This window comes from Lentzea sp. NPDC051213 (assembly GCF_044455585.1).
In the GTDB taxonomy this organism is placed as follows: Bacteria; Actinomycetota; Actinomycetes; order Mycobacteriales; family Pseudonocardiaceae; genus Lentzea.
This window is the reverse complement of sequence record NZ_JBITEX010000001.1, coordinates 680,205-734,208: the sequence shown is the minus strand read 5'-3', so window position 1 is coordinate 734,208 and position 54,004 is coordinate 680,205. Positions and strand designations below refer to the sequence as shown.

Genomic DNA, 54,004 nt, shown 5'->3' with positions numbered 1-54,004 from the left:
GTCGGCCTGCCGCTGGAGCAGGCGTGGCTGCTCGGGCGCGTGTACCGGGCTTCGATGGACGACGGCGTCGCGACGCTGCACGAGATCTCCGAGATGACCAAGGTGCCCGGCGGTATCTTCGAGCCGACCGCGCAGGCACTCGTGCGGTCCGGGCACCTCGAGTTCTGCGACGACGGCTACCGGTTCACCGCACTCGGCGTGGACGTGTTCGCGCAGCTCCTGCAGGCGTGGCGGCAGTGGCTGCTCGACCAGCTGGAGGACTGGCACGAACCGGACCAGCGCGACTTCGCCCGTGCGCTCGACTCGTTCACCGATGAGCTGATCGAGGGCAGCCGCCAGCTCGCCCGACTCTAGAAGATCACCCGGCTAGCCCAGCCGGGCGCAAGGATCCACATGCGACCCTGGAAGCGATGAGCACCACGCGAATCGGGTCGTTCAACGTGGAGAACATGTTCGAGCGCCCCAAAGTGATGGGCCGCAACGCGACCAAGCACGCGGCCCCGATCCTCGCTGCCCACGCGAGGTTCAACGAACTCATCGCCGCCGAGACCTACACCCCCGAGGTCAAGGAAGAGCTCAAGGAGCACCTGTCGACGCTGGAGTTGCTGCGGGGTGACCGGAGCAAGTACGCGATCCTGCGGCGCATCCGCGGCCGGTTCCTCGCGCGGCACCGCACGGGCGAAACCTCAGTCGTGGCAAGCGGTCGCGAGTCGTGGGTCGGCTGGGTCGAGCTCACCACGGAACCCATCAGCGAGCTCGCCACCCGCCACACCGCCCAGGTGATGCGCGACGTCGGCGCGCACGTGCTCGGCGTGGTCGAGGCCGAGTCCCGCGAGCTGCTGCAGATGTTCTCCGCCAGCCTGCTCAAGAACGTCGGCTGGACCCCGTACGACGAGGTGCACCTCATCGACGGCAACGACGAGCGCGGCATCAACGTCGGACTTCTGACGCGCGACGAGCACCAGGTCATCACCATCAGGACCCACGTGTACGCCAAGGATTCCTCGGGCGTGGTCTTCTCCCGCGACTGCGCCGAGTACCACGTGCGCACGCCCGCCGGTCCGGAGGTCGTGGTGCTCGTCAACCACCTGAAGTCCAAGGGCTACGGCGCGCCCGGCGATCCGATCGGCGCGCGGCGGCGGTTCCGGCAGGCCGTTCGCATCGCCCGCATCGTGAACCGGCTGCGCGACGAGGGCCACGAGCACGTCGCGGTCGTCGGCGATCTCAACGACACCGCGGACAGCGAGGCGCTCCGGCCGTTGTTCCAGCGCACCGGTCTCAAGGACATCAGCGAGCACGAGAACTTCGACTGGGACCACCGCCTCGGTACCTACCGCGGCACCAACGAACGCGGCAAGATCGACTACATCCTGCTCACGCCGGAGCTGTTCGCCAAGGCGACCGGTGGTGGTGTGTTCCGCAAAGGCGTGTGGCGCGGCCCGCGGACCAAAGACCGTTGGGACGTCTACGAAAGCATGACCAACGAGGTGCACGCGGCCAGCGACCACGCCGCGATCTACGCCGACATCGACTGGAGCGCCTAAACCACCTCGACGGTCAACTCCACGACATCGCCGGGACCGACACCGGCCGACTTCCGCACCGCCGCCTTGATCGGCAGCACGTAGCACCCGGACTGCTTGTCCGGGAACACCGAAGTCGACCAGTTGCTGGCACCCAGCCCGACGCGGACCTTCACCGAACCGAAGCCGGCGCCGGGCGTGGCCAGTTCCCTGATTTGTTCGGACACGGCCTCGGGTAACGTCACGAAAGTCCACGTGTCCGCGCGGCGGGCGTCCCACAGCCACAATTCGGCGTCGAAGACGAACATTGCCACATTATGGGGCCAAACAGGTGATGTGTCCGGCATCCCATCACATGTTGGCATCCACATCTTGAATGTCTCGTTAGGTTAGCTTTACCTTGTCTCCGCCCGTCTGACCTGGGTTGTGAGTCGAGGAGGACCGCCGGTGAGGCGTCGTGCACGCACCGTGACAGTGGTCGCCGCCCTGCTGGCGTCGATGTTGACGGCCTGCAGTTCCGCGAACGACCTGATCATTTATTCCGGCCGCAACGAACAATTGGTCGGGGCACTCCTCAAGCAGCTCGAGGACGCCGTCGGAATCGATGTGCAGGTCCGTTACGGCGGCAGCGGCGAAATGGCCGCGCAGCTGCTCGAGGAAGGCCAGGGCACCGAGGCCGACGTGTTCTTCTCGCAGGACGCCGGCGCGCTCGGCGCCGTCGGCGCGCAGGGCAGGCTCGCCGAACTGCCCGCGGACGTGCTGGGCATGGTGCCGCAGACCTACCAGGCGCGCGACAAGCGCTGGGTGGCCACGAGTGCGCGCGCACGTGTCATCGCGTACGACCCGCGCGTGGTCACCGAAGCCGACCTGCCCAAGACGATCGACGACGTCGTGGACCCCAAGTGGCGCGGCAAGATCGGGTACGCGCCGACGAACGCGTCGTGGCAGGCGTTCGTGACGTCGGTGCGCGTGCTCAAGGGTGAGGACTTCGCCAAGGAGTGGCTGAAGAAGTTCGCCGCCAACGACCCGAAGCGCTACGACAACAACGTCAACATCCTCAAGGCCGTCGACGACGGTCAGCTCCCCTTTGGACTGATCAACCACTACTACTGGTACGCCTCGGCCGCGGAGAAGGGCGGCGAGGCCAACATGAAGGCCAAACTGCACCGCGTCGGCGGTGGTGACCCGCTCGCGCTGGTCAACGTGGCCGGCGTCGGGGTCGTCCAGGGCAGCAACCAGAGCGAGGCCGCGCAGAAGGCCGTGCGGTTCCTGCTGTCCGAGCAGGCGCAGCGGCACTTCGCCGACCAGACCGCCGAGTATCCGGCGAACCCGGACGTGAAGTCGAGCAAGCACAAGCTTCCGCCGATCACGGACCTCCACGCACCCGACATCGACCTCTCCAAGCTGTCGTCCCTGCAGGAGACGGTGAAGCTGTTGCAGGAAGCGGGGTTGTCCTGAGGCCCGTGCACCGGGCCGCACCCACTCTCACCACGCTCTCCCTAGTCGTCGCCGCGGCTGCATTGCTGCCGCTGGCGTACCTGGCGGTGCGTTCGTTCGAACGCGGCGGGGGCGTCGTGTGGGACGTCCTGGTGCGGACCCGGACCGCGGAACTGGCGCTGCGCAGCCTGTCGCTCGCGGTGGCGGTGACGGCCGCGTGCCTCGTCCTGGGTGTGCTCAGCGCGTGGCTGACGGTCCGCAGCGATCTGCCGGGCCGCCGGGTTCTCGGGGTGCTGCTGGTGTTGCCGCTGGCGGTGCCGTCGTACGTCGCCGGGTTCACCTGGATCTCCGTGTTCCCGGATCTCACCGGGTTCGCCGGAGCGTTCGTGGTGCTGACACTCGTGTCGTATCCCTACGTCCTGCTGCCGGTGGCCGCCGCGTTGCGCACGGCCGATCCGGCGGTGGAGGAGGTCGCGCGCTCGCTCGGCCGCACGAGTCGTCAGGTGTTCTTCTCCGTGACGCTGCGGCAGATCCGGCCGGCGGCGCTCGCGGGCGGGTTGCTGGTGGCGCTGTACGTCCTGAGTGACTTCGGTGCGGTGTCGCTGATGCGGTACGAGGCTTTCACGCTTGGCATCTATACCAGCTACCGGGCGACGTTCGACCGCACACCGGCCGCGATCCTCGGACTGATCCTGGTGGTGCTGGCGATCGCGCTGACGCTGGGCGAACGGCGAGCACGGGGGGTCACCGCGCATCGCGGACGTCGTCAGCCGTTGACCGTGCCGCTCGGCCGGGCTCGGGTACCCGCGTCCGCGGGCGCGGTGACGCTGGTCCTGCTGACGCTCGGCGTGCCGGTGGTCAGCCTGACCTGGTGGCTGGTGGCGGGCACGTCGACGTTCGAGGTGTTCGATCTGTTGGCCACGACCGGGAACACCGTCGCGGTGTCGGCGTTCGGCGCGCTGCTGACGCTGCTGCTGGCGTTGCCGGTGGGAATCCTGGCAGCGCGGCACCGGGGCCGGCTCGCACGAGGGGTCGAGCTGGCCAGTTTCGCCGGACACGCGCTGCCGGGGATCACGGTCGGGCTGGCGTTGGTGTTCTTCGGGATTCGCTTCGCCCCGGCGCTCTACCAGACGGCGCCGATGCTCGCGTTCGCCTACGCGGTGCTGTTCCTGCCGCTCGCCGTCGGAGCGGTGCGGACCGGTGTCGCGCACGCGCCGCCGGTGCTGGAGGAGGTCTCGCGGTCGCTGGGGCACGGGCGGTGGGAGACCGGGCTGCGGGTGACCGTGCCACTGGCGGCGCCGGGGATCTTGGCCGGTACCGCGCTCGTGTTCCTCACGTGTGCCAAGGAGTTGCCCGCAACCTTGCTGCTCAGGCCGACCGGAATGGACACCCTGGCGACCGAGCTGTGGACGCGCACCGAAGTGTCCGCGTATGCCGCGGCGGCGCCCTACGCGGCGGTTCTTCTTGTGGTCGCAGCGATTCCGGCCGTCGTGCTGGACCGGTTCCTGGGAGGTGAGCGATGAGCGGCCTGACGGTGAAACGCCTCGTCGCGGGCTACGGCGGGGAACCGGTGCTGCGCGAGGTCGACCTCGCGGTGCCGGAGGGCGGGCTGCTCGCCGTCCTCGGGCCTTCCGGGTGCGGCAAGACGACGCTGCTGCGGGTGCTGGCCGGGTTCCACCCGGTGTCCTCGGGTGAGGTGTGGCTGGGTGATCGCGAACTGACGGCCGCGGTGCCGCCCGAACAGCGCGGAATCGGGATCGTGCCGCAGGAAGGCGCGCTGTTCCCGCACCTCAGCGTGGCGGGGAACGTCGGGTTCGGGCTCAGGCGGGGCGACCGAGGCGAGCGGGTGGAGGAGTTGCTCGACCTGGTGGGGCTGGCCGGGTTCGGTGCGCGGATGCCCGCGCAGCTCTCCGGCGGGCAGGCACAACGCGTGGCGCTCGCCCGTGCGCTGGCGCCGCGTCCTGGGGTCGTGCTGCTCGACGAGCCGTTCTCGGCCTTGGACGCCGGCCTGCGCGAGGAACTCCGGGCGGACGTGCGGGCGAGTTTGCGGGCGGCCGGCGTGACGGCGCTGCTGGTGACGCACGACCAGGAAGAAGCGCTGGGGATGGCGGACCTCGTCGCCGTGCTGCGCGACGGTGCGGTGGCACAGCTCGCGCGGCCGCAGACGATCTACTCCTCGCCCGCCGACCTCGGGGTGGCGCTGTTCGTGGGCGACGCGGTGACGTTCGACGGGGTCGCCCAAGCCGGCCAGGTGCGGACGCCGCTCGGCACGCTGCGGACGTCCGGCAACGGTCCCGGCACTGTGTTGCTGCGCCCGGAGCAGCTCATCCTCGGCTCCGCCGGCATCGAGTCCATTGTGGACGACGTGCTGTTCCACGGTCACGACGCGACGGTGCTGCTGCGACTCGCCGACGGCACGCAGGTGCGGTCGCGGGTGCAGGGGCGGATCGCGGTGCGGCCAGGAGTCTCCGTCGCGGTGTCGGTCGACGGGCCGGCGTTGTTCTTCGGGAGCACGCCGTGACGGCCACCGCGGACCTCGGGTTCGCCGACAGACTGGCCGCCCACGGCGACCGGCTCGCGCTGATCACCGCGGAGGGCACGTTCACCTACCGCGAGCTCGACGAACGCGTCGACGCGGCCGCGGCGAGACTTGGCCGGACCCGGCGCCTGGTGCTGCTGGCCGTGGAGAACGACGCCGAGTCGGTGGTGGCGTACCTGGCGGCACTGCGCGGCGGGCATCCGGTGGTGCTCGCCTCCGCCGCCCAGATTCCGGCGCTCACCTCGGTGTACGACCCGGACGTGGTGATCGCCGGCTCCTGGACGGAACGGCACGAGGGCACCGTGCACTCGCTGCACCCCGACCTGGCCCTGCTGCTGTCGACGTCCGGCACCACCGGGTCACCGAAGCTGGTGCGGCTCAGCACGGACAACGTCGTCGCGAACGCCGCCGCGATCGGTGAGTACCTGGACATCCGGCCCAGCGACCGCGCCATCACGTCGTTGCCGCTGCACTACTGCTACGGCCTGTCGGTCGTGAACAGCAACCTCGCCCGCGGCGCCGGCATCGTCCTGACCGGCCGGTCGGTGATCGAACCGGAGTTCTGGGACCTCGTGCGCTCCCACGGGGTGACGAGCCTGCACGGTGTGCCGCACACGTTCGGTCTGCTCGACGGCATCGGCTTCGAGCAGATGGATCTGCCGAGCCTGCGGTACGTGACGCAGGCCGGTGGACGGCTGGATCCCGGCGACGTCGTGCGGTACGCGACGCTCGGCATCGAGCGCGGCTGGCGGTTCTTCGTGATGTACGGCCAGACCGAGGCCACCGCGCGCATGGCCTACCTGCCGCCCGGACTCGCCGCGTCCCACCCGTCCGCGATCGGGGTGGCGATCCCCGGCGGGCAGCTGCGGCTCGACGAGGGCGAGCTGGTGTACCGCGGCCCCAACGTGATGCTCGGCTACGCCCACTCGCCGGAGGATCTGGCCCTGGGGCGCACGACGTTCGAGCTGCGGACCGGCGATCTCGGTGCGGTGGAGGACGGTCTGTTCTCGGTGACCGGCCGCAAGAGCCGGTTCGTGAAGCCGTTCGGCCTGCGCGTCGACCTCGACCAGGTGGAACGCTCGCTGGCCGCGGACGGCCTGCGGGTGGCCTGCACGGGTGACGACGACGGTCTCGTGGTCGCAGTGCTCGGTGACGCCGACCGCGCCGCGAGGCTGGTCCGCGTCCTGACCGGCCTGCCCGCGTCCGCCGTCCGCGCCTACACCGTGACGTCATTCCCGTTGCTGTCCAACGGAAAAATCGACTACCGAACCGTGGCGGCACCTCCTGACCGCGAGTGGGGGTCCGTGCGCGAGGTGTTCGCCTCGGTCTTGGGCGCGCGATCGCTGCCGTCGGACGCGACGTTCACCTCGCTGGGCGGCGACTCGTTGCGGTACGTGCAGATGACCGTTCAGCTGCAACGGTTGCTCGGCGACCTGCCGGCGTCGTGGCCGACGATGCCGGTGTCAGAGCTGGAAGAACTCCGCACCACGCACCGGCGCGTCCCGATGATCGACACCACGATCGTGCTGCGGGCGTTGGCGATCCTGCTCATCGTCGGCTCGCACGTGGGGTTCTTCAAGCTGCTCGGCGGCGCCCACCTGCTGCTCGTGGTGGCGGGCTGGAACCTCGCCCGGTTCCTGCTGCCCGCGCACCCGCTGCGGATCCTGCGCGCGACGGCGTTCATCGCGGTGCCGACCTCGCTCTGGCTCGTCTACCAGGCCGCCGTGACCGACCGTGTGACCGTCGACAACATCTTGCTGGTCAACAGCTTCACCCGCGGCGGCGCCGGCGGCTACTGGTTCGTGGAAATCGTCGTGCACGTCCTTCTGTTGTGCGGGCTGCTTTTCGTGATCCCGGCGCTGCGGCGCTGGGAACAACGGCAGAGCTACGCGTTCGCGCTGGTCGTGCTCGGGCTGACCCTGCTCGCACGCTTCACCGTCGAAGGCGACTTCTTCGCGCGCAACATGACGACGCTCGGCGCGGCGTGGTTCGTCGCGCTCGGCTGGGTCGCTCACCGCTCCCCCGCGCTGTGGCAGAAGTGCCTGGTCGTGGTGGTCGCGGTCGCGATGATCCCCGGCCGCATGGAGAACCTCTCCCGCGAGATCGTCCTCATCGGAGGCCTGATCCTGCTGCTGTCGCTCTCGCGCGTGCCGGTGCCGCGCGGCCTGCTGACCCCGGTCAGCCTGCTGGCCAGCGCCTCACTCGCCATCTACCTCACGCACTACGCGGTGTTCCCGCCCCTGCTGAAACTGGCGCCGCCCTCGATCGTGTTCGTGGTGTGCCTGGTGGTGGGTGTGGTGTCGTGGCTCGGGATCTCCAGGGCGGCGGTCAAAGTGGCGCGCTGATGTGGAAGTGCTCGTCGAACCGTGCGGCGAGCTCCTCCCCCATCCCGTACGGCGCCCACTTCCGCACCAGCTCCAGGAACCCGAGCATGTCCTGCCGCACGGCCTCGAGGTGTCCCGGCAGCGAGGCCAGCGGAATCTCGCAGGCGGGCCCGTCCGCGTGGTCCCCATCCGGCCACACCCGCACGACATCGGCACCGATCTCGATCTTCGGATCGGGTGAGTGTCCGAGCCACGGGTACACGCCGTCGAGCACGCCGCGCCAGTCCCGCCAGTCCTCCAGCCCCTGACAGCACCCCGGCTCGATCTCGACGCCGGTGACCGTGTCCCTGACCAGCAGCCCGCCGTACATGACGACGCGGTCCCTCGACAGCAACCCGCCGAGCAACGACGGCCCGTCCGGCCCGAGCTCCTGACGGTTGTTGTACTGCGCGATCGCGGCGAGCGCCGTGCCGACGTCCTCGCGCGACATGCGGCCGGACAGCACGACGTCGCCGTCCGAGTAGGGGCCGGTCGGCCAGTCCGGGTACTTCACCAGGTTGTGGGCAGCGACGACGGCGTTCATCTCGATCACCAGACCATTGTGCGTGACGAACGCCACCGACCATTTCGGTCGGCTTACCTACCGAATCGGTCGGTAAACACCGTAAAGTCGTCCGCATGCCACGACAGACCAGGACCGGGGTCGACGAGAAGCTCCTCGACGCCGCCGCCGCGTTGTTCGCGCGGCACGGGTTCGAGCAGACGTCGCTGAAGACGCTCGCCGACGCGGTCGGACTGTCCAAAGCCGGTCTGCTGCACCACTTCCCGAGCAAAGACGCTCTCTTCGAAACGACGTGGGAGCACAGCCGGATGTTGTGCCGGCAGGTGGTCGACCTCGTCTCGCCGATGCCGCCGGGACCCGCACGCGAACGCCGGGCGCTGGAGTTGCTCACCGACTACGCGCTCGACCGTCCTGGCATGGTCTCGCTGATGTTCCGCTCGATGACAGCACCGGGCGAGGACACCCAGAAGGCCCAGGACGAACTGCTGCTCAACGACCTCTTCGTCGTCGATCCCGAGACCGAGCCTGAGCGCGCGATCCGGATCGTCGGCGCACTGAGCGCCATGGCCGTGCTGACGCTGCTGGCCAACCAGGTCGGCGACAAGACCACGTGGCGTCCCTTGATCCTCGCAACCTGCACTGACGCACTCGGGCACCGGGAGGCCTGACCATCATGGCGAAACTGCTCTACAGACTCGGACTCGGCGCGCACAAGCACCGGCTGCCGGTCGTCCTGATCTGGCTGCTCGTGCTGATCGGCTCGGGTGTCGGTGCCTTCACGCTGGGCGGTGAGACGTCCAACGCGATGTCCATCCCCGGCCAGGAGTCGACCACCGCGCTCGAGCGCATCGACCAGAAGTTCGGGGCCGGCGACAGCGCTTCCGCCCGCGTGGTCTTCAAGGCGCAGGACGGCCAGAAGCTGCCGCAGCAGGCCAAGGCGATCACGGACCTCGTGACCGACGTGACCGCGCTCAAGGGTGTGCGGTCAGCGACCAACCCGCTCGACCCGGCCGCGCCCAGCGTGAACGCGAACGTCGACACCGGCTACAGCACGGTCACCTACGACGTGAAGCCCGGCGAGGTCACCGACGCGCAGCGCGCCGACCTGCTCAAGGCTGCCGACAAGGCGCGGGCGAGCGGTCTGACCGTCGAGGTCACCGGCACCGCCATGCAGGAGACGCCGCACGTCGGCGGCCCGACCGAGGCCTTCGGTGTCGTGCTGGCGCTGGTCATCCTCGCGCTGACCTACGGCTCGCTGGTCACCGCGGGCATGAACCTGCTGAGCGCCGGCATCGGTGTCGGCATCGGCACGCTCGGCATCACCATCACCAGCGGGTTCATGGACCTGCAGTCGACCACGCCGATCCTCGCCTCGATGCTGGGGCTCGCGGTGGGCATCGACTACGCGTTGTTCATCATCAACCGCTACCGCCAGGAACTGCGCAAGGGCGCGGACGTCGGCCATGCCGTCGCGACCGCGGTCGGCACGGCGGGCTCCGCCGTCGTCACCGCCGGTCTCACCGTCGTGATCGCGCTGGTGGGCCTGGCGCTCGCGGGCATCCCGTTCCTCACGCAGATGGGCGTGTCGGCCGCAGCCACCATCGTCGTCGCGGTGCTGATCGCCGTCACGCTGGTGCCCGCGGTGCTGAGCATGCTCGGCCGCCGCGTGCTGACCCGCAAGGAACGCGCCAGCGAGACCTCCGAGCCCACCGACCGCGGCGTCATCCGCGGCTGGGCCGGCGCCATCACCCGCAACCGCGTCGTCGCGCTGCTGCTCTCGGTCGTGGCGCTCGGCATCGTCTCGATCCCGGTGGCGTCCATGGACACCACGCTGATCCAGAAGCCGCCGGCCAACTCCACCCAGGAGCGCGCGGACCAGATCCTCGCGCAGGGCTTCGGCGAGGGCTTCAACGGACCGATCATCGTGCTCGTCGAGGGCAACGGTGCGGCCGCGACCGCCACGAAGGCGGCCGAGCCGATCAAGAAGATGGCCGACGTCGCGCTCGTGGCCCCGGCCCAGCCGAGCCCGGACGGCAGCGCCGCGCTGCTCACGGTGATCCCGAAGTCCGGCCCGGACAGCGCCGCCACCGAACAGCTCGTAGCCGACCTGCGCACCGAACTGTCCGATTTGGACGGTGGCAAGGCCTACGTTACCGGCGCCACCGCGGTGAGCGTGGACGTGGCCACGTCACTGGACCGCGCGCTGCCGATCTACCTGGCCGTGGTCGTGGGCCTGGCGCTCGTGCTGCTGATCCTGGTGTTCCGCTCGCTGCTGGTGCCGCTGGTGGGTGTGCTCGGCTTCCTGCTGACCATCGGCGCGTCGCTCGGCGCGACGGTGGCGGTGTTCCAGTGGGGCTGGCTCGCCGACGCGGTCAACCTCGACAGCACCGGCCCGCTGATCAGCCTCACGCCGATCCTGGTGATCGGCATCCTGTTCGGCCTGGCCATGGACTACCAGATCTTCCTGGTGTCCCGGATGCACGAGGCGCACCACCGCGGCGCCAAGCCGATCGAGGCCATCACGACGGGCTTCCGCCAGGCCGCACCCGTGGTCGTGGCCGCCGCGCTGATCATGTTCTCGGTGTTCGCGGGCTTCGTCCCCGCGGGCGAGCCGACGGTGAAGTCGATCGCGTTCGCGCTGGCGGTGGGCATCTTCGTGGACGCGTTCGTCGTCCGGATGGTGCTCGTGCCGGCCGCGCTGGCCCTCCTGGGCGAACGCGCCTGGTGGCTGCCGAAGTGGCTGCGCTGGCTGCCGGAGCTCGACGTCGAGGGCACCGCGCTCGACGAGCTCGCCGAGAACAAGAAGAAGCCGGAACCGGTGGCCGTCAGCTAGCCGTCCCGAGCTGCCCCTCCGCGCACAGCGCCCGCACCCAGCGGGCGACTGTGCGCGGCGGCGCTTCTACGGGATTGGCGAGGTGCGCGACCGCGCGGAGTTCGGTCGTGCCGGGCTTCTCGACCGCCAGCGCCCACCCGTGACTCCTCGTCCAGAGCAGTGCCAGGTCGTGGTCGGGGTAGCCGGGCAACCGTCCGTCGACCGCGATGTAGAGCCGCAGCGGGCTGGTCCGATCCACGCAGGACGACTCACCGCTCAACCCCAGCTCCCGCGTGACCTGACGTGCGTACTCCCGTGCAGCCCTGATGTCCACGACGGACGGTTACCCGGTGGCGAGGCCCGCCACCCACTGTTCCGATCCAGGGTTTCAGTCGTCGTCGTTCTTCACGTACGTCGGGTGCAGGTGCACCGGCTCCTGCTTGCGCCGGGCGCGCATCCGCAGGTTCAGGAACTCGACGAACACCGAGAACGCGATCGGCCCGTACACGTACCCCTTCGGGATGTGCTGGTCGAAGCCCTCCGCGATCAGGCTGCCGCCGATGAGCAGCAGGAACGACAGCGCCAGCATCTTCACCGTCGGATGCTTGTTCACGAACTCCGAGATCGCCTTCGCCGAGAACAGCATGACCACCATGGCCACGACGACGGCCGCGATCATGATGCTCAGCTCGTCGACCATGCCGACCGCGGTGATGACCGAGTCGAGCGAGAAGACGATGTCGAGCACCAGGATCTGGGCGATCACACCGGCGAACGACGCGACCTTGCGCTCCTTGCTGTGCTCGGCGCCCTCGAGCTGCTCGTGGATCTCGAACGTCGCCTTGCCGACCAGGAACAACCCGCCCAGCAACAGGATCAGGTCACGCCCTGATATCTCGTGACCCCACACGGTGAACAACGGCGCGGTCAGCCCGATCACCCACGCCAGCGACGCGAGCAGCATCAGCCGGGTGATCAGCGCGAGCGACAGGCCCACGACCTGGGCCCGGCGCCGCTGCTCCTCCGGCAGCCGCCCGGCCAGGATCGAGATGAAGATGACGTTGTCGATGCCCAGCACGATCTCGAGCAGCAGCAGGGTCACGAACGCGATCCACAGCTCGGGGCTCGTCATCCACTCCATCAACGGTTCCTCTCAGATCGTGGGCCCGGCATCTCACTCGCCGCCGAAGTCGCCGAAGTCCTCGAACGCGTCATCGATCATCTCGCCCATCACCATGCCGCCCACGACACCCGCGGCACCGGCCGCGACGACCGTGCCCATGCCGGGGCCGCCGCGGTGGTGACCGCCATGATGACCTTGCTGGCCATACCCGTACATGGCTCCACCGCGCTCCGCCACCTGAGCCAGCCACCCGTTGATGGACGTCGCCCAATCGGCTGCCTGAGCCTCCTGATGCGACAGTCGGAAGTGGCCGAACGCGTCACCGCCGCCGGAGAACATCCCGCCGCGCTTGTCGGCCTCCAGGATCACGTAGAGCTCGTGCGGGTTCGCCACGAACGTGAGCTCGACCTGCTGGATCCGGCCCGCGAACTGGGCCGGCGGGAAGAACTCGATCTCCTGGTAGAAGCCGAGCTCCTGCGGCACACCGTGCAGCCTGCCCGCCTCGACGTCGGCGCTGCGGAACGAGAACCCGAGCTGCCCGAACGCCTCCAGCACGCGGTCCTGCGAAGGCAGCGGGTGGATCAGCACGGGGTCGAGGTCGCCCTTGTCGGGCGCGCCCGCGATCACCAGCTCGGTCCGCACGCCCACGGTCATGCGCGGCAGCGGCGCGCCGCCGACCGCCGTGAGCGGGGTCTCCCACGGAATCGGCAGCTGGAACGGGATCGACACCAGCTGACCGGCACCGACCCGCACGCCCTGCTGCACCACGACCCGCGTGAACTCGGAGACGCCGCCGTACTCGTGGTCACCGTGCTCGACCTCGACGCGCGTCACGAGGGACAGCACGACCTGGCCGATCTCGGCGTCCGCGCTGCCGCCCTGGATGCGCACCTGACCGGTGACGACCTGGCCGGGCGCGGCGTGCGGCGAGTCCAGCACGGTGTCGACCGACGGGCCGCCGACGCCGAAGGCGCTGAGCATCCGCTTGAACATGAAACGTTTCCTCCCTGGAAACCTCCGGTCAGCGAGTGCTGACCGGACGGGTGTCGGTTTCGTCCTCGAAGTCGCCGATCAGCTCTTCGAGGAGGTCCTCGAGTGCGGCGATACCAACAACATCACCGTCTTCCACCAGCGCGAGCTGCGACCGCTCGGCCCGCATCGCCGTCACCGCCCGCGCGACCGGCATCGACGCGGGCAACGTCAGCACCGGGCCCATCAACGACCGCGCCGTCGGATCCTCACCCCTGGCCGTGGCACGCATCGCCTCCCGGATGTGCACCAGGCCGACGTAACGGCCGTGCAGGTCGGTGACCGGGAAGCGCGACCGTCCACATTGGAGGCTGCGCCGCTCGACCACCCGCGCGGTGGTGTGCTCGGTGACCGTCGAGGTCTGCGCGATCGGCACCATCACCTCGCTCACGGTCGTGCGCTGCACCTGCAGCATCCGGGTCAGCAGCCGTTGCTGGCCCTCGGGGATCAGGCCGTGCTCGGCGGACTGCCGCAGCAGCATCCGCAGGTCGTCCGGCCGGTGCGCCTGCGCCAGCTCGTCCTGCGGCTCGACCTTCATCAGGCGCAGCAGGCCGTTCGTCACCGAGTTCAGTCCACTGAGGATCGGGCGGACCGAGCGGGCGAAGGCGCGGAACGGCAGCGCCAGGATCAGCGCGGACCGTTCGGGGTTCGCGATCGCCCACGACTTCGGCGCCATCTCGCCGACGACCATGTGCAGGAACACCACCAGCACCAGGCTGATCGCGAACGCCACCCCGTACGCGGCGGCGTCGGGCAGACCCGTCCAGCGCAGCGCCGGTTCCAGCAGGTCCGCCACGGCCGGTTTGGCCAGCGCGCCGAGACCCAGCGTGCACAGCGTGATGCCGAGCTGGGCACCCGCGAGCATCAGGGACAGTTCCCGGATGCCCGAGACGGCGGCACGCGCCGCCCGTGAGGTCTCGGCGGCCTGTTCCAGGCGGTGCCGCTTGGCCGCGATCAACGCGAACTCGGCGGCCACGAAGAAGCCGTTCAAAGCCAGCAGCACCAACGAGATCACGATGGTCATGACTTCAGCACCACCATGTCCGGCACGTTGCGGGAGACCGCGGTGACCACCAGCCGGACGCCGTCCATCTCGATCTCGTCACCGGTCTCGGCCACGCGGCCCAGCTGGTGCAGCACCAGACCCGACACGGTGTCGTACACGTCGTCCTCCGGCAGCTCCACGCCGGTGGCGTCCTCGACCTCGTCGAGCCGCATCCGGCCGGGCACGCGCCAGTCGTCGCCGATCTTCTCGATCATGTCGGCGACCGGGTCGTCCTCGTCGTGGATCTCGCCGACCAGTTCCTCCGCCAGGTCCTCCAGCGAGATCACGCCGGCGAACCCGCCGAACTCGTCGACCACGCAGGCGAGCTGACGGCGTTCGGTGCGCAGCCTTTCGAGCACCGCGGGCAGCGCCAGCGTCGCCGGCACCACCAGCGCGGGCGAGGCGATCTTCTCGATCGCCACCGAGGAACGCTCCTCCGGCGTCAGGGTGAGCACCTCGGCCAGCCCCACCACGCCGCGCAGGTCGTCGAGGTCTTGACCCACCACCGGGAAACGCGAGTTTCCGGTGTCCAGCAACGTGATCACGCGGGCTGCAGGTTCGTCGAACCGTACCGTGTGAACGTTCACGCGCGGCGTCATCGCCTGCTCGGCAACGAGCTCGCGGAAGCCGATGCCGTGCTCCAGCAGCCGCGTCAGCTCGGGATCGAGGTGGCCCCGCTCCCCCGCGTCCTCGACGATCTGCCTGAGGTCCTCGGGCGTCGCGCCCTGCGGCAGTTCCTCGACGGGCTCGATGCCGAGCGCGCGCAGCAACCGGTTCGCGGCGGCGTCGAACAGGCGGATGACCGGGCCGGCGACCTTCAGGTACGCCAGCGTGGACGCGCTCAGCGCCAGCGCGAGCCGTTCAGGCCGGGCGATCGCGAGGTTCTTCGGCAGCAGCTCACCGAGCACCATCTGCACGAAGGTCGCGAACACCAGCGCGATCACCATCGAGAACGGCACGCCCAGGCCGGCGCCGAGCAACGGCTCGGCCACGTAACCGACGAGCAGCGCCGTCACCGTGATGCCGAACTGGGCACCGGAGAGCATGAAAGAGAGCTTCTGAGTAACGCGCAGCGCACGCTCGGCGGGCTGGGAACCGGCCTCCGCCAGCTGCTGCAGACGGCCGCGATCGGCCGCCATGTACGCGAACTCCTGAGCAACGAAATAGCCCGTGGCGGCAGTCAGCACCACGATGGCGAGCAAGCCGGACGCGATCAACAAGTCGCACCCGGCCACGTACTACAGCCGTCTATGTCGGCTTCATCAGGCATACTCCCCACAGTAGCACGTAGCACTGTACGGTTTTCGGAACGGGAGGAGGTCGTTTTGTCCGAATCGCTGCTCAAGATCGGCGAACTCGCCGCCCGCGCCGGCGTCAGCATCCGCACCGTCGACTACTACACGACGCTGGGCCTCATCGCCCCTGCTCAGCGCACCGCGAGCAACTACCGCCTCTACCGCGCCGAGGACGTCGACCGCATCCACCTCGTGCAACGCCTCGAGGTGCACGGCCTGCCGCTCGAGGACATCGCGAGGGCGTTCCGGTCGGAGCCCGGCGACACGGTCGCGGTGCTCGGTCAGATCGACACCGACCTGCGCACGCTCCAGGAAGCCGCGGACGCCGCGTCCCCGGAGATGCACGGCCTGCTCGCCGTGATCGCGAACCGGGTCCACTCGCTGATCACGATCGCCCTGCAGCTCCCGCCCGACCTGCCTCTTTAGGCCTCGGAATTCCGGGGCTTTGCCGGGCCGGGCGCTCACGCCATGGTGAGGAAGCCGCCTCCGCCGCGTCTCGATCCGGCAGGAAGTGAGCGATGGAGTTCCCGACCGATCCCACCACCGTCAGCCGCCGTTGCTTCATCGGTGGCTGCGCCGCGGCCGCGGCCGTGGTCACCACCGCCGGTACGGCCGCCGCCGACGCCCAGCCGTGCGGGAAGCTCCCGCCCGGCACCGTGCTCGCCAAGAAGGCGGACGTGCCCCTCAACAGCGGCATCGTCGTCTACTTCGACGACGAGACCTCCGTTGTCGTTGCCCAGCCGAAGAAGGGCACCTACACGGCGTTCGACGCCACCTGCCCGCACCAGGGCTGCATGTGCAGCGAGGTCAACGACAAGAACGTGATCATCTGCTGGTGTCACGACAGCCGGTTCTCCTCCGCGGACGGCAAGCGCAAGAGCGGTCCGGCGAAGAAGGGGCTGGCGGTGATCAAGACGAAGATCAAGGGCGAGAACGTCGTCGTGGCGTAACCCGGCCGCGAGGCCTCACGCCGCCCCGAACCGCGGCGGCGTGAGGTCCTCCACCGCGACGTGCACGATCCGCAGGTCGCTGTAGAAGTCGATGCTGCGCTGCCCGCCCTCCGAACCGATGCCGCTGGCCTTCACGCCACCGAACGGCGTGCGCAGGTCGCGGACGTTGTGCGAGTTGATCCACAGCATCCCGGACCGCACGGCCCGCGCGACCCGGTGCCCGCGCTGCAGGTCCCGCGTCCGGCGTGGAAGATCGCCGCCGTGCGGCTGGGCGCCGCCGAGTCGTTGCTGGAGAGCTATCACCTCGAAAGGCGCGCTGCCGCCCTGGAGAACATCGCCGTCACCTCGGCGACGATGGACTTCCTGGTGCCGCGGACCTCCGCTGCCGTGCGGCGACGGGAGAAGGCGCTCGCGTCCGGTGATCCGGCGTTGATCGACTCCGACCGGCTGGCGGAACCGTTCTGGTACACCGGTTCGCCGCTCACCACCCCGGACTGGCGCGAGGTGCCTCGGTGCCAGGACCGGGTGCGCTGGTGCCGGACGTGACCGTCGGGGGCGCGCGGCTGCGGGAACGGCACGGGTTCCGGGTGCTGGCGGGCCCGCTCACCTCGGTGCCGGGAACGCGGCTGACCGGAGAGGCGGCGGAGGCACTGGGTGCGCGGCCGGACGAGGTGTGGGTGCTGCGGCCGGACGGGTGCGTCGCCGCGGTCCTGCGTGATCCGGTGGAGGGGCAGGTGGCGTGCGCGCTCGAACGCGCGGGCCGGACTGCGCCGGGGTTGCGCGCCCGCACGCCGACCCGTACGACGGGAGGGTGAACCTCCGCAGCGCACACTGGTACGCCGGGCAGGACCGCAACGCCTACATCCACCGCGCCTGGATGCGCCGCGGCGCCCCTTCCAGCGCCTTCGAGGGCAGACCGCAGATCGCGATCGCGAACACCGCCTCGGACCTCACCCCGTGCAACGCGCACCTCGACGAGGTCGCCGCCTCCGTGTCGAACGGCGTGTACGAGGCGGGCGGCGTCCCGCTGAACCTGCCGGTGGTGTCGCTGGGCGAGACGAACGTCCGCCCGACCGCGATGCTGTGGCGCAACATGGCCGCGATGGCCGCCGAGGAGATGCTGCGCGCCAACCCGGTCGACGGCGTGGTGCTCCTCGGCGGGTGCGACAAGACGATTCCCGCGCTGCTGATGGCCGCGGCCTCGGTCGACATCCCGGCGGTCGTGGTGCCGGGCGGGCCGATGCTGACCGGCACGTTCCGGGGTGTGCCGCTGGGCTGCGGCACGGACGTGTGGCGGCTGTCGGAGGAGGTCCGCGCGGGCACGTTGTCGCAGGAGCAGTTCATGCGCTCCGAATCCGCGATGATCCGCAGCCGCGGCCACTGCAACACCATGGGCACCGCCTCGACGATGGCGCTGGTCGCGGAGGCGCTCGGCACGGTCGTGCCCGGTGTCGCGGGAACCCCGGCCGCGGACAGCAGGCTGCTCGAAGCCTCGCACGGCACTGGCCGGCTGATCGTTTCGCTGATCGCCGAGGACCGGCGCCCCAGCACGTTCCTGTCGAAGGCCTCCTTCCACAACGCGATCGTGGCGCTGGCGGCGATCGGCGGGTCGACGAACGCCGTGGTGCACCTGCTGGCCATCGCCGGGCGGCTGGGCGTGGACCTGACGCTGGACGACTTCGACCGCATCGGGTCCGGCGTGCCGCTGCTGGTGGATCTCCAGCCGGCCGGCCGGTTCCTGATGGAGGACTTCCACCGCGCGGGCGGGCTTTTGGCCGTGCTGCGGGAAGTCCGCGACCTGCTCGATCCGGCGGGGGTGACGGTCACCGGTCAGCCTCTCGTGTCCTATCTGGACGATGCGCCGATCTGGGACCCCGAGGTGATCCGCGGCCGCGGCGAGCCGATCATCGCGGAGGGCGGGATCGCGGTGCTGCGCGGCAACCTGGCCCCGTCCGGCGCGTTGATCAAACCGGCCGCCGCCTCGCCCCGGCTGTTGCAGCACCGCGGAAAGGCCGTGGTGTTCGACAGCATCGAGGACTTCCACGCCCGCGTCGACGATCCCGGCCTCGACGTGGACGCGGACTCCGTGCTGGTGCTGCGGGGCTGCGGCCCGCGCGGCTATCCCGGCATGCCGGAGGTGTCGAACATGCCGTTGCCCCAGAAGCTCCTGGAGCAGGGCGTGCGCGACATGGTCCGGATCTGCGACGGGCGCATGAGCGGCACGGCGTACGGCACCGTCGTGCTGCACGTGGCGCCGGAAGCGGCCGCGGGCGGGCCGCTCGGGCTGGTCCGCACCGGCGACGTCATCGTGCTCGACGTGGAGAACCGCCGGATCGACGTGGAGGCACCGGATTTCGCGTCACGGACGCCGAGCGCGGCGATGACCGCGGCGTTCGCGGCGCCCGCCCGTGGCTGGGAACGCCTCTACATCGACCACGTCCTGGGCGCCGACACCGGAGCCGACCTGGACTTCCTGGTCGGCTCCAGCGGATCGGACGTCAGCCGCGAGTCGCACTGAGGCGGTCGACGACCTGCGCCTCGTACAGCGACTCGGGCACCAGCGGCCCGGTCTTGATCTCGATGCTGCCCCACGGGCCCGGAAAGTACGGCTTCGAACGCGGCGTGCCCTCGTTGGACACGGCGTAGTTCTGCGCGGTCGGCGGCTTCTGGAGGACGATTTCCTTGTTGTAGTCCCAGATCACCGAGTGCGCGGCGCCCCAGCCGTGCGAGGTGCCGTAGTCGCCGCGGTTCATCAGCTTGGCCTGGTTGCCGCGAGTGCCGATCTCGCGGATGTTGTCGAACAGCAGGCCCTGGCTCCACCGCCGGTGCGCCTCGGCGTCGCCGCCGTCCACAGTGGACCGGTGCCAGACCACGCCGGCCACGGAGTTCGCGCCGTTGCTGACAAAGGCGTGCCGCGCCTTCGAGGCGTGCACTCCGGTGAACAGGACCAGGTGCGAGTTCTCGTTCGCGGCGAAGTTGTACATGCGGCCGCCGGTGCGGATCGCCACCGGGTCCGTGGCCTGCGCGTCCTTCACGGTGATCCGGACGGACCGCTCGGTCACCACGCCCGCGTAGCCGAAGTAGCGGGTCTTGACGCCGCGGACCCAGCTGTTGTCCGCGCCGAAGACGCCGATGGCGTTCCACGCGTGGTTCTCGTCCTCGCCGCCCTTGGTCTCGACGTCGACCCGCAGGCTCTCCACACCGGATTCGGTGACGAGGTTCCTGGCGGTCACCGGCGCGACCGTGGACGTTGTCAGGTTCCGGTCGAGGTGGTTGTAGATCGGCGCGTCGAACGTGAGCTTGCGCCCGTCGATTGCCTTGATCCGGCGCACCCAGTGCAGGTCCATCGATCCGGGCGTCCACTTGGCGTCCTTCACCACGCCGCCGCCGTTGACCGCGTTGATCCACTTCTGCGACGACGGGTGCCGGACGACGACCTCCTGGCCCGCGCGGAAGGCCGCCGCGTTCGCGACCTCCAGACTCAGCGCCCCGACCTGCACGAACGGCGTGGTCACCTCGGTGGCGGCCCCGGTCGTCCACGGGGTCTTCGCGTCGCTGCCGAGCACGACGACCGTGCGCTGGTGTGGAGCATCGCCGCGGCCGAACAACGTGGTCTTGTCGCCTTCGCCGCGCAGCACGACGCCGTTGTGCTTGATCCGCACGGTGCCGCTGATGTCGTACCGCCCGGCCGCGAGCTTCACCGCGCCGCGATGCCCGTTCGCGTCGGGCGTGCGCGCACCGGCCTGGTCGATCGCCTTCTGGATGTGCGCGGTGTTGTCGCCGGCGACCGGGCTGATGGTCACGACGTCCGGCACGACGGGCAGCGGTTTCTCACCCTGGTGGTAGCCGACGTAGCTGAAGTCCGGCACCCGGTTGCCGTCCTTGTCCGCGGCGTACTTGAGATGTCCGTTCACGTACGAGACGTGCGCGGACGACCACTGGCCCTGCGCGGGTTTCGGTGGGTAGCTGCCGCAGAACTCCTGCCAGCACGCCGGCGCCGCCTGCGCCGCGGGTGTGAGACTGCCGCCCATCAGGGCCAGCGTGGCAAGGATCTTCGTTGTTCGTAGCACTCGCACTGCTCCTGCCGCGTCAACGTGGAAGGCGGCAGATGGCGCAAGCGTAGCGGGTCAGCAGTTCTCGGGCAGGCGGCGAACTTTCGCCGTTCAGGCGTGCGAGTGCTCGTGCTCCTCCGTGTGCGCCGCGTCGTGCACGTGAACGTGCGTGTGCGTTTCGCCGCCGTGCGTGTGGGCGTGCTCGTGCTCGACGTGGTCGTGCGCGTGCTCCCCGTGCGGGTGCGTGTGGGACTTGTCGCCGTGGCTGTGCTCGTGACTGTGGACGCTCATGCCGCGGAGCCTTGCACGTCTCCGGCCGGCGCGCAGAGGTGCAAGGTACTGCTTGTTGCCACTTTCTTGCACCGGAAGGGTTCTCACCGGCGCCTGACCGTCCAATCAGAACAGTGATCAGACCTTCAGCACCGCTTCCACGATGACGTTGTCGCGGTAGCTGCCCGCGACCCGGTCGAAGTCGCCGCCACAGGTCACCAGCCGCAGCTCCGACAACGGCGTCGGCCCGTACACGACGTCGGTCGGGAACGCGGTCTTCTGCGTCGAGTAGGTGCTGTTCACCACGAACGTCAGCTTGCTGCCGTCCTCGCGCTCCACCAGCACCTCGGCACCGGGCTGCAGCTCGGGCAGCCGGAAGAACACCCCCGGCCCGGTCTTCGAGTCGACGTGCCCCGCGATCACCGCCGGACCGGCGTCACCGGGCTTGATGCCCTTCGCGTACCAGCCGGCCTTGTCCGCGCGCGTCGGCGGCTCCAGCGCCCCCGCGCCGTCCACCTTCAGGGCCTCGAGCGAGGTGTCCACCCCGATCGACGGGATCAGCACCGTCACCGGCTCCGGCGCCTTCCCCGCGCCGGGGTCCTTCACGATGTAGATCAGCGCGACGACGATGACCGCGCCCATCACGAGCTTGCCCTTGCTCATCAGCCGAACCGGAACAGCCGGCCGCGCGCCGAGAACATCGCGATGCCCACGATCAGCGCGATGACCAGCGCCGTCACCCAGTCCCAGCCGCCAGCCATGCCGCCGAACCCGGTCTCCTGCCCGCCGCCGGGCACGACCTCGGCGCCCTTGGCGTCAGTTCGCAGCTCGATCCTGCGCGCGCTGACCAGCAGTGAGTAGACCGCCCCGGTCTCGAGCGTCGCGTCCAGCCTCGTCGTCTCCTTGCCGCGGGGCAGCACCTGCAGGGCGTCCGAGCCGGGCAGGATGACCACGTACCCGGTCGTGGAGTTCGCCTGCACGTTGCGGTGCACGGACGAACCCGACCGCACGAGGTCCATCTCCGCGTCACCCGCGTTGATCACCCGCAGTCGCGCCTGCCCGTTCGGCGGCAGGCTGACGTCGTCCTCCAGCACCTTCATCGACGAGGCGATGTCGAGCACCGTGTACGTCTTGCCGGCGACCGCCTGCACGAGCACGGACCGCAGCACCGGCGAGCGCGGATCGGCGCCCGCGGTCCGGAAGTCGACGACGTGCTCCCCCGGCTCGACGCGCCGGTAGTCGTAGAGCTGGGCGTAGTCGAGGGTGCCGAGGTTCACTCCGTCGAGGGTGGCGTCGACGCGTGCCTGGTCCATCGAGAAGTGCCCGATGCGCAGGTACGTGCCCGTGGCGGCGTGCGCGGGCACAGCCGAGAGCAGCAACAACAGCACGACGGCGAGCACTCGCACGCAGACCTCCCCTCACCGGACGCAACAACGATAACCCGCCTGATCAGCATCGGGCGGGTCTGTGCGCCTGCCCAGGCGCAACCGAGCGTCGAAATCCGCTACCGCGCGGTTCAGGACTCAGATCGACCCCGGCCGCGGATAACGCTCGGTGACGTCCAGCCCGTCCGGCAGCACCTCGAAGAGGTCCACCGGTGTGCGCTGGGAGACCATCTCGCCGCGGTGCCGGCGTCGCAGACGGTCTTTGGCGACGGCGACTTCCTGGCTCGACGCGGCCAGCACGAGCACCGGGACCGCGCCCAGCGAGACGTGCGCGCCCACGCGGTCGGAGCTGCCGCGCCCGAACTTGAGCACCTTGCCGTACCGGACCAGGTAGAGCAGGTTCTGGTCGCCGCGCGGGCGCTTGAGCTGCTGCACCTCACCGGTCGTGTCGTTGCAGCCCCACGTGCCGTGGGACTTGGTCAGCCACCGGAACCCGGTCCACGGCAACCCGTGCACGTCGGTGGCGAGCACCCGCCAGCCCGGCTGGAAGTACTTGGCGAGCCGGATCTTCACGGTCGTCGACGCGATGAGCTCCGAGTTCGCCCGCCAGGTGCCGTCGAGCTCGAGCCGCCGCGCGATCTTCTGCACCGCCGGGTCCGGCACCGACCTGTCGTCCAGGCACACCAGGCACCGCGTGGGCCAGCCGACGCCGCACGAGCGCGCGGCACCGCACCAGCCGCACTGGAAGATCTGCACGGGCGCTCCACCGGGGCGGTCGTGCACCAGCTTCATCTGATCGGCCACGACCTGCAGGCACGGCGAACACAGCGCACACCAGGCCACCTCGGTGACCTCCTTGCGCGGCAACCGAGTCATGCAGTTGATGCACTGCTTCACGTTGTCCTCCCCCGCGGGGAAGCCTATTCCAGCGCCCTTCTCAGGCGCGAGGAGACGAGGGCGTGCCGTGGATCTCCAGCCGGAAGCAGCAGCTGCAGCCGTTCGAGCACCTCGGCGTCCTCAACGCTGTCCGCGAACGACAGCAGCGCAGCGACATCGCCGCGGTCCAGCACGCTCCTGCGCACCGCCGCGGCCAGGTCCACGCGCTCCTCGCGGATCACGGGAGCGTCCGAACGGGGCAGCAACTCGCCGCTGTAGTGCCGGGTGGCCTTGCGCGCGTCGCCGGACCTCAACGCCGTGCGAACGTCCAGGAAGTCACCGTGCACCACCGCATCCAGCCGGTACGGCCTGGTCAGCAGCACACCACCGAGCTGCGCGCGCAACCTGTGCAGTTCGGCGCGGACCGTGGTCGGGTTCCCACGTTCACCATAGAGCAACAACGCGAGTTGCTCCGCCGTAAGACCCTTGGGGTGCAGGGCGAGCGCGGTCAGCACCTCGGCGTTGCGCAAGGTCAGCATCAGCGGCCGGCCGTCGAGATCGGCCTGGAGCCCGCCGAGGAACTTCAACCTCAGCACGTGCCCGCGCGGCACGAGGTGATCCACGAGGTGGTGCTCGGCGAGCTTGGCCGCGGCCGACACGAGCTGCGCGACGGCCGGGTGCATGGTCTTCAGCGGCCCGCTGACGTCGACGACCCCCAGCAGCAGGCCCGTGTGGGGGTCGCGGATCGGGCTCGCCGCACAGGTCCAGCCGTGGTAGGTCCGCACGAGGTGTTCGCGCGAGTGCACGGTGACGGGCTTGCCGGTCGCCAGCGCGGTGCCCATCGCGTTCGTGCCGATGGCGTCCTCGCTCCAGCACGAGCCCTCGGTGAGGTGGACGCGTTCGGCGACGTGCCGGACCCCGTTGTCGCCCTCGCACCACAGGATGTGGCCGCGGGTGTCCGTGACGACCATGATCGTCTCGTCCATCGCGAGGGTGTGCCTGAGCAACGGCACCGCCGGCGCCAGCGGATGTGCGCCACGCAGATCCGCCACCTCGTCCGGCCCGTAGACGACCGGCGCCTCGTGCCGGTCCGGATCGACGCGCGCGTCGAGGGAGCGCCGCCACGACTCGAAGATCACCGGCCGCGCGGCACCCAGCTCGACGGGGTCCATAGATCCAGGATGCAGGCCCCGCAGCGGGACCGGCAAGCCCGCGACTGCTCCATTCGGATGCAACGCATCTGAAACGTTGCCCGTTCTAACTTCGCCGCCTGTTCGCAACGACGCGGGAGGCCCGGCAATGGCTAAGTACGCGGCTCCAGGACAACCCGGCAGCGTGGTGACGTACCGCGACCGGTACGACCACTTCATCGGCGGCGAGTACGTCCCGCCCGCCAAGGGCGAGTACTTCGCCAACCCGACCCCGGTGACCGGAGAGGAGTTCACCGAGATCGCCCGCGGCACCGCGCAGGACGTCGAGCGCGCGCTGGACGCGGCCCACGGCGCAGCCCGCGCGTGGGGCAAGACCGCCCCCGCGGACCGCGCGAACGTGCTGAACAGGATCGCCGACCGCATGGAGGCCAACCTGGAGATGCTGGCCGTCGCGGAGTCGTGGGAGAACGGCAAGCCGATCCGCGAGACGCTGGCCGCCGACCTGCCGCTGGCCGTCGACCACTTCCGCTACTTCGCGGGCGTCATCCGCGCGCAGGAGGGCGGCATCTCGCAGATCGACGAAGACCTGGTGGCCTACCACTTCCACGAGCCGCTCGGTGTCGTCGCCCAGATCATCCCGTGGAACTTCCCGATCCTGATGGCGGTCTGGAAGCTCGCCCCCGCCCTCGCGGCGGGCAACGCGGTGGTGCTCAAGCCCGCCGAGCAGACACCGGCGTCGATCCTCGTGCTGATGGACCTGATCGCCGACCTGCTGCCGCCGGGCGTGGTGAACGTGGTCAACGGCTTCGGCGTCGAGGCGGGCAAACCCCTGGCGTCGTCGTCGCGGGTCGCGAAGGTGGCGTTCACCGGCGAGACGACCACCGGCCGGCTGATCATGCAGTACGCCAGCGAGAACATCATCCCGGTCACGCTGGAGCTCGGCGGCAAGTCGCCGAACGTGTTCTTCTCCGACGTGGCGTCGGAGCGGGATGCCTTCTACGACAAGGCTCTGGAAGGCTTCACGATGTTCGCCCTCAACCAGGGCGAGGTCTGCACGTGCCCGTCGCGGGCGTTGATCCAGAGCTCGATCTACGACGGCTTCCTCGGTGACGCCGTGGAACGGACTCAGACGATCAAGCAGGGCCACCCGCTCGACACCGACACGATGATCGGGGCGCAGGCGTCCAACGACCAGCTCGAGAAGATCCTGTCCTACATCGACATCGGCCGGCAGGAAGGCGCGAAGGTGCTGACCGGCGGCGAGCGCGCGGACCTCGGCGGCGAGCTGTCCGGCGGCTACTACGTCACGCCGACGATCTTCGAGGGCGACAACAAGATGAGGATCTTCCAGGAGGAGATCTTCGGCCCGGTCGTCGCCGTCACCCAGTTCTCCGACTACGACGACGCGGTGAAGACCGCCAACGACACCCTGTACGGCCTGGGCGCGGGCGTGTGGTCCCGCGACGGGTCCGTCGCCTACCGCGCCGGCCGCGACATCCAGGCGGGCCGCGTGTGGGTGAACAACTACCACGCCTACCCGGCGCACGCGGCGTTCGGCGGCTACAAGCAGTCCGGCATCGGCCGCGAGAACCACCGCATGATGCTCGACCACTACCAGCAGACCAAGAACCTCCTGGTCAGCTATTCGCAGAACGCCCAGGGCTTCTTCTGATGGCCCGCGTGGCACTGACCACGGAGGCGGCGGACGTGCTCCGCCGCCTCCGGGCGGACCACGGCGAGCTGATGTTCCACCAGTCCGGCGGCTGCTGCGACGGCTCGGCCCCGATGTGCTACCCCGCCGGGGAGTTCCGCACGGGCGGCGCCGACATCCACCTCGGTGACCTGAGCGTGGACTCGTTCGTCGTGCCGGTGTGGATGTCCGCCGCGCAGTTCGAGTACTGGAGCCACACGCACCTGACGATCGACGTGGTACCCGGACGTGGCAGCGGTTTCTCGCTGGAGTCCCCCATGGGGGTGCGTTTTCTGGTGCGTTCCCGACTGCTCAAAGACGAGGAGCTCTAGCATCTGCGCATGACCGTCCAATGCGGATGCTGCGGAGCCGAGATCAGTTCGACGGACCGCATCGACTACCGGCTGAACCGGCCGGAGCAGCTGATCGGCCTGCCCGGCGAGCAACTCGGCGCCCCCACAGGCGGCCTGCTCGTCGGACCGGACGGCACGTCGTACCTCCGTTGTCTGCTCCCGGTTCGGCTGACCGGCGGAGTGGAGCTCGTGTTCGGCGCCTGGATGCAGATCAGCAAGGTCGACGCGATGTACGCCCATGCGGTGTGGGACAACGACAGCGAGTACGCGAACCTGCGCGTCTCGGGCAGGTTCGCGAACTTCATCCGGCCGTGGGACCTGTTCGGCACCGCGGTCGAGGCCGCCGTGCTCAACACCGACGAGCTGCCGTACTTCACCTCGCACCCGTTGCTGGACCAGGAATGGGACCGCGACGAGGTGCTGAGCCGCATCCCGCACCCGCTGCCGATCCCGGTCCGCGAAACCCTCGGCGAGGTCTGGACCGTCGAGCGCAGCGAGGGCATGCGCCGCACGGTCGAGAACCGCACGGTGTGGTTCTCCAGCCCGGACCGCCGGGTGAGCCTCGACGTCTACGCCGACCGCACGGGCGGCAGCGTGAGCGACTTCCTGGGCGCCGTGCTGGACGGCTACCCGGCGAGCGCCGAGCACTCCGTCGAGCACGACGGCGCGGAGCTGCGGCACGCGTTCTGGCTGAGCGAGGTCATCGACGGGCACGAGGAGCAGGTGTTCCACGGGCACGTCGTGCGGCCGGGCACGATGCTCTCGGTGCGGTGCGTGTACCGCTACCCCGCAGACCGGGCGTGGGCGCAGCACGTGCTGAACAGCGTCCGGTACATCGGATGACCGCCTGCCAGTGCTGCGGCACCGAGATCGACGAGTCCGGCGCCCTCGACCTGGACCTCGGCCTGCCCGCCGAGCTGCACGGCGTGCCCGTCGAACGCCTCGCGGGCGGCACCGTCCTGCTGGCCGACGGGGCCGCGTACGCGCGGTGCGTGCTGCCCGTCGAACTGACCGGCGACCTGGAGTTGTGGTTCGGCGCCTGGATGCGGATCAGCGTCGAGAACGCCCAGCAGGGCCCCGAAGCACGTCTCGCCGGCACCTTCGCGCACAACATCAAGCCGTGGGACGGGCTGCACGGCGCGGAGGTCGTCGCCGAGGTCCGCGAGCCCGGCTCCCTGCCCGAGTTCGTCGAGCACCCGTTGCTCGGCACCACCTGGGACCGCGACGAGGTGCTGAGCTGCTTCCTCGTGACGCTGCCGGTGCCGGTGCGGCAGCAGCTGCCGGGGTCGTGGAGCGTCGAGCGCTCCGCCGACCTCACCCCGCACCTGACGGAGGACGGCCTGCGGTTCGCCGGCCCCGGACGCACGGTCTTCGTCGACATCCGCCGCTCCCCCGGCACCCCGGCCGACCAGTTCCTCGCCCTGGCCCTGGACGGCGCTCCGGACGTGCCCGCGGAGCAGCGGTTCCAGACTCGCGAAGGGGTCGAGCTGCGGCATGCGCTGTGGCTCACGACCAGCCAGAACGGCGTGGCGCAGCACGAGTTCTACGGCCACGTCGTGCGGTTCGGCGAGATGCTCGTGCTCACGGTCGTGCACGACGACCCGGCCGATCACGGGTGGGCACGGCACGTGCTCAACAGCGTCCGGCACGTCGTGCCCCGCAGGCACGTCACTCCCCGAAGGTCAGCCGCATCTCCTTGAGCGCGAAGCTCACCAGCGGCGTGCGCCCGGTCAGCCAGCCGAGCGGCCCGTCGACCGGGCAGAACCAGGCGGCCCGTGCCAGCCGCAGCCTCCCGGACACCACGGTGCGGGTGCGCACATCCCGGCCGTCCAGGCGTTGCACGGTCCAGCCTTTGACCTTCCACCTGCCGGGAAGCGCCACGCCCCCGGCCACCGCCGCGCCCGCGATCGACGAACCCTGCCCGAACCTCGCCAGGTGCTTGGGGATCGCCCACATCTCGCGGCCGCCCTGCCGGGACTCCTCGCTGTCGACCCAGATCTGCGGCACCGACACGGCCACCCCGCCCCGGTCCCACACGGGGCTCGCGACGAGCAGCTCCTCATAGGACAGCACGCCGCCCGGCTCGTACGACACGAAGGCCACGGCCACGAAAACGTTGCCCGCCAGCGTGATCAGCCGAGCGCCTGCGGGCAGGTGATCCTGCGGGGCCCGCCGCCGCGGCACCCGGAAGAGGGAGATCACGAGCGATCCCCTCAGGTGCCACGGCTCCGGCGGATATCCCATGTGCCGACCGTACAGCGATCAGACGCGCACGAGTTTCCAGTACTGGTTGAACTCGCCGTTGCAGGTCCACTCGGGCTCGGGGAGGACCCTCGGCAGCACCGCCGGGTCGCGGCCGTGCTCGCCTACCTGCGGTATCAGGACGTGCGCGACCTGGATCGTAACGTCAGGGAAATCCCAAGTTTGCCCGCGTGAGCTGGACCACTACCAGAGGCGGGCTCACGATTCCCGCCATGAACGTCCTGCTGGCATTCGCACTCGCCGCGAGCATCACGACGCCCGCGCACCTGCCGCCGTCGGCTCCGTGTCCGGCGAACGTCCCCGCCGGCACCACCTGTTACGAGGGCCGGGACGCCAACGGCGCCTACTACACGATCGCCGTGCCTAAGCACTGGAACAAGACGCTGGTCGTGCACTCGCACGGCGGGCCCGACCTGGGCGAGCCCACGCCCGAGCGCACGCGGGACGACCTGAACCGCTGGGCCGTCATGGTCAAGGAGGGTTACGCGTGGGCGGGCACGTCGTACCGCCGCGGTGGCTACGGCACGCGGATGGCCGCGGAGGACACCGACAACCTGCGCCAGATGGTCAGCGCGATGCTGAAGCCGCGCAAGGTCTACCTCCACGGCCAGTCGTGGGGTGGCAACGTCGCGGCCAAGACCATCGAGCTGTACAAGGGCTATGACGCCGCACTGCTCACCAGTGGCGTGATGGCGGGCGGCACCCGCGGGTACGACTACCGGGTCGACCTGCGCGCGGTCTACCAGTACTACTGCGGCAACCACCCGCGGCCGTCCGAGGTGCAGTACCCGCTGTGGATGGGGCTGCGCAAGGACTCCACGATGACGACGGCCGGGTTGCGCGGCCGGATCGAGGAGTGCCTCGGCACGGCGGGCAACCGCACGCCCGAGCAGCAGCAGAAGCTCACCGACATCCTCACGGTCACGAAGATCCCCGAGGAGACGCTGAACTCGCACCTCAACTTCGCGACCTTCACGTTCCGGGACATCGTGCACAACCGGCTGGGCGGCAAGAACCCGTTCAGCAACAAGGGTGTGCAGTACAAGGGCTCCCACGACGACGCGGCGCTGAACGCGGGCGTCGAGCGGTTCGCCGCCGACCCCGAGGCACGCGCGCAGCTCGCCTACGACAGCGACCTCACCGGGAAGATCAACATTCCGGTGCTGTCGGTGCACGCGATCGGCGACCCGACGGCGTTCGTGGAGCACGAGTCCGCGTACCGGGACACCGTGGTGAAGGCCGGCCGCTGGTGGAACCTCGTGCAGACCTTCACGACCGAGGCCACGCACAGCGCCTTCAGCGACTCCGAGTACGCCTCGGCCATGCAGGCGCTGGAGGCGTGGGAGAAGTGGGGACTGCGCGCCAACCCGTACCTGATGGCGCTCAGCTGCCCCGGTCACGACAGGAAGTACGGCACGGGCTGCTTCTTCGACCCGCGCTACCGCCCGCAGCCCTACGAGTCCAGGGTCATCCCCAGGACTTGACCTGCACCATGGTCGAGGTACGAGGATCTTGACCATGAGTGAGCCAGCAGAGATCGAGAAGCTCGTCGCGACCGTCCAGCACTCCCAGCAGAACGAACTCCCGGAAGAGTTCATCAGCCTCTTCCGGGAGGACGCGATCTGGACGACCGCGCACGGCAAGCGGCTGACCGGCCGCGACGAGATCGCCTCCTTCACGCGCCAGGTCCTCCCCGGCGCGATGAAGGAGGCGACCGCCTCGTACGAGGTGGCGCACATCCTCTTCATCCGGCCCGACGTGGCGGCGGTGAAGATCCGCCAGCGGCCGGTCCGGCTCGACGGCACCCCCATCCTGGATCAGAACGAGGGGTCCCCGCTCTACATCCTGTCCAAAGAGGATGGCGAGTGGAGGATCGCCGCCGGGCAGAACACCATCGTGCTCTAACGGCCCTGCAACGACTTCACCTTGTCGCCGAAGGTCCAGTTCTTCGAGCCGTCCCAGTTGATCGACCAGGTCATCAGGCCCTTGAGCTGGCCGTTGAAGCTGTTCCACGCCTGACCGACGAGGGTGGGGTTCATGTACCCACCACCGGCGCCCGGCTGCGCGGGCAGTCCTGGCACCTGCTTGTCGTAGGGCACCCGGATCGTGGTGCCCTGGATGACGAGGCCGCGGTTGAGGCACTGGGTCTGCGCGACGAACCCCTGCACGGTCCCGGCCTGGTAGCTGTCGCCGGAGCAGCCGTACATCGAGCCGTTGTAGTACTGCATGTTCAGCCACCACAGGCGCCCGTTGTCCGCGTACTTCTTGACGATCGGCAGATAAGCGCCCCAGATGGAGCCGTAGGCAACGCTGCCGCCCGTCACGTAGGCGGTCTCCGGCGCCATGGTGAGCCCGAAGTTGGACGGCATCGCCGCCAGCACGCCGTCGATGATGCGGACCAGGTTGGCCTGCGAGGTGGACAGCTGGTTGATGTTGCCGCTGCCGACCAGGCCGGTCTCGATGTCGATGTCGATCCCGTCGAAGTTGTACTTCTTCAGGATCGGCACGACGGTCGCGACGAACCGGTTCGCCACGGTCGCCGAGCTCAGGTCGATGCCCGCGGTCGCGCCGCCGATCGACAGCAGGATCGTGGCGCCCGCCGCCTTCGCCGCGCACATCTCGGCCGGGGTGGCGACCTTGACGGTCGAGTCCATCCCGTCCTCCCACAGCACCGTGCCGTCGGAGCGGATCACCGGGAACGCCGCGTTGATCACGTTGTAGCCGTGCTGCTTGATGCGGCTGTCGGTGATCGGGGTCCAGCCGAACGGCGGGTGGACCCCGTTCGACGCGCCGTCCCAGTTCTCCCAGTAGCCGTGCAGGACCTTGCCCGCCGGGCGGGACTTGATCGCGCACGTGTCGGCGGCCTGGGCCGCGGTCGACGGAACCAGCAGGGCGCTCACGAGCAGAAGCAGGGCTGTCGCTGCCTTCACTGCACGGGCCCTCAACAACAAGCGGGCAGCCATTCGCTCACCTTTCGTGTGCGGGCGGCGACCCGTTGTCATTGAAGCACGAAATGGTCCAGACCTCTACTAGGCGGCGGCCCTTGACCACGCCTTCAGGGACCACAGCGTTTCCTCGGAGACCTTCCACAGCCGCGCGGCGGCCTCGGGGTCCTGCGCGTAGGCGGCCACACCCCGGCGAGGATCACCGGCGACGTGCGGAGCAGCCTCGTTGCAGTCGTCGAAGTACTTGCCCGACACGCCTTCCAGCAACGGCGAGGTCGCCACCACCAGCGTCGTCGCGGCACCCTGCTCCGGCGTCTTCATCCGCCGCACCGCCGTGCCGCCGCTCAACCGGATGCGCTCCTGCAGCTCTTCCTCGGTGAGGTGCCGCTGCAGGTTCGTGGCGATGCTGCCGGGCATCAACGCGTTCATCGTGATGCCCTCCGAGGCCCACCGGACCCCGGCCTCGACACCGAACAGGATGTTCGCGGTCTTCGACTGGCCGTACGCCTCCCAGCGCTCGTACTCGCGGTGCTCGTAGTGGATGTCGTCGAACACGACCTCGCCCATCAGGTGCGCGGACGAGCTGACGTTCACCACCCGTGCACCCTCGGCACGCAGCGAGTTGAACAGGCCCAGGGTCAGCGTGAAGTGCCCGAAGTGGTTGGTCGCGAACTGCAGCTCCCAGCCTTCCGGGGTGCGGGTGAACGGCGTGGCCATGACGCCCGCGTTGTTCACCAGCAGGTGCAGCGGCCCGTCCCAGTTGCGGGCGAAGGCCTTCACCGAGTCCTGCGACGCCAGGTCCAGCCCCGCCACGGAGATCTTCTTGTTGCCCGTGGCGGCGATCAGGGCCGACGCCACCCGCTGGCCGGCGTCGATGTCGCGGGCCGCGATCGTCACCTCGGCACCGGCCGTGGCGAGCGCCCGCACGGTCTCGACGCCGATACCGGACGCCCCACCGGTGACCACCGCGCGACGACCCGAGAGGTCAACGCCCTCAACGACTTCCAGCGCCGTCGTCTCGATCCCGAACGGTGTGGTGATCATGCCTGTTCTCCAACCTTCAAGGTGTCCTCGGAGACCTTCCACAGCTGCGCGGCAGCCTCGGGGTCCTGCGCGTAGGCGGCGACGCCCGACCCGTGCTCCGGCGTGGTCGGCAGCGCCTCGTTGCCGTCCTCGAAGTACAGCCCGGAGCGGCCCTCGACCAGCGGCGAGACGGCCAGCACCAGCGTCGTGGCCGCGCCCTGCTCAGGCGACTTCAGCCGCATGCCGCCGCCACGCAGCCGGATCCGCTCCTGCAGTTCCTCCTCGGAGATGTGCCGCTGGAGGTTCGTCAGGATCCCGCCGGGCATCAACGCGTTCATCGTGACGCCCTCACCGGCCCAGCGCCTGCCCGCCTCGACACCGAACAGCACGTTCGCGGTCTTCGACTGGCCGTACGCCAGCCACGGGTCGTACGCGCGGCGCTCGAAGTGGATGTCCTCGAACACGACGGGGCTCACCAGGTGGCCGCTCGAGCTGACGTTGACCACGCGCGCACCCTCGGCGCGCAGCGCGTCGAACAGACCCAGCGTCAGGGTGAAGTGGCCGAAGTGGTTCGTGGCGAACTGCTGCTCCCAGCCCTCCGGGGTGCGGGTGAGGGGCGAGGCCATCACCCCGGCGTTGTTGATCAGCAGGTGCAGCGGGCCGTCCCAGTCGCGGACGAACTGCTTCACCGAGTCCTGCGAGATCAGCTCCAGCGGAGCCACGAAGATGTTCTTGTTGCCGGTCGAATCCGCCAGCGAGGCGGCGACGCGGTTGCCCACCTCGGCGTTGCGAGCCGCGATGGTGACCTCGGCGCCCGCGGCGGCCAGTGCCCGCACGGTCTCGACGCCGATGCCCGACGCCCCACCGGTGACCACGGCGCGACGGCCAGACAGGTCGACGCCCTCGACGACCTCGAGAGCTGTGGTCTCGAAGCCGAACGGGGTGGTGATGCGCTCACTCATTTCAGTTCCCCAACCTGTGTCGTACACTGAAACGGAGGTTCCTCCGGTTCGCGTTCCAGTTAAGCGGAGGAACCTCCGTTTAGCAAAGTGACCTGGACCACACCGTCTTTGAGCGAGAAGAGAGCCGACAGTGCGCGCTGACGCTGCCCGCAACCGGGCGTTGCTCCTCGAGGTGGCGCTCGACGCGTTCACCCACGAGAAGGACGTGACGCTCGGCGCCATCGCCAAGAAGGCAGGCGTCGGGATCGGCACGCTGTACCGGCACTTCCCCACCCGCGAGGCGTTGATCGAGGCCGTCTACCGCACGGAGCTCGAGAAGCTCTGCGACGCGGCCCCCGAACTGCTCGAGGCCCACGAGCCGGAGGCGGCGCTGCGCGAGTGGATGGACCGCTTCATCGCTTACGCCGCAACGAAACGCGACCTCAAGGACGCGCTGCAGGCGGTGATCGCGGCCGGCATCAACCCGTTCGAGCACAGCCGCGCCAAGATGACCGAGGCCGTGAGCCTGCTGCTGACCCCGCTGGGCGCGCGGACCGACCCGATGGACCTGATGGTGATGCTGATCGGCGTCGCGCAGAACGGCGACCCGGATCAGGCCGAGCGGATGCTCGACCTGATCATGGACGGGATTCGGTTCGGCGCTGCTCGAACCGTTCGATGAGCGACGGCACCTCGGCGAGCAGGAACTCGTAGAAGTCCCGCATGTACTCCAGCCGCTCGCGGGCCGGTCCCGGCTCGACGGCCTCGACGCCCCGCGCGACGGCGGTCAGGATGTCGTCGATCGGCGCGTGCTGCCTGCCGTAGAGCGTGGTCCACGCGCGGTCGCGCATCCGGTAGTGCTCGCGGCGGCTGCCCTGCGCCGGCACCCGCTCGATCAACCCCATCTGCATGACCATCTTGATGGCGCCGGAGACCGAGCCGGCGCTCGCCCCGAGGTCCTTGGACAGGTCGCCGGCGGTCAGCGACGGCAGATCGGTGAACAGGAACGCCGCCAGCACCCGCGCGCCCATCCGCTGCATCCCGGCATCGGTCAGCGCGAACGCCAAGCGCTGTGCCGCCTCCTGCCGGGCAGCTTCCTTCCGCTTTGTCTCGCCCGTCACACCGCGCCAACCTGTCTTCAGAAATTTCTGAACGTTCGCTAGCCTCAATCCTAGGGGGAAGGGGCTGGTCATGGCCACAGCACTCGTCGTAGGCGCCGGGATCTCCGGCCTGGTCACCGCACTCAGACTGACCCGCAGCGCGTGGGAGGTCGTCGTGCTCGACCACGGCACGCACCACGAGACGGTGCCGCTCAGGGGCCCCGACCGGCACGCCGCCCGCCGGCTGGCCGCCCTGCCCCACCCGCTGCACTACGAGACGCGGCACAGCACCGTCACCGCGCTGCAGCCCGACCGATTCGGCGTCACCGTCGCCTTCAACGACCACGACGACGAGTGGTTCGACGTCGTGGTCTGCGCCCAGCCCTGCTGTGACGCCGAACGATTACCCGGCCTGCGCCTCGAATCCTGGTCCCGCGACCACGTGGCACTGCTCTACCGCGCCGTCCGGGACACCGGCATCCCGCTGAGCGCCGCCGAACTGCTCGCCGACGCCTTCGACATCCACCGCGACGACCACGCGGCATTTGCTTGGTGGGAAACCACTCTCAAGCCTCACACCGTTAGGCGGGCCTTTACCCGCGTTCGGTAAGCCTCCTGGCCATGACCACGTTACGGAGACGTACCTTCATCGTGGGCGGCCTCGCGGGAGCGAGCGCCGGACTGACGGTTCCCAAGCTGGCCAACGCGATCGGCTACCCCTTCACCCTCGGCGTCGCGTCCGGCGAACCCGCCGCGGACGGGTTCGTCATCTGGACCCGCCTCGCCCCGAACCCGCTGAACGCCGACGGCCTGGGCGGCATGCCGAACACCAACACCGCCGTCGACTGGCAGGTCGCCACCGACGAGCACTTCACCAGCGTCACCCAGACCGGCACCTTCACCACCACGCAGGCCGCCGGTCACTCCGTCCACGTCACCCTCACCGGCCTGCAACCCGGCCGCGAGTACTGGTACCGCTTCCGCACCGGCGGTCACCTCTCCCCCGCCGGCCGCGCCCTCACCGCTCCGGCCGTCGGCACCTCCCCGGCGCTGACGATGCTCTTCGCCTCGTGCTCGCACTTCGAGGAGGGCTACTTCACCGCCTACCGGCGCATGGCGGAAGAGCACCCCGACCTGATCCTGCACCTCGGCGACTACATCTACGAAGGCGGCGCCACCACCACGAAGGTCCGCACGTTCGCGCCCTCGGCGGAGATCAGCACGCTGGCCGACTACCGGGTCCGGCACGCCCAGTACAAGACCGACCCGGACCTCCAGGCCGCGCACGCCGCCGCACCGTGGCTCGTCGTCTGGGACGACCACGAGGTCGAGAACAACTACGCGAACCTGATCCGCAACGACGCCAGCCCCGCCGGTGACTTCAAGGCACGCCGAGCCGCCGCTTACAAGGCGTACTACGAGCACATGCCGCTTCGGTCCGCACAGGCGCCGACCGCGGAGAACATGCTGCTGCACCGCAGGGTTCGCTGGGGCAGCCTCGCCACGTTCCACCTGCTCGACACCCGCCAGTACCGCCACGACCAGGCGTGCGGCGACGGCACGAAGGTCTGCCCGGCCGCCGACGACCCGGCCCGCTCGCTCACCGGCACCTCGCAGGAGACCTGGCTGATCGACGGCCTGCGGCAGAAACTCGGCACCTGGGACTTCCTCGGTCAGCAGGTGTTCTTCGCCCAACGGCTCGCGGCCGCGGACGGGTCGAAGAGCATGGACGCCTGGGACGGCTACACCGCCAACCGCACCCGCCTGCAGAACGCCTGGGACACCAACGGCAACAAGGGCACCGTCGTCCTCACCGGCGACGTGCACCGCAGCTGGGCCGCGAACCTCATGCAGAGCTACCAGTCGCAGAACCGGATCATCGGCACCGAGCTGGTCACCACGTCGGTCACGTCCGGCGGCGACGGCAACGCCGCCGACAACTCGTTGAATCCGACGCTGAACCCGCACGTGAAGTTCTTCAAGAACCTGCGCGGATATGTCCGCACCACCACCGACCCCACCGAGATGCGGGTCGACTTCCGGGCCGTGGACAAGGTCACCGTCCGCGACTACCCGGTGAAGACCGTGCAGAGCTACGTGGTCGAGGCGAACAACCCCGGATTGCAGGCGCCGTGAAGACACTGCTGATCGCCACCCTGATGCTGGCCCCTGCCCCCATGACGTGGTCCACGGTCAACAGCACCTCGACCGGGGACCAGGACAACGCCGCGGTCTCGTCCACCCGCAACGGCTACACCGCCGTCGTGTGGGAGGACGACCGCGACACCACCGAACCCGGCGACCCGATCCACTCCGACATCTGGATCCGGCTCTACCAGGAGGGAACCTCGCTCTACGAGAAGAAGCTGAGCGCGGGCGGCACCGGCAACTGGCGTCACTGGCAGCCCGACGTGGCACTGCACGAGAACGGCAGCGCGGTCGTCGTGTGGTCGGAAGACCCGGACGGCAACGGTTTCTACAACATCGCGGTCCGCACGGTCAGCGTGTCCGGCACGGTGGCGGGCACCGGCACGGCCAACGCGAACGCGGACGGCCAGCAGTACTTCCCCAGCGTCGCGGCGGATCCGGACACCGGCGGCTTCGCGGTGGCGTGGGAGGACAAGCAAGGCACCGCAGCACCGACCGTGCGCGCCAGCGGGTTCGCCTCGCTGACGTCGAAGACCTACGAGGCCCAGGTCAGCAACGTTGGCGGCACCCACGCGAAGCCCCAGGTCGCCATGGGCGCCGCGGGCAACGCGATCGTGGCGTGGGAGGCGGACGCGAACGTCGCCCGCAAGATCCTCACCCCGGCAGGCGGCGTGAAGCAGGCGCAAACCACGACGGGGCAAGGGAAACGCCCGGACGTGGCGGCCAACTTCAACGGCGACTTCGCCATCGCCTGGGAGCAGTCGGGTGTCCGCTCCCGTTCGTTCACCGCGGCCGGTGCGGCGCGCGGCACGGCGGACGCGCAGACCACCGGCACCGACCCGCAGGTCGGGATCGACGACCAGCTCGGCGTCGCGGTGGTGACCGCCGAGGCGCAGGACGTCTACACGCACGCCTACAACCCCGACGGCACCACGACCGGCCGTCCGCCGAGGCAGCTCAGCGTGTCCACCGCGGCCGGACGGCAGGACGAACCCGCGGCAGGCGTCGACCCGTGGGGCCGGATCAGCGTCGTCTACACCGACGACAACGACGGCAACGGGCACGACCAGGTCTACCTGGGCACGGGTCTCACCACCCAGGCCTGGTAGGGATCGCGAGTGGTTGTGGCCGTCCCAGCTGCCCACAACCACTCGCGACCTCACCTCTGGTCGAGCGGACGGCGCCTGCGGTGCACGTCCGCCAGGGAGGCCGGCTTCCACCAGCCGTGCACGTCGTAGGCGTCCACGCCCGGCGGCACGATCTCGTCGATCCGGTCCAGCACGTCATCGGTCAGCACCAGCGACGCGCCCTCCAGCAACGACTCCAGCTGCTCCATCGTGCGCGGGCCGATGATCGCCGAGGTCACCCCCGGATGCGTGGTCGTGAACGCGATCGCGAGCGCGGGCAACGACACGCCCAACTCGTCGGCCAGCTTCGCGAACAGCTCGACCGCCTCGAACTTCGCGGCGTTCTTCGGCAGCGACTCGTCGAACCGCTCAGGTGTCAGCGTGGACCGGAACGCCTCCGCGGCGGCGCCCCGCCGGTGCTTGCCGGACAGGAAGCCGCCGGCCAGCGGGCTCCACACCAGCACCCCCATCCCGAGGCGCTGGCAGACCGGCAGCACCGACCGCTCGATCCCGCGCGCCAGCAACGAGTACGGCGGCTGCTCGGTCCGGAACCGCAGGAAGCCCCGATCCGAAGAGACGTGGTGCGCCTCCACGATCTCCTCCGCCGGGAACGTCGAGCACCCGAACGCGCGGATCTTCCCGTCACGCACCAGATCAGTCAGCACCGACAGCGTTTCCTCGATGTCTGTCGTGTAGTCCGGCCGGTGCACCTGGTAGAGGTCGATCCAGTCGGTGCCGAGCCGGCGCAGGCTGTCCTCCACCGCGCGCACGATGTGCCGGCGCGAGTTGCCGCTGCGGTTGCGGCCCTCCCCGAGCGGGAAGTGCACCTTCGTGGCCAGCACGACGTCGTCGCGGCGGTCCGCGAGCGCCTTGCCGACGATCTCCTCGGACTCCCCGGCCGAGTACATGTCAGCGGTGTCGACGAAGTTGATGCCCGCGTCGAGCGCGCGGTGGATGATCCGCACGCCGTCGGCGTGGTCGTCGTTGGCGATGGAGCCGAACATCATGGCGCCGAGGCAGTGGTGACTGACCTCGATGCCGGTTCCCCCGAGTACGCGATAACGCATGGTCATGTCGGCAAACCTAGAAACTAGAGTCGCCTCTAGGTCAAGACCAAATCCAGGACGGCCTGACACATATGCTCAGGTGCATGGGGTTGAGCATTGGCGAGGTCGCCGAACGCACCGGGCTGAGCGTGCACGCGCTGCGGTTCTACGAGAAGGAAGGCATCCTGGCCAACCAGGTCCACAGAGGACCGGGCGGTCGCCGGGTGTACACACAGCAGGACGTGGACTGGCTGCGCATGTGCATCATGCTGCGCATGTCCGGAATGCCGGTCCCGGAGATCCGCCGCTACACCGAGCTGGTCCGCCAGGGCGACGGCAACGAGCTGCAACGGCTGGACATCCTCAAGGAGCACCAGGAACGCGTCCGGGAGCAGATGGCCCAGCTGCAGGACTGCATGGACCTCATCACCCGCAAAGTAGGCATCTACGAGGACTACGTAAATTCGATCGCAGCGCGGGCAGTCGGCCAATAGCCTCGGCACATGCCTGTCGTGCTCTCGCTGAACGTCGCCCAGAAGACGACCCCGGTCGACTACGCCCGCGCGGGCGTCACCGGTATCGACAAGCGGCCCGTCGACGGGCCGCTCGAGGTCAGCGTGCCCGGTCCGCAGGGGACCGCCGGCGGCGGCATCGCCGGTGACTCGATCGGCGACTGGACCGTCCACGGAGGCGACTACCAGGCCGTTTACGGCTACGCCCGCGAGGACCTGGACTGGTGGCAGGCCGAGCTGGGCGTCGACCTGCACAACGGTCAGTTCGGCGAGAACCTCACCACCCAGGGCATCGACCACACGACCGCCCGCGTCGGCGAGCGGTGGCGGATCGGTACCGCGACGCTGGAGGTCTCCGGGCCGCGCGTGCCGTGCCGGACGTTCGCGGAGTTCCTCGGGCAGCGCGGCTGGGTGAAGCGGTTCACGCAGGTCGCACGGCCCGGCGCCTACTTCCGGGTGCTGGAGGCCGGCCGGTTCGCGCCGGGTGACGAGATCACCGTGCTGCACCGGCCGGACCACGACCTCACGGTCGAGCTGTTCTTCCGCGCGGTCACCACGGAGCCGGACCTGCTCCCCCGCCTGCTGGAGGCGGGGGACTCGGTGGCGCCGCACATGATCGAACTGGTGCACAAGCGCTCGACGCCCGGCGTCTCCTAGGACACCGGAAAGCGCCTCACCCAGCGCTTCTGCCACGGCGTCTCGACAGCGCGCCGGTGGTAGTTCGCGCGCGTCCACCCCACTGCTTCGTCAGCCGGAACGCCGGCGAGCACCGCGAGGCACGAGATCACCGTGCCGGTGCGCCCGATGCCGCCGCTGCACGCCACCTCGACACGTTCGCCGGCCAGAGCCCGCTCGTGCAGGCTGCGAATCAACCTGATCGCGGCATCATGATCACGCGGAAGGCGGAAGTCCGGCCACTCGATCCAGTCATGCGGCCACGGCACGTCGACCGGTTTGGGCTGCAGGTATACCCCGTACTGGGGATGCGGCTCCACGATCTTGCCATCGCGCAGGCCACGGCCTGTCACCACGGCACCATCAGGTAGCTCGATGGTCTTCACGAACAGTTCCCCCAAATCCTCACATCACTCCGTTCGTACTACGCTCGCGATCCGGTTCGTCGGGGGCGGGTGGTGGCGGTGCGACGAGGCACCAGAGATGACGGACGGTTCACCGGACTGACAGTCCTTGCCGCGACAACCGGTCTCGTTCTCTTTCTACCGCCATTGCTCACGGTGGCCATCAACGGGGGCGCCAACAACAGGGGCACCGTGGCGGGAGTGCCCGCGGTGGCGGCCTATCTCTTCGGCGCCTGGCTCGTCGTGATCGTTCTGGCCGCCGCGCTGTCCGCTCATGCGGCGTGGAGCGGGTTTCGTCGTGGTCTTCGCTGGGGGTCGATGAAGGCGGGCGGCCGGAACATGGGCACCCCGCCGATCATCTGGACTTCCCAGTCGGAGAGGTGGAGCAGGTCGTGGTGTCTGCGGCACAGGAGTACAAGGTTTTTGACGTTGGTCTCGCCGCCTTCGGCCCACGACTTGATGTGGTGTGCTTCGCAGTGGCTGGGTGGTCTGGTGCAGCCAGGATGCGCGCAGCCTCGGTCTCTGGCGACGAGGATGCGGCGTAGTCCGGCGTTGATGGCCCTGGTCTTCCGGCCGACGTCGTGGATCTGGGAGCGGGAGCCGAGCAGCATCGGGATCACTCCGGCATCGCAGGCGATCTTGCGAACCTGCCGCATCGGCAGGCGTTCACCGTTGTCCAACCGCGCAGCGCCGATGCCATTGCGGAGCTCGTCGTAGTTGACCGTCACGGTGAGCTGGACGCGTTCACCGCCGTGGCAGTGCTTGCGGAAGCCGGGGTGCCGCTCGGCACGCAGGGCGAGGTCGACGACGTCACAGAACGCGTCACCTTCCCGCTCCGGCGCGAACCGCAGATCCTCAGCTTCGGGCTTGGCCAGCGGGTCGATCAACGCGTCCAGCTTCGCCCCGGTCTCCGCATCGAGATCGGCGAACAACTGATACCGGCCGCCCTGCCACTTCCGCCGCAGCACGTTGCGCGGCTGCACCGGCTCCGGTTCGGCAGGTTCGGGGCCGTCCTGGTCGAGCCGGTAGGCCAGCTCCTTGCAGAACGCCTTGGCGGAGCGGGGTTCGTGCTGCCGCGCGTACTCCACGACATGGGTCTCCGCCGCAGCCGGCAGCCCCGCCATGGCTTCAGCGAGCACGTCGACATGGTCTTCGGACAACTCGCCCGCATCCATCGCAGCCGCAACACCGGGCAACGCCGGCGCGATCACGGAGCCGGTAGGCGTGACGGTAGGACAGAGCGCCTGCGCCTGCTTGAGCTTGCGACGGGTCGTCTTCGGATCCCAGCGAAGCACATGCTTGAACACTTCGACGAGATCCTTGTACCCCAACGTTTCCGCCGCGCCCTGCTGGTCAAGCGCACCGACGATCGTCAACACCTGATGCTGGAGTTGTTGCAGCGCACGGACTTTCCGCTTGAGCTCATCGAGGAGCTCAAGCGGAGAAGCAAGCCCCAGCGCTGATTCGGTCATGCGTCCATTGTGGCATGAACATCTGTTCGAACTCCACTCACGAACGGGTGAAACTCGCAGGTCAGAAGGCATATGGCGCGTGCGTGTCGTTCTCTCTAGACGACGCAACACGCACCGATGGACTGGCTCAACGAGCGCCAAGACGAGTAAGTCATAGCTGATCAGCGGTCGTAGGCGATGAGGAACCGGGTGAGCAAGCGTTGAGCTCACAAACTGATCTTGAACACCCTTCGTCCGTCTCCAGACACCGCCAGGACTTACTCGTCTACGCGAACAGCAGCACGATCAACGGCGGGATCCCTTCGAAGGCAACGCCGCTCCACGCCTGGTTGCGCGGCCTGCTCATGGACAGCTGGTCCGCCACGGCCAGCACGACGGCAGACAGAGCCATGAACCAGGCCGTGTAGATCAGCAGGGTCCGTCCGACGAGCTCGTTGCCGTTGTGCAGCGCGATCAACCCGGCGATCACGCCGCACGCCAGCCAGAGGTTGTAGAACCCGACCCCGAACGCCCACAGCCGGATCGCCGGGACGTGCTCGGCGGGCTGCCGGAACATCGAGTAGTGGGTGCGGTGGATCAGGAACGCCTCGCAGACCCACACCACCAGGTGCACGAGGGCCGCGAACGCCGCAGCCACCTGAGCCACGGCACTCACGGTCTCACCCCCAGGGTCACCCCGTGCCGTTCCAGCGCTTCGAGGCCGTTCGCGGACAGGTCGCGGAAGAACGCGCCCATCACGTCACCCACCGCGAAGGCCAGGAACTGCACCGACGGCGTGTGGACGGTGAACGTGTGCGGAGCGTTGGGCGCAATGGTGATGGCGTCGCCGGGCGACAGGTCGTGCAGCTCGCCGTCGAGCAACACGGCCATGCGTCCGTGCAACACGTAGTACGCCTTCGGCCACGGGGTGCGGTGTGGCGGCGCGGCCTCGCCTCGGGGCGCGTCCACCTCGAACAGCTCGTAGGCGCCGCCGGTGTGCTTCCCCGAGATCCTGACGGTGATCTTCGCGTCGGGCGCGGTCAGCTCCTCGCCCTCGCCTGCGGTGGTCATCATGGTGAGAAGCGTCCGTTTCCCGGACGCGCACGGGTATCCCGGAAAACTGGGATGCGCGGGCACCGCGACGCGGGCGCATACTGCCAACCATGTGGGAGGGCCGTGCGCAGGGTGTGCGGCGCGACGTGACCGCGCTGGTGACTGAGCTGGCGAGTGCCGGACTGGGCGTCGCGGAGCTGCATGCCGCGGCCATCGCACTGGTGGACCGCGTGGTCCCGTGCGAACTCACCTGCTGGGCCTCCATGGACCCCGACTCGGGCGCGATCAGCTCGATGACCAGTGGCACGAACCGCATTCCGCAGCAGTACGAACCGGTGCTCGCGACCTGCGAGTACACACCGGGCGAACCGCACACGTTCGCGTCCCTCGCCCGGCGCGGCGACACGGTGGCACGGTTGGAGGACGCGCGGTCGACCCGCCTCAACGAGGTGTGGCGCCCGTTGGGACTCAGCCACGAGTTGCGAGCGTTGTTCCGGGCCGACGACACCTGCTGGGGCGGTGCGGGCATCGTGCGCACGAGCGACTTCAGCGACCGCGAGATCGAGTTCATGGCTTCGGTGGCTCCCGCCATCGGCTCGGCGACGAGGGTCGCCGCCCGGACCACCGCGCAGATCGGCACCCAACGAAGTAGCGCACCCGCGATCGTCGTCGTGAGCGAGGACGGGACGATCCGGGCATCGACCGCCTCTGCCCTGCAGTGGCGCGAGGAGCTGGAGGAGATCGCGGCCGGCCGGTTCGCGGTCATGCTGCGCGCCGCCGCGACCGGTTCCCGGACCGGGATTTTCAAGGCACGGGTCAGGGACGCGCACGGCGGCTGGATCCTGCTGGAGGCGAGCGAACTCGTCAGCGACGACGGGTTCGAGGCCGCGGTGACGATCAGCCGGGCGTCCGGCGCGGAGCTGATGGGGTTGCTGCTCAAGGCTTACGGCGTGACCGCCCGTGAGCAGGACATCTGCCACGAGGTGCTCGCCGGGCAGTCGACGGCGCAGATCGCGGCACGGCTGAACATCTCGCCGTACACCGTGCAGGACCACCTCAAATCGGTCTTCACGAAGTTCGGTGTGCGCAGCCGCGCGGAACTGGTCGCGAAGCTCTCGTGAGTGCCCTGTCTTGACAGGCCCTGTTCGACGGGACTTTCGGGGGATCGTCACGGGTACTCCGCTCTGCCAGCATGTGCGCCATGTACTCCGACCGCGCCCTGGTCATCGGCGCCGGCTTCGCGGGGCTGCTGGCTGCCAGGGTGTTGTCCGAGTCGTACGGCGACGTGGTTCTGGTGGAACGCGACCAGATCACCGCAGACACCGGGCATCGCCCCGGCGTTCCCCAGGCGAACCACCCGCACGCGTTGCTGGCGCGCGGGGCGGACGTGCTGGACACCCTCTTCCCCCGCCTCGCCGACGAACTGGCGGACGCGGGCGCGGTCCGCGCCGATCTCGGCAGCGACTTCATGACCCGCCTCCCGGCCGGCTTGGCGCCGCGTGACTTCCTGGGCCTCAGCGTGCTGTCGATGGCGAGGGTGACGATCGAGCGGATCATCCGGCGACGGGTGCTGAAGCTGCCGAACGTGTCCCTTGTGGACGGTGTGACGATCGACGGCCTGCTGCACGACCGCGGCACGGTCACCGGCGTGCACGGCACCCGCGACGGCGAGCCCTTCACCGACTACGCGGACCTCGTGGTCGACGCGTCGGGCCACCACAGCAAGCTGGTGTCGTGGCTCGCCGAGTTCGGCGTGCACTGCCCGGCACCGATGATCGCGAACGGCCACCTCTCCTGCACCTCCCGCCTCTACCACGTGAACCACGACCTGAAGCTCGACTGGAAGTCGGCCTGCGAGATCACCCAGGCTCCGTCGACGAAGCGCGGCGGCTCGGTGTCCACAGTGGATGGTGATCTGTGGTTCGTGACGCTGCTGGGAGCTGCAGGCGACGTCGCGCCGACGGACGAGGACGGCTTCCTCGCCTACGCCACGACGCTGTCCTGCCCGGACTTCGCGGAGATCATCAAGACGGCGACCCCGGCCTCACCGATCTACCGGGCCGGCAACCTGCGCAGCCGCTGGAACCGGTTCCACAAGGTGCCGAACTGGCCGCGCGGACTGCTCGCACTCGGCGACTCCGTGGTCTCGCTCAACCCCGTCCACGGCCACGGCATGACCCTCGCCGCCCTGAACTGCGCGACCCTGCGGGACCTGCTCACCGAGCACGACCTCGCGAAGGAACCGCTCGTGTTCCAGAACGCGGTCGCGAAGACGGCGCAGGTCCCGTGGACGTCGGCCACCACCACTGATCTGGGCTGGAGCACCAGGAAGCTGTCGCTGGGCACACGATTCGCGCAGTGGTACGCCCGCCGCGTGTTCGAGATCCTCCCTGGCAACCCGAAGGTCTACCGGGCGCTGGTCCGGGTCTCGCAGATGGTCGGCCACCCGGCGGCTTTGTTCAGCCCGAGAGTGGTGTGGCGGGTGCTCAGCGGATCGCACCCTCGGGCCAGAGCACGGTGACCGGCAGGCCCCGCGACCGCGCGTAGGCGACCACGTCGGCCGTTCCGCCGGCGCCACGACCGGGTTGACCGTCCCACACGGCGATCAGCGACTCGGACTCGTCGACCATCCGCTTGCCCGCCTCCATGTAGGCGTCGGGATCGGGCGTGACGTGAGGCAGTTGCACGACCTTGGCGGCGCGAGCGAGCAACCGGTCGTACACGGGCCGGTAGTCCTCGGGCAGCGACTCGCGGTACCGCACGGCCGGCAGCACGGCGACGAGCGAGCCACCCGCGTCCAGCACGGCCTGCGCGAACACGGCGTCCGCGCCATCAGCAAGACACGACACACCCACCACGGTCTCGCCCCCGGCGCGATCATCGGCCACAGCGGCCCGGATCATCCGGTCGACCTCAGCTTCCAGCTCCGCGGAGAGGCCGCGATGTCCGGTGATGGCGAGCTGCGTCATTCGTGCAGGATATGCGCCCGAAGGGGAGTCAGGCTGCCAGGCACGGGTCCGGGGCCGCGAGGTGGGACCGCAGCGCCCGCAACGCGTAGTGGACGCGGGACTTCACCGTGCCGACCGGGATGCCGAGCACGGCGGAGACCTCGTCGGCTGCGGCCGTGCAGGTACATGTGCACGACGACGTCACGCCGGTTCGGGGTCAGCTTCGCCATCGCGTCGGCGAGCGTGACCGAGTCGACGACGCGATCGATGTCGCAGCGCGGAACGGGAAGGTGGGCCAGCGCGGCGTCTCCCGCCTCCTGCGGACGGCGGCTGCGGTGGCGGACGCGGTCGACGACGAGGTTGCGTGCGACGGTCACGAGCCACGGTCTGGCGGCTTCCGGCCGTTGCGCGAGACGTGGCGTGCGCCAGGCGCGCAGGAACGTCTCCTGCAGGATGTCCTCGGCGAGGTGCACGTCGCCGTTAGTCAGTCTGCGCACGTACTTGTGCACCGAACGGCCGTGCATGCGGTAGATGTCCGCCAGGACGCGGTCGTCCAGGGTTTCGTCGGTGCTCACGATGGTCATGTCGCTCGCCTCCGCAGTCCGGGGTCGGGTGCGGTTAGAACTGTGCTCCGCACCACACCCCGTCCGAATCGGTCGGCCGACCGAACCTGCCCGCGTAGTTGCGGAGCCCTTGCCCAGGACCGAAGTCCGGCTGCGTCTACGTCATCTGTCCTGCACGGCGAGCAACGCGCTGATCAAGAGGTCCGAGCAACCGTCCTTGGCGACGAACGTGCAGGCGCCGGCCGCGATCGCACGATCCGCGCACGAGCTGTCCAGACTCATTGCCACGACCGGGATTCCGCACCGAGTGGCGAAGAACTCCAGCAGCGACAGGCCTTCTCGCTCCGTGGGCAGCAGAACATCAACGATCGCAACATCTGGCGCGATCTCCTGCGCCATCCGCGCGGCCGACTCCGGGCCGCCGGCCGCGCCGACGACCTCGAACTCCCGATGCGCCACCAGGAAGGTGTGCAGGAAAGTGCGCACCCGCGCGTCGTCGTCGACGATCAGCACGCGGATGCGCCCGTCGGTCACCATCAGAGAAGTAGACGCCTCGGTGATGCCGCCGTTGGAGCGGCGAATGACGGTTCTCAGTCGCGACGTTTGTCGCGGTCCTTCTCAGCGACTGTTCTGTTCAACCATCGACATGTAGTGGACGTTCGTCATGACCCCGAGGATGTTGCCGAACGGGTCGACCACCGAAGCCGTCACGAACCCGTCACCCCGCACGCGCACCTCGTCGTGCTCCTTCGCCCCCAGCTCGAACAACCGCTGCCGAGTCGCCTCCAGGTCGTCGACCGCCCAGTAGAGGATCTGCCCGGCGGGAGCAGCAGAAGGGGTGACCTCGAACTTGCGGTTCACGAGGCCGAGCTCGGCCTGGTAGTCACCGATCCGGAACTCGACGTACGCGAGCTCACCGTCCGGAGTGCGCACCTCGAAGTACGCCTCGACCCCGAGGAACTCCGCGTACCAGGCACGCGCCTCCTCGAGCGAGTCGGCGAAGTAGGACACGGTCGACATGCCTCGCAACATCTTGATCTCCAGGATTTTTCGGCGGTGTTGTGTTCTACCTTCGGCCGTAAAGTGCTCATCCAGTGAGCACTTTAAAAATGAGGTGTCATGCGCGCGGACCGTCTCGTCGCGACGTTGCTGTTGATGCAGGCCCGCGGCCGGGTCACCGCCGCCGAGCTGGCCACGGAGTTCGAGGTGTCGCTGGCGACGGCCAGGCGTGACCTGGAGGCGTTGTCCGCGGCGGGCGTGCCCGTCTACTCCCAGCCGGGGCGGGGCGGCGGCTGGTCGCTGATCGGTGGCGCCCGCACGGATCTGAGCGGCCTGACCTCGGCGGAGGCGCAGGCGTTGTTCCTGATCGCGGGGCCGGCCGCGAAGGTCGCGCCGCAGGTCAAGTCGGCGTTGCGCAAACTGGTGCGCGCGCTGCCGGGCACGTTCCGGGCCGACGCCGAGGCCGCCTCGGAGGCCGTCGTGATCGACACCGCCGCCTGGGGCGAGGACACGCGGGACCGGCCCGTGCTGGTGTCACTGCTGCAACAGGCGGTGGTGCAGCGGATCAAGGTCCGGCTGACCTACCAGAAGCGGGGCTCCGCGCCGTCCACCCGCGTGGTCGACCCGTGGGGACTCGTCGACAAGGACGGGGTCTGGTACTTCCTCGCCGGCACGCCGGACGGTCAGCGCGCGTTCCGGCTCGACCGCGTGCACGGCGCCGTGCTGACCGGCGCCGAGGCGTCCCGGCCGCCCGACTTCGAGCTCGCCTCGGCCTGGGACTCCGTGGTCGAGAAGGTGGAGCAACGCCGCGCGGAGACCACGGCGGTGGTGCTGGTGCCCGCGCGGTTCCTCGACGTGTTCCAACGCCAGCACGGGCGACACTGCACGGTCGTCGAAGAGCTCGGCGACCAGGTCAGGGTGGAGCTGACCGCGCCACGCCCGCTCGACATCGCCCGCAACGTCGCAGGGTGGGGCGGCATGATCACCGTCGAAACACCCGACGACGTGCAGGAACACCTGGCACGCATCGGCGCCGAGCTGGTCAGCCGATACCCACGTGCTTCTCCAGCCGCGCCAGCCGAGTCATGATCAGCTCCAGGGCACCGGGTGCGGCCTGCTGTTTCCGCAGGTGCGCGAGACCCGCGAGCGCGGTCTGCACGCCCCGGCGCACGCTCTTGAGATCCGCGCCCCGATCGCGCAGCGCCTCACCGCCGACGCCGTCCGGTTCGGCGATGATGCCGAGGAGCAGGTGCTCGCAGCCCACGTAGTTGTGCCCGAGCGCGATCGCCTCGACGACGGCGAGCTCCAGCGCGTTGGCCGCATCGGAGGCGAACCCGGCTCCCAGGCCCGGGTTCGCCTCCTTCTGGAGATGCAGGGACCGCGGGTCGATGTCGATCGCGTCCAGCACCCCCAGAGCCAGGTTGCCGCCTTCCTCGACGAGACCTCGCACCAGGTGCGTGGTGGTGATCGCGGACGGTCCGGCGGCCCGCGCGGCGAGGCGGAGCACGGTGCGCAGGCGCTCGGTGAACTGCCCGGCCCGGTCGCCGTCGACGTCCGCGGGGGTCAATCCGCGGATCGCCATGATCCGTTTGACCGACCCTTCGAGCGCGCGCTGACAGATCGCGGACACCGGAATGTTGAGGTCCTTCACCACGTCTGCCAGCTCGTCGGGCAGATAGACGTTCACCTTTGGCATAACCCCATATATACCCCCATGTGGGGTTATGGTCAATCAAGAACGCCACAACCGTCACACTTGTGAGTGAGTAAAGGTGACGGGAGCGCGGGCGTGGAGGAGATCAATCGGCTCATCGGGAGCCGATACAGGTTGCGGCAGAAGGTCGGCCAGGGCGCGATGGGGGTCGTCTGGCAGGCCTATGACGAGCAACTTCACCGGGTGGTCGCGGCCAAGGAGCTGCTCGCACTCGACGGGCAGGACGACGCCAAGGTCGAGCGCGCCAAGTCGCGGGCCATGCGCGAGGCCCGGCTGGCAGCCCGTCTCGAACACCCGAACGCCATCCGCGTCTACGACGTCGTGGACGAGGGCGGCCGGCCCTGGCTGATCATGGAGTACCTGCCGTCCCGCAGCCTCGCCGCAATGATCACCGAACAGGGCACCCTGCCGGCCCGCGAGGTCGCCCGCATCGGCTGCTACACCGCCGCCGCGCTGGCCGCCGCCCACCGTCACGGCATCCAGCACCGCGACGTGAAGCCCGGCAACGTCCTGATCGGCGACCAGGAAGTCAAGATCACCGACTTCGGCATCTCCCGTGCCGCCGACGACGGCACCGCCACCGCGACCGGCACCGTCGGCACGCCCGCCTTCTTCTCCCCCGAGGTCGCTCGCGGCGACGACGCCGGTTTCCCCTCCGACGTCTTCTCGCTGGGCGCCACGCTCTACAACGCCGTCGAGGGCGGCCCGCCGTTCGGCACCGCCGACAACCACATCGCGATGCTGCACCGCGTGGCCAGCGGTTCGATCATGCCGCCGGCCAACGCGGGACCGCTCCTGTCCCCCGTGCTGTTCCGCCTGCTCTCCACCGAACCTGACCGGCGCCCCACCATGGAGGAGGCCGTCCACCTGCTGGCCGCCGTGGTGAACGAGTCGCCGCAGGTGTCGGAGGCGACGGCGGTCATCCCGGCGACGGTCGAGCTGCCGGCGGAGGCGCAGCCCGAGGAGAAGGCCAAGCAGAAGGAGACCGCGGAGAAGGCCGCCGCTGGTGCTGCCGCAGCCGGTCTGGTCGCCGCGGCGGCGCAGGCCGAGTCGGCCGGACTGACCACGCCGCCCGCACCGGCTGTTGAGCCCGCTCCGCCCGTTGAACCGGCACCGGCCGTTGAGCCCGCACCGGCAGCTGTGGAGGAAGCAGCGCCGGAGCAGCCCGCCCCGCCGCCCGTGACTCCCCCTCCGGCCGCCCCAGAGCCCCAGCCGGAGGAGAACCGACGCAAGTTCCCGCTGGTCCCCATCGCGATCGTCATCCTCGTGCTGGCCGTGGGCGTCGGCTCGTTCCTGCTGTGGCCCAAGGGCGGCGGCACGAACAACAACCAGTCGAACTCGAACACCGCGTCGGCCACCGGCACCTCCACCCAGACCACGGGCCAGTCCCAGCAGCAGACGGAGTCCCAGACCCAGCCGCAGCAGCCGACGGAGAACTCGACGCCGCCGCAGACCAACCCCCAGACCAACTCGCAGAACCCGCCGAGCCAGTCACCTCCCGCAGGGCCGAAGAACGCCCAGGAGGCGATCACGGCGTACTACGCGCTGATCCCCGGCAACCTCGAGGCCGGCTACGCCACGCTCACCGACAAGTTCAAGGCCGCACGAGCGCAGAGCTTCCAGGACTACCAGTCGTGGTGGAGCAGGTACAGCTCGGTGCAGCTCTCGGACTTCGCACCTCAGGGCGACAACGTGATCACCGTGACGCTCACCTACATGCAGGGCAACACCGTCAACACCACTGAGCGGCTCACGTTCACCTTCGTGCAGCAGAACGGCAAGTGGATGATCGATACTCAGGCATGACCCGACGTGCACTTGTCACCGGCGCCTCACGCGGCATCGGTACCGCCATCGCCCACGCACTCGCGACGAGCGGCCACCAGGTCGCCGTCCACTACCGGTCGGCCCCGGACAAGGCCGAGGAAGTGGCGAACAACCTGCCCGGCGAGGGCCACACGACGGTCCAGGGCGACCTCGGCGCGAACCAGGCCGAGCAGATCGTCAACGACACCGTCGAGCAGCTCGGCGGCCTGGACGTGCTGGTCAACAACGCGGGCGTCTACTTCTTCCACCCCATCCTCACGACCAGCTTCGCGGAGTGGCAGGACGCCTGGCGCAGCACCATCGAGCTCAACCTGTTCGGCCCCGCCGACCTCGCCTGGCACGCGGTCCGGCACATGACCGACGGCGGCAGGATCATCAACGTCGGTTCGCGCGGTGCCTACCGGGGCGAGCCCGACGCCCCTGCGTACGGCGCGGCGAAGGCCGGGCTGCACGCGATGACCCAGTCGCTGGCGCAATCGCTTGCACCCAAAGGAATCGCGGTCGCCGGTGTCGCGCCGGGCTTCGTCCGCACCGACATGGTCACGGACTTCCTCGCGAGTGCGGAGGGCGACGCCATCCGGGCGCAGAGCCCGTTCAACCGGGTAGGCGAGCCCGAGGACATCGCCGCCGCCGTCGCGTGGCTCGCGCAGCCTGAGGCCGTGTGGGCCAGCGGCACGATCATCGACCTCAACGGGGCCTCCTACCTCCGCTGATTCCCAGCCGAGCGACCGGAACTGGTTCCGGTCCTTAGTTGATCTTCCCGGCTACCGGTCTAGACCACTACCGTCGCAGATGGGCGCTCGACGAAAGTGGAAGGCAACCCCTGCAATGCGTTCACTACGATCACGCCTCGGCACCGCCGGCTTAGCGCTGGCCGCCGCCGCGGCGACCCTGACTGTCCTGGCGCCTGCAGCGCAGGCCGCCTATCCCCCCGGATTCAAGAGCGTCGGCTACATGCCGTCGTGGTCCGGCAGCGTCACCTCGATCCAGTACAGCAAGCTGACCCACATCAACTACTCGTTCGTGCTGCCGAACGGCAACGGGACGCTCCAGGGCGTTCCCGACCCCGGCAAGCTGCAGCAACTGGTGAGCCTCGGCCACCAGAACGGCGTCAAGGTCTCGATCGCGATCGGCGGCTGGAACGACGGCAACGACTCCGCGTTCGAGCAGATGGCCGGCAACGCCGGCTCGCGCACGACGTTCGTCAACAGCCTGATCAACCTCGTCAACCAGTACAACCTCGACGGCGTTGACATGGACTGGGAGTACCCGGATCCGGGTGCGTCGGCGAACAACTACACCGCGATGATGCAGCAGCTGGGCACCGAGCTGCACAACCGCGGCAAGCTGCTCACGGCCGCAGTCGTGAGCGAGGGCGGCACGGCGAACGGCGTGCAGCCGGCCGTGTTCGGCATCGTCGACTGGCTGAACATCATGGCCTACGACGGCGGCAGCCCGCACGCGAACTACGACTGGTCGATCAACTCGGTCAACTTCTGGAAGGGCCGCGGACTGCCTGCCAGCAAGGCCGTTCTCGGTGTGCCGTTCTACAGCCGGCCGACCTACATCGCCTACCGCGACCTCGTCGCGCAGGACCCGGCCAACGCCAACCGCGACAGCTACAACGGCAACTCCTACAACGGCATCCCCACGATCAAACGCAAGACGACGTGGGCGCTGTCCAACGCGGGCGGCATCATGAACTGGGAGCTGTCCCAGGACACGACCGGCAGCACCAGCCTGCTCAACGCCATCTGGGAAGCCGCCGGCAACGGCAACCCGAACCCGCCCCTCGGCGGCACGATCACCGGCTTCGGCGGCAAGTGCGTCGACGTGGCGGGTGCGAACTCCGCCAACGGCACGGCGGTGCAGCTCTGGACGTGCAACGGCACCAACGCCCAGCAGTGGACGCGTAACGGAAGCACGTTGCGCGCCTTGGGCAAGTGCCTCGACGCGTCCGGCACGGCCAACGGCGCGGTCACCCGAATCTGGGACTGCACCGGCGCGGGCAACCAGCAGTGGACCGCGGAGGCCAACGGCCAGCTGCGCAACGTGGGATCAGGAAGATGTCTCGACGCCACCGGGCCGAGCTCGAACGACGGCACCAGGCTCCAGCTCTGGGACTGCGCCGGCAGCGCCAACCAGCGCTGGACGCACAACAGCTGATTTCAGGAACTTCAGCCCGATGACGCAGGCGATGATCCCGGTGAGGAACACGATCTTCCAGACGGAGACCGCTTCCCCGCCGGTGATCATCGCCCACGTCACGGTCAGGGCCGCCCCGGCGCCCACCCACACGGCGTACGCGGTCCCGACCGCAATCCGTTTCATGCCAACCGAAAGCCCGATCATGCTCACCGTCGCGGCCACGACGAACAGCGCGTAGGCACCTTCGGACAACGCGGTCGCCCACACCGCTTCGAGCACGGCGCTGGCCAGCAACACGACCCAGTGCACGTCAGCTCACCACCTTCAGGCCCGCGACGCAGCCGACCAACGCGGCGAGCAGCAGCGCCCTCGGGACACCGAGCTCCTCCTCGCGCCGCGCCACCGCGACGAGCACCGTGAGCACGGCACCCACGCCGACCCACACCGCGTACGCCGTGCCGACCGGGATCCCCCGCATCGCCCACGCGAGACCGACGACGCTCAACGTCATCGACACGGCGAACACCACCACCGGCCACGGCCGGCGAAACCCGTTCGACGCCGCGAGCGCCGTGGCCCACACCGCCTCCAGCACCCCGGACAGCACCAGCACAACCCAGTACATTGGTACGACCGTACCAGAAACGCTCGACGGCGCCGCTACGATCTAGGACACATGGCCCCCAGCCTCGAAAACCTGCT

Annotated in this window: 63 protein-coding genes and 1 pseudogene (2 of these 64 only partly in view); 32 read left to right on the top strand and 32 right to left on the bottom strand. The window is 69.2% G+C overall.

Annotated elements, in window-relative coordinates; genetic code table 11:
• Positions 1 to 354: the 3' portion of an MDR family MFS transporter gene (locus ACIA8G_RS03275; protein ID WP_396417305.1), read on the top strand. The gene continues 1,560 nt to the left of window position 1, outside the view; the window shows 354 of its 1,914 coding nt (coding positions 1,561-1,914); its start codon lies off the left edge, out of view; the stop codon is at positions 352 to 354.
• A 56-nt stretch (positions 355 to 410) separates the two neighbouring features.
• Positions 411 to 1,544, top strand: coding sequence for an endonuclease/exonuclease/phosphatase family protein (locus ACIA8G_RS03270; protein WP_396416610.1), 1,134 nt, complete (start codon positions 411 to 413; stop codon positions 1,542 to 1,544).
• Here ACIA8G_RS03270 and ACIA8G_RS03265 read toward each other — a convergent pair.
• Positions 1,541 to 1,831, bottom strand: a complete 291-nt coding sequence (locus ACIA8G_RS03265) for a DUF1905 domain-containing protein (protein ID WP_396416609.1) — start codon at positions 1,829 to 1,831, stop codon at positions 1,541 to 1,543. The genes ACIA8G_RS03270 and ACIA8G_RS03265 overlap by 4 nt on opposite strands.
• Before the next feature lie 139 nt (positions 1,832 to 1,970).
• On the opposite strand from ACIA8G_RS03265, the gene ACIA8G_RS03260 reads away from it, so the two are divergent.
• Genes ACIA8G_RS03260 through ACIA8G_RS03245 form a run of 4 tightly spaced genes read left to right on the top strand, consistent with a single transcriptional unit; the run spans position 1,971 to position 7,844 of the window.
• Positions 1,971 to 2,981, top strand: coding sequence for an iron ABC transporter substrate-binding protein (locus tag ACIA8G_RS03260; RefSeq protein ID WP_396416608.1), 1,011 nt, complete (start codon positions 1,971 to 1,973; stop codon positions 2,979 to 2,981).
• A 5-nt stretch (positions 2,982 to 2,986) separates the two neighbouring features.
• Positions 2,987 to 4,483 (top strand): ABC transporter permease, encoded by a 1,497-nt coding sequence (locus tag ACIA8G_RS03255; RefSeq protein WP_396416607.1) that lies wholly within the window; start codon positions 2,987 to 2,989, stop codon positions 4,481 to 4,483.
• Positions 4,480 to 5,481, top strand: coding sequence for an ABC transporter ATP-binding protein (locus ACIA8G_RS03250; protein ID WP_396416606.1), 1,002 nt, complete (start codon positions 4,480 to 4,482; stop codon positions 5,479 to 5,481). The genes ACIA8G_RS03255 and ACIA8G_RS03250 overlap by 4 nt, the downstream gene beginning before the upstream one ends.
• Positions 5,478 to 7,844 (top strand): AMP-binding protein, encoded by a 2,367-nt coding sequence (locus ACIA8G_RS03245; protein ID WP_396416605.1) that lies wholly within the window; start codon positions 5,478 to 5,480, stop codon positions 7,842 to 7,844. The genes ACIA8G_RS03250 and ACIA8G_RS03245 overlap by 4 nt, the downstream gene beginning before the upstream one ends.
• On the opposite strand, the gene ACIA8G_RS03240 is transcribed toward ACIA8G_RS03245, so the two are convergent.
• Positions 7,828 to 8,415: a hypothetical protein gene (locus ACIA8G_RS03240; RefSeq protein WP_396416604.1), complete on the bottom strand. Its 588-nt coding sequence runs from the start codon at positions 8,413 to 8,415 to the stop codon at positions 7,828 to 7,830. The two genes, ACIA8G_RS03245 and ACIA8G_RS03240, sit on opposite strands and share 17 nt — an antisense overlap.
• 86 nt (positions 8,416 to 8,501) lie before the next feature.
• On the opposite strand from ACIA8G_RS03240, the gene ACIA8G_RS03235 reads away from it, so the two are divergent.
• The gene (locus tag ACIA8G_RS03235; protein ID WP_396416603.1) at positions 8,502 to 9,053 is read left to right on the top strand and encodes a TetR/AcrR family transcriptional regulator; all 552 of its coding nucleotides are present in this window, start codon (positions 8,502 to 8,504) and stop codon (positions 9,051 to 9,053) included.
• Between the two features lie 5 nt (positions 9,054 to 9,058).
• Complete coding sequence (locus ACIA8G_RS03230) at positions 9,059 to 11,218, top strand: MMPL family transporter (protein ID WP_396416602.1); 2,160 nt, start codon at positions 9,059 to 9,061, stop codon at positions 11,216 to 11,218.
• Here the strand turns inward: ACIA8G_RS03230 and ACIA8G_RS03225 are convergent.
• Genes ACIA8G_RS03225 through ACIA8G_RS03205 form a run of 5 tightly spaced genes read right to left on the bottom strand, consistent with a single transcriptional unit; the run spans position 11,211 to position 15,611 of the window.
• Positions 11,211 to 11,531 (bottom strand): DUF6292 family protein, encoded by a 321-nt coding sequence (locus ACIA8G_RS03225; protein ID WP_396416601.1) that lies wholly within the window; start codon positions 11,529 to 11,531, stop codon positions 11,211 to 11,213. The two genes, ACIA8G_RS03230 and ACIA8G_RS03225, sit on opposite strands and share 8 nt — an antisense overlap.
• A 54-nt stretch (positions 11,532 to 11,585) precedes the next feature.
• Positions 11,586 to 12,338: a TerC family protein gene (locus ACIA8G_RS03220; RefSeq protein WP_396416600.1), complete on the bottom strand. Its 753-nt coding sequence runs from the start codon at positions 12,336 to 12,338 to the stop codon at positions 11,586 to 11,588.
• A gap of 33 nt (positions 12,339 to 12,371) precedes the next feature.
• The gene (locus ACIA8G_RS03215; protein WP_396416599.1) at positions 12,372 to 13,313 is read right to left on the bottom strand and encodes a sporulation protein; all 942 of its coding nucleotides are present in this window, start codon (positions 13,311 to 13,313) and stop codon (positions 12,372 to 12,374) included.
• Positions 13,314 to 13,341: 28 nt separating this feature from the next.
• Entirely contained in the window at positions 13,342 to 14,373 is a 1,032-nt protein-coding gene (locus ACIA8G_RS03210; protein WP_396416598.1) for a hemolysin family protein, read from the bottom strand.
• Complete coding sequence (locus tag ACIA8G_RS03205) at positions 14,370 to 15,611, bottom strand: hemolysin family protein (protein ID WP_396416597.1); 1,242 nt, start codon at positions 15,609 to 15,611, stop codon at positions 14,370 to 14,372. The genes ACIA8G_RS03210 and ACIA8G_RS03205 overlap by 4 nt, the downstream gene beginning before the upstream one ends.
• Positions 15,612 to 15,719: 108 nt before the next feature.
• Here ACIA8G_RS03205 and ACIA8G_RS03200 point away from each other — a divergent pair, with 108 nt between their 5' ends.
• The gene (locus ACIA8G_RS03200) at positions 15,720 to 16,115 is read left to right on the top strand and encodes a MerR family transcriptional regulator (protein ID WP_396416596.1); all 396 of its coding nucleotides are present in this window, start codon (positions 15,720 to 15,722) and stop codon (positions 16,113 to 16,115) included.
• A 92-nt stretch (positions 16,116 to 16,207) separates the two neighbouring features.
• Positions 16,208 to 16,639: a Rieske (2Fe-2S) protein gene (locus ACIA8G_RS03195; protein WP_396416595.1), complete on the top strand. Its 432-nt coding sequence runs from the start codon at positions 16,208 to 16,210 to the stop codon at positions 16,637 to 16,639.
• A gap of 15 nt (positions 16,640 to 16,654) precedes the next feature.
• On the opposite strand, the gene ACIA8G_RS03190 is transcribed toward ACIA8G_RS03195, so the two are convergent.
• Positions 16,655 to 16,828, bottom strand: a complete 174-nt coding sequence (locus tag ACIA8G_RS03190) for an aldehyde dehydrogenase family protein (protein ID WP_396416594.1) — start codon at positions 16,826 to 16,828, stop codon at positions 16,655 to 16,657.
• Between ACIA8G_RS03190 and ACIA8G_RS03185 the strand changes: the two genes are divergently transcribed.
• The 3 genes from ACIA8G_RS03185 to ACIA8G_RS03175 are packed head-to-tail and all read left to right on the top strand — an operon-like array spanning position 16,808 to position 19,157.
• Entirely contained in the window at positions 16,808 to 17,185 is a 378-nt protein-coding gene (locus ACIA8G_RS03185) for a hypothetical protein (RefSeq protein ID WP_396416593.1), read from the top strand. The two genes, ACIA8G_RS03190 and ACIA8G_RS03185, sit on opposite strands and share 21 nt — an antisense overlap.
• On the top strand, positions 17,152 to 17,454 hold the full coding sequence (locus ACIA8G_RS03180) for a hypothetical protein (RefSeq protein WP_396416592.1): 303 nt from the start codon (positions 17,152 to 17,154) through the stop codon (positions 17,452 to 17,454). Before ACIA8G_RS03185 ends, ACIA8G_RS03180 begins: the two co-directional genes overlap by 34 nt.
• Positions 17,451 to 19,157 (top strand): IlvD/Edd family dehydratase, encoded by a 1,707-nt coding sequence (locus tag ACIA8G_RS03175; protein ID WP_396416591.1) that lies wholly within the window; start codon positions 17,451 to 17,453, stop codon positions 19,155 to 19,157. Before ACIA8G_RS03180 ends, ACIA8G_RS03175 begins: the two co-directional genes overlap by 4 nt.
• Here ACIA8G_RS03175 and ACIA8G_RS03170 read toward each other — a convergent pair.
• From ACIA8G_RS03170 to ACIA8G_RS03145, 6 genes are all read right to left on the bottom strand, one after another.
• Positions 19,138 to 20,670, bottom strand: coding sequence for a hypothetical protein (locus ACIA8G_RS03170; RefSeq protein WP_396416590.1), 1,533 nt, complete (start codon positions 20,668 to 20,670; stop codon positions 19,138 to 19,140). The two genes, ACIA8G_RS03175 and ACIA8G_RS03170, sit on opposite strands and share 20 nt — an antisense overlap.
• Positions 20,671 to 20,802: 132 nt before the next feature.
• Positions 20,803 to 20,982: a zinc transporter Slc39a7 gene (locus ACIA8G_RS03165; protein WP_396416589.1), complete on the bottom strand. Its 180-nt coding sequence runs from the start codon at positions 20,980 to 20,982 to the stop codon at positions 20,803 to 20,805.
• Positions 20,983 to 21,099: 117 nt separating this feature from the next.
• Positions 21,100 to 21,624: a class F sortase gene (locus ACIA8G_RS03160; protein WP_396416588.1), complete on the bottom strand. Its 525-nt coding sequence runs from the start codon at positions 21,622 to 21,624 to the stop codon at positions 21,100 to 21,102.
• Positions 21,624 to 22,367: a DUF4397 domain-containing protein gene (locus ACIA8G_RS03155; protein ID WP_396416587.1), complete on the bottom strand. Its 744-nt coding sequence runs from the start codon at positions 22,365 to 22,367 to the stop codon at positions 21,624 to 21,626. The genes ACIA8G_RS03160 and ACIA8G_RS03155 overlap by 1 nt, the downstream gene beginning before the upstream one ends.
• Before the next feature lie 117 nt (positions 22,368 to 22,484).
• A complete protein-coding gene (locus ACIA8G_RS03150; RefSeq protein WP_396416586.1) occupies positions 22,485 to 23,243 on the bottom strand; it encodes a hypothetical protein in 759 nt (252 codons plus the stop codon).
• Positions 23,244 to 23,266: 23 nt separating this feature from the next.
• On the bottom strand, positions 23,267 to 24,394 hold the full coding sequence (locus ACIA8G_RS03145; protein WP_396416585.1) for a GAF domain-containing protein: 1,128 nt from the start codon (positions 24,392 to 24,394) through the stop codon (positions 23,267 to 23,269).
• Positions 24,395 to 24,521: 127 nt separating this feature from the next.
• Here ACIA8G_RS03145 and adh point away from each other — a divergent pair, with 127 nt between their 5' ends.
• The 4 genes from adh to ACIA8G_RS03125 are packed head-to-tail and all read left to right on the top strand — an operon-like array spanning position 24,522 to position 28,116.
• Positions 24,522 to 26,045 carry an aldehyde dehydrogenase gene (gene adh / locus ACIA8G_RS03140; protein WP_396416584.1) on the top strand — a complete coding sequence of 508 codons (1,524 nt, stop codon included), beginning with the start codon at positions 24,522 to 24,524 and terminating at the stop codon, positions 26,043 to 26,045.
• Positions 26,045 to 26,395, top strand: a complete 351-nt coding sequence (locus tag ACIA8G_RS03135) for a DUF779 domain-containing protein (protein ID WP_396416583.1) — start codon at positions 26,045 to 26,047, stop codon at positions 26,393 to 26,395. Before adh ends, ACIA8G_RS03135 begins: the two co-directional genes overlap by 1 nt.
• A gap of 9 nt (positions 26,396 to 26,404) precedes the next feature.
• Positions 26,405 to 27,259, top strand: a complete 855-nt coding sequence (locus tag ACIA8G_RS03130) for a hypothetical protein (RefSeq protein WP_396416582.1) — start codon at positions 26,405 to 26,407, stop codon at positions 27,257 to 27,259.
• Positions 27,256 to 28,116 (top strand): hypothetical protein, encoded by an 861-nt coding sequence (locus ACIA8G_RS03125; RefSeq protein WP_396416581.1) that lies wholly within the window; start codon positions 27,256 to 27,258, stop codon positions 28,114 to 28,116. Before ACIA8G_RS03130 ends, ACIA8G_RS03125 begins: the two co-directional genes overlap by 4 nt.
• Here the strand turns inward: ACIA8G_RS03125 and ACIA8G_RS03120 are convergent.
• Positions 28,085 to 28,660, bottom strand: a complete 576-nt coding sequence (locus ACIA8G_RS03120; RefSeq protein WP_396416580.1) for an acetoacetate decarboxylase family protein — start codon at positions 28,658 to 28,660, stop codon at positions 28,085 to 28,087. The two genes, ACIA8G_RS03125 and ACIA8G_RS03120, sit on opposite strands and share 32 nt — an antisense overlap.
• 188 nt (positions 28,661 to 28,848) lie before the next feature.
• On the opposite strand from ACIA8G_RS03120, the gene ACIA8G_RS03115 reads away from it, so the two are divergent.
• Together ACIA8G_RS03115 and ACIA8G_RS03110 are read left to right on the top strand one after the other, a co-directional pair.
• On the top strand, positions 28,849 to 30,162 hold the full coding sequence (locus ACIA8G_RS03115) for an alpha/beta hydrolase family protein (protein WP_396416579.1): 1,314 nt from the start codon (positions 28,849 to 28,851) through the stop codon (positions 30,160 to 30,162).
• A 34-nt stretch (positions 30,163 to 30,196) separates the two neighbouring features.
• Entirely contained in the window at positions 30,197 to 30,583 is a 387-nt protein-coding gene (locus tag ACIA8G_RS03110; protein WP_396416578.1) for an SgcJ/EcaC family oxidoreductase, read from the top strand.
• On the opposite strand, the gene ACIA8G_RS03105 is transcribed toward ACIA8G_RS03110, so the two are convergent.
• The 3 genes from ACIA8G_RS03105 to ACIA8G_RS03095 form a co-directional block, all read right to left on the bottom strand.
• Positions 30,580 to 31,584: a chitinase gene (locus tag ACIA8G_RS03105; RefSeq protein WP_396417304.1), complete on the bottom strand. Its 1,005-nt coding sequence runs from the start codon at positions 31,582 to 31,584 to the stop codon at positions 30,580 to 30,582. The genes ACIA8G_RS03110 and ACIA8G_RS03105 overlap by 4 nt on opposite strands.
• Positions 31,585 to 31,707: 123 nt before the next feature.
• A complete protein-coding gene (locus ACIA8G_RS03100) occupies positions 31,708 to 32,667 on the bottom strand; it encodes an SDR family NAD(P)-dependent oxidoreductase (protein ID WP_396416577.1) in 960 nt (319 codons plus the stop codon).
• The gene (locus ACIA8G_RS03095; RefSeq protein ID WP_396416576.1) at positions 32,664 to 33,608 is read right to left on the bottom strand and encodes an SDR family NAD(P)-dependent oxidoreductase; all 945 of its coding nucleotides are present in this window, start codon (positions 33,606 to 33,608) and stop codon (positions 32,664 to 32,666) included. Before ACIA8G_RS03095 ends, ACIA8G_RS03100 begins: the two co-directional genes overlap by 4 nt.
• A 130-nt stretch (positions 33,609 to 33,738) precedes the next feature.
• Here ACIA8G_RS03095 and ACIA8G_RS03090 point away from each other — a divergent pair, with 130 nt between their 5' ends.
• A complete protein-coding gene (locus ACIA8G_RS03090) occupies positions 33,739 to 34,269 on the top strand; it encodes a TetR/AcrR family transcriptional regulator (RefSeq protein WP_396416575.1) in 531 nt (176 codons plus the stop codon).
• Here ACIA8G_RS03090 and ACIA8G_RS03085 read toward each other — a convergent pair.
• The gene (locus ACIA8G_RS03085; RefSeq protein ID WP_396416574.1) at positions 34,226 to 34,708 is read right to left on the bottom strand and encodes a GbsR/MarR family transcriptional regulator; all 483 of its coding nucleotides are present in this window, start codon (positions 34,706 to 34,708) and stop codon (positions 34,226 to 34,228) included. The genes ACIA8G_RS03090 and ACIA8G_RS03085 overlap by 44 nt on opposite strands.
• A 70-nt stretch (positions 34,709 to 34,778) precedes the next feature.
• On the opposite strand from ACIA8G_RS03085, the gene ACIA8G_RS03080 reads away from it, so the two are divergent.
• Genes ACIA8G_RS03080 through ACIA8G_RS03070 form a run of 3 tightly spaced genes read left to right on the top strand, consistent with a single transcriptional unit; the run spans position 34,779 to position 37,944 of the window.
• A complete protein-coding gene (locus ACIA8G_RS03080) occupies positions 34,779 to 35,297 on the top strand; it encodes an NAD(P)-binding protein (RefSeq protein WP_396416573.1) in 519 nt (172 codons plus the stop codon).
• An 11-nt stretch (positions 35,298 to 35,308) separates the two neighbouring features.
• A complete protein-coding gene (locus ACIA8G_RS03075) occupies positions 35,309 to 36,823 on the top strand; it encodes an alkaline phosphatase D family protein (RefSeq protein WP_396416572.1) in 1,515 nt (504 codons plus the stop codon).
• Positions 36,820 to 37,944 carry a hypothetical protein gene (locus ACIA8G_RS03070; RefSeq protein ID WP_396416571.1) on the top strand — a complete coding sequence of 375 codons (1,125 nt, stop codon included), beginning with the start codon at positions 36,820 to 36,822 and terminating at the stop codon, positions 37,942 to 37,944. The genes ACIA8G_RS03075 and ACIA8G_RS03070 overlap by 4 nt, the downstream gene beginning before the upstream one ends.
• A gap of 50 nt (positions 37,945 to 37,994) precedes the next feature.
• Here the strand turns inward: ACIA8G_RS03070 and ACIA8G_RS03065 are convergent, their stop codons facing one another.
• A complete protein-coding gene (locus tag ACIA8G_RS03065; protein WP_396417303.1) occupies positions 37,995 to 39,029 on the bottom strand; it encodes an aldo/keto reductase in 1,035 nt (344 codons plus the stop codon).
• Positions 39,030 to 39,112: 83 nt separating this feature from the next.
• Between ACIA8G_RS03065 and ACIA8G_RS03060 the strand changes: the two genes are divergently transcribed.
• The gene (locus ACIA8G_RS03060) at positions 39,113 to 39,502 is read left to right on the top strand and encodes a MerR family transcriptional regulator (protein WP_396416570.1); all 390 of its coding nucleotides are present in this window, start codon (positions 39,113 to 39,115) and stop codon (positions 39,500 to 39,502) included.
• A gap of 9 nt (positions 39,503 to 39,511) precedes the next feature.
• The gene (locus ACIA8G_RS03055) at positions 39,512 to 40,177 is read left to right on the top strand and encodes an MOSC domain-containing protein (protein ID WP_396416569.1); all 666 of its coding nucleotides are present in this window, start codon (positions 39,512 to 39,514) and stop codon (positions 40,175 to 40,177) included.
• Here ACIA8G_RS03055 and ACIA8G_RS03050 read toward each other — a convergent pair.
• The 4 genes from ACIA8G_RS03050 to ACIA8G_RS03035 form a co-directional block, all read right to left on the bottom strand.
• Positions 40,174 to 40,572, bottom strand: a complete 399-nt coding sequence (locus ACIA8G_RS03050) for a protein-tyrosine phosphatase family protein (RefSeq protein ID WP_396417302.1) — start codon at positions 40,570 to 40,572, stop codon at positions 40,174 to 40,176. The genes ACIA8G_RS03055 and ACIA8G_RS03050 overlap by 4 nt on opposite strands.
• 299 nt (positions 40,573 to 40,871) lie before the next feature.
• Positions 40,872 to 42,182, bottom strand: coding sequence for a DUF222 domain-containing protein (locus ACIA8G_RS03045; protein ID WP_396416568.1), 1,311 nt, complete (start codon positions 42,180 to 42,182; stop codon positions 40,872 to 40,874).
• Between the two features lie 154 nt (positions 42,183 to 42,336).
• On the bottom strand, positions 42,337 to 42,726 hold the full coding sequence (locus tag ACIA8G_RS03040) for a DUF1304 family protein (RefSeq protein WP_396416567.1): 390 nt from the start codon (positions 42,724 to 42,726) through the stop codon (positions 42,337 to 42,339).
• Complete coding sequence (locus ACIA8G_RS03035) at positions 42,723 to 43,124, bottom strand: cupin domain-containing protein (protein ID WP_396416566.1); 402 nt, start codon at positions 43,122 to 43,124, stop codon at positions 42,723 to 42,725. Before ACIA8G_RS03035 ends, ACIA8G_RS03040 begins: the two co-directional genes overlap by 4 nt.
• Before the next feature lie 89 nt (positions 43,125 to 43,213).
• Between ACIA8G_RS03035 and ACIA8G_RS03030 the strand changes: the two genes are divergently transcribed.
• Both ACIA8G_RS03030 and ACIA8G_RS03025 read left to right on the top strand, forming a co-directional pair.
• On the top strand, positions 43,214 to 44,224 hold the full coding sequence (locus ACIA8G_RS03030; RefSeq protein WP_396416565.1) for a helix-turn-helix transcriptional regulator: 1,011 nt from the start codon (positions 43,214 to 43,216) through the stop codon (positions 44,222 to 44,224).
• 80 nt (positions 44,225 to 44,304) lie between these two features.
• The gene (locus ACIA8G_RS03025) at positions 44,305 to 45,624 is read left to right on the top strand and encodes an FAD-dependent monooxygenase (protein WP_396416564.1); all 1,320 of its coding nucleotides are present in this window, start codon (positions 44,305 to 44,307) and stop codon (positions 45,622 to 45,624) included.
• On the opposite strand, the gene ACIA8G_RS03020 is transcribed toward ACIA8G_RS03025, so the two are convergent.
• From ACIA8G_RS03020 to ACIA8G_RS03000, 5 genes and pseudogenes are all read right to left on the bottom strand, one after another.
• Complete coding sequence (locus tag ACIA8G_RS03020) at positions 45,590 to 46,072, bottom strand: hypothetical protein (RefSeq protein ID WP_396416563.1); 483 nt, start codon at positions 46,070 to 46,072, stop codon at positions 45,590 to 45,592. The genes ACIA8G_RS03025 and ACIA8G_RS03020 overlap by 35 nt on opposite strands.
• 28 nt (positions 46,073 to 46,100) lie before the next feature.
• On the bottom strand, positions 46,101 to 46,202 hold the full coding sequence (locus tag ACIA8G_RS03015) for a hypothetical protein (protein ID WP_396417301.1): 102 nt from the start codon (positions 46,200 to 46,202) through the stop codon (positions 46,101 to 46,103).
• A gap of 25 nt (positions 46,203 to 46,227) precedes the next feature.
• A pseudogene (locus ACIA8G_RS03010) lies at positions 46,228 to 46,635 on the bottom strand (sigma-70 family RNA polymerase sigma factor); the annotation flags it as partial.
• Positions 46,636 to 46,776: 141 nt separating this feature from the next.
• Positions 46,777 to 47,151, bottom strand: a complete 375-nt coding sequence (locus ACIA8G_RS03005) for a response regulator transcription factor (protein ID WP_396416562.1) — start codon at positions 47,149 to 47,151, stop codon at positions 46,777 to 46,779.
• 81 nt (positions 47,152 to 47,232) lie between these two features.
• On the bottom strand, positions 47,233 to 47,634 hold the full coding sequence (locus ACIA8G_RS03000) for a VOC family protein (protein WP_396416561.1): 402 nt from the start codon (positions 47,632 to 47,634) through the stop codon (positions 47,233 to 47,235).
• 99 nt (positions 47,635 to 47,733) lie between these two features.
• Here ACIA8G_RS03000 and ACIA8G_RS02995 point away from each other — a divergent pair, with 99 nt between their 5' ends.
• Positions 47,734 to 48,702, top strand: coding sequence for a helix-turn-helix transcriptional regulator (locus tag ACIA8G_RS02995; protein ID WP_396416560.1), 969 nt, complete (start codon positions 47,734 to 47,736; stop codon positions 48,700 to 48,702).
• On the opposite strand, the gene ACIA8G_RS02990 is transcribed toward ACIA8G_RS02995, so the two are convergent.
• Positions 48,656 to 49,309, bottom strand: a complete 654-nt coding sequence (locus tag ACIA8G_RS02990; protein WP_396416559.1) for a Clp protease N-terminal domain-containing protein — start codon at positions 49,307 to 49,309, stop codon at positions 48,656 to 48,658. The genes ACIA8G_RS02995 and ACIA8G_RS02990 overlap by 47 nt on opposite strands.
• A 93-nt stretch (positions 49,310 to 49,402) precedes the next feature.
• On the opposite strand from ACIA8G_RS02990, the gene ACIA8G_RS02985 reads away from it, so the two are divergent.
• The 3 genes from ACIA8G_RS02985 to ACIA8G_RS02975 all read left to right on the top strand — a co-directional run bounded on the left by ACIA8G_RS02985 (position 49,403) and on the right by ACIA8G_RS02975 (position 53,320).
• Positions 49,403 to 51,133, top strand: a complete 1,731-nt coding sequence (locus ACIA8G_RS02985; RefSeq protein ID WP_396416558.1) for a serine/threonine-protein kinase — start codon at positions 49,403 to 49,405, stop codon at positions 51,131 to 51,133.
• Complete coding sequence (locus ACIA8G_RS02980; protein ID WP_396416557.1) at positions 51,130 to 51,867, top strand: SDR family NAD(P)-dependent oxidoreductase; 738 nt, start codon at positions 51,130 to 51,132, stop codon at positions 51,865 to 51,867. Before ACIA8G_RS02985 ends, ACIA8G_RS02980 begins: the two co-directional genes overlap by 4 nt.
• Before the next feature lie 115 nt (positions 51,868 to 51,982).
• Positions 51,983 to 53,320 carry a glycosyl hydrolase family 18 protein gene (locus ACIA8G_RS02975; protein ID WP_396416556.1) on the top strand — a complete coding sequence of 446 codons (1,338 nt, stop codon included), beginning with the start codon at positions 51,983 to 51,985 and terminating at the stop codon, positions 53,318 to 53,320.
• Here ACIA8G_RS02975 and ACIA8G_RS02970 read toward each other — a convergent pair.
• Complete coding sequence (locus ACIA8G_RS02970) at positions 53,213 to 53,569, bottom strand: DMT family transporter (protein WP_396417300.1); 357 nt, start codon at positions 53,567 to 53,569, stop codon at positions 53,213 to 53,215. The genes ACIA8G_RS02975 and ACIA8G_RS02970 overlap by 108 nt on opposite strands.
• Before the next feature lie 43 nt (positions 53,570 to 53,612).
• A complete protein-coding gene (locus ACIA8G_RS02965) occupies positions 53,613 to 53,927 on the bottom strand; it encodes a DMT family transporter (RefSeq protein WP_396416555.1) in 315 nt (104 codons plus the stop codon).
• Positions 53,928 to 53,978: 51 nt separating this feature from the next.
• Here ACIA8G_RS02965 and ACIA8G_RS02960 point away from each other — a divergent pair, with 51 nt between their 5' ends.
• On the top strand, positions 53,979 to 54,004 hold the beginning of the coding sequence (locus ACIA8G_RS02960; RefSeq protein WP_396416554.1) for a 5'-nucleotidase. It continues 847 nt past the right edge of the window; 26 of the gene's 873 nt are visible here — the first part of the coding sequence; the start codon lies at positions 53,979 to 53,981; the stop codon falls past the right edge of the window.

Bases quoted from the DNA above. Each gene is read 5' to 3' on its own strand.
- ACIA8G_RS03005 (WP_396416562.1), bottom strand. From the start codon at position 47,151: ATGGTGACCGACGGGCGCATCCGCGTGCTGATCGTCGACGACGACGCG.
- ACIA8G_RS03025 (WP_396416564.1), top strand. From the start codon at position 44,305: ATGTACTCCGACCGCGCCCTGGTCATCGGCGCCGGCTTCGCGGGGCTG.
- adh (WP_396416584.1), top strand. From the start codon at position 24,522: ATGGCTAAGTACGCGGCTCCAGGACAACCCGGCAGCGTGGTGACGTAC.
- ACIA8G_RS03230 (WP_396416602.1), top strand. From the start codon at position 9,059: ATGGCGAAACTGCTCTACAGACTCGGACTCGGCGCGCACAAGCACCGG.
- ACIA8G_RS03035 (WP_396416566.1), bottom strand. From the start codon at position 43,124: ATGATGACCACCGCAGGCGAGGGCGAGGAGCTGACCGCGCCCGACGCG.
- ACIA8G_RS03030 (WP_396416565.1), top strand. From the start codon at position 43,214: ATGTGGGAGGGCCGTGCGCAGGGTGTGCGGCGCGACGTGACCGCGCTG.
- ACIA8G_RS03160 (WP_396416588.1), bottom strand. From the start codon at position 21,624: ATGAGCAAGGGCAAGCTCGTGATGGGCGCGGTCATCGTCGTCGCGCTG.
- ACIA8G_RS02995 (WP_396416560.1), top strand. From the start codon at position 47,734: ATGCGCGCGGACCGTCTCGTCGCGACGTTGCTGTTGATGCAGGCCCGC.
- ACIA8G_RS03215 (WP_396416599.1), bottom strand. From the start codon at position 13,313: ATGTTCAAGCGGATGCTCAGCGCCTTCGGCGTCGGCGGCCCGTCGGTC.
- ACIA8G_RS02980 (WP_396416557.1), top strand. From the start codon at position 51,130: ATGACCCGACGTGCACTTGTCACCGGCGCCTCACGCGGCATCGGTACC.
- ACIA8G_RS03080 (WP_396416573.1), top strand. From the start codon at position 34,779: ATGGCCACAGCACTCGTCGTAGGCGCCGGGATCTCCGGCCTGGTCACC.
- ACIA8G_RS03095 (WP_396416576.1), bottom strand. From the start codon at position 33,608: ATGAGTGAGCGCATCACCACCCCGTTCGGCTTCGAGACCACAGCTCTC.
- ACIA8G_RS03130 (WP_396416582.1), top strand. From the start codon at position 26,405: ATGACCGTCCAATGCGGATGCTGCGGAGCCGAGATCAGTTCGACGGAC.
- ACIA8G_RS03060 (WP_396416570.1), top strand. From the start codon at position 39,113: ATGGGGTTGAGCATTGGCGAGGTCGCCGAACGCACCGGGCTGAGCGTG.
- ACIA8G_RS03120 (WP_396416580.1), bottom strand. From the start codon at position 28,660: ATGGGATATCCGCCGGAGCCGTGGCACCTGAGGGGATCGCTCGTGATC.
- ACIA8G_RS03110 (WP_396416578.1), top strand. From the start codon at position 30,197: ATGAGTGAGCCAGCAGAGATCGAGAAGCTCGTCGCGACCGTCCAGCAC.
- ACIA8G_RS03075 (WP_396416572.1), top strand. From the start codon at position 35,309: ATGACCACGTTACGGAGACGTACCTTCATCGTGGGCGGCCTCGCGGGA.
- ACIA8G_RS03195 (WP_396416595.1), top strand. From the start codon at position 16,208: ATGGAGTTCCCGACCGATCCCACCACCGTCAGCCGCCGTTGCTTCATC.
- ACIA8G_RS03265 (WP_396416609.1), bottom strand. From the start codon at position 1,831: ATGTTCGTCTTCGACGCCGAATTGTGGCTGTGGGACGCCCGCCGCGCG.
- ACIA8G_RS02990 (WP_396416559.1), bottom strand. From the start codon at position 49,309: ATGCCAAAGGTGAACGTCTATCTGCCCGACGAGCTGGCAGACGTGGTG.
- ACIA8G_RS03145 (WP_396416585.1), bottom strand. From the start codon at position 24,394: ATGGACCCCGTCGAGCTGGGTGCCGCGCGGCCGGTGATCTTCGAGTCG.
- ACIA8G_RS03220 (WP_396416600.1), bottom strand. From the start codon at position 12,338: ATGGAGTGGATGACGAGCCCCGAGCTGTGGATCGCGTTCGTGACCCTG.
- ACIA8G_RS03135 (WP_396416583.1), top strand. From the start codon at position 26,045: ATGGCCCGCGTGGCACTGACCACGGAGGCGGCGGACGTGCTCCGCCGC.
- ACIA8G_RS03125 (WP_396416581.1), top strand. From the start codon at position 27,256: ATGACCGCCTGCCAGTGCTGCGGCACCGAGATCGACGAGTCCGGCGCC.
- ACIA8G_RS03000 (WP_396416561.1), bottom strand. From the start codon at position 47,634: ATGTCGACCGTGTCCTACTTCGCCGACTCGCTCGAGGAGGCGCGTGCC.
- ACIA8G_RS03065 (WP_396417303.1), bottom strand. From the start codon at position 39,029: ATGCGTTATCGCGTACTCGGGGGAACCGGCATCGAGGTCAGTCACCAC.
- ACIA8G_RS03100 (WP_396416577.1), bottom strand. From the start codon at position 32,667: ATGATCACCACACCGTTCGGGATCGAGACGACGGCGCTGGAAGTCGTT.
- ACIA8G_RS03235 (WP_396416603.1), top strand. From the start codon at position 8,502: ATGCCACGACAGACCAGGACCGGGGTCGACGAGAAGCTCCTCGACGCC.
- ACIA8G_RS03250 (WP_396416606.1), top strand. From the start codon at position 4,480: ATGAGCGGCCTGACGGTGAAACGCCTCGTCGCGGGCTACGGCGGGGAA.
- ACIA8G_RS02975 (WP_396416556.1), top strand. From the start codon at position 51,983: ATGCGTTCACTACGATCACGCCTCGGCACCGCCGGCTTAGCGCTGGCC.
- ACIA8G_RS03170 (WP_396416590.1), bottom strand. From the start codon at position 20,670: ATGGGCGGCAGTCTCACACCCGCGGCGCAGGCGGCGCCGGCGTGCTGG.
- ACIA8G_RS03210 (WP_396416598.1), bottom strand. From the start codon at position 14,373: ATGACCATCGTGATCTCGTTGGTGCTGCTGGCTTTGAACGGCTTCTTC.
- ACIA8G_RS03055 (WP_396416569.1), top strand. From the start codon at position 39,512: ATGCCTGTCGTGCTCTCGCTGAACGTCGCCCAGAAGACGACCCCGGTC.
- ACIA8G_RS03270 (WP_396416610.1), top strand. From the start codon at position 411: ATGAGCACCACGCGAATCGGGTCGTTCAACGTGGAGAACATGTTCGAG.
- ACIA8G_RS03190 (WP_396416594.1), bottom strand. From the start codon at position 16,828: ATGCTGTGGATCAACTCGCACAACGTCCGCGACCTGCGCACGCCGTTC.
- ACIA8G_RS03020 (WP_396416563.1), bottom strand. From the start codon at position 46,072: ATGACGCAGCTCGCCATCACCGGACATCGCGGCCTCTCCGCGGAGCTG.
- ACIA8G_RS03165 (WP_396416589.1), bottom strand. From the start codon at position 20,982: ATGAGCGTCCACAGTCACGAGCACAGCCACGGCGACAAGTCCCACACG.
- ACIA8G_RS02965 (WP_396416555.1), bottom strand. From the start codon at position 53,927: ATGTACTGGGTTGTGCTGGTGCTGTCCGGGGTGCTGGAGGCGGTGTGG.